This is a genomic window from Candidatus Cloacimonas sp. (assembly GCA_035403355.1).
In the GTDB taxonomy this organism is placed as follows: Bacteria; Cloacimonadota; Cloacimonadia; order Cloacimonadales; family Cloacimonadaceae; genus Cloacimonas.
Map to the genome: position 1 here is coordinate 5,284 of DAONFA010000005.1, position 57,671 is coordinate 62,954.

At 39.7% G+C, this 57,671-nt stretch carries 40 protein-coding genes, 2 tRNA genes and 1 other RNA gene; 19 read left to right on the plus strand and 24 right to left on the minus strand.

The window, feature by feature from the left end:
* Positions 1-260 precede the first annotated feature (260 nt).
* From PLE33_02580 to PLE33_02630, 11 genes are all read left to right on the plus strand, one after another.
* A complete protein-coding gene (locus tag PLE33_02580; GenBank protein ID HPS60132.1) occupies positions 261-1,007 on the plus strand; it encodes an NAD+ synthase in 747 nt (248 codons plus the stop codon).
* Entirely contained in the window at positions 1,008-2,183 is a 1,176-nt protein-coding gene (locus PLE33_02585; protein HPS60133.1) for a hypothetical protein, read from the plus strand.
* Positions 2,180-3,286: a bifunctional diaminohydroxyphosphoribosylaminopyrimidine deaminase/5-amino-6-(5-phosphoribosylamino)uracil reductase RibD gene (gene ribD / locus PLE33_02590; GenBank protein HPS60134.1), complete on the plus strand. Its 1,107-nt coding sequence runs from the start codon at positions 2,180-2,182 to the stop codon at positions 3,284-3,286. The genes PLE33_02585 and ribD overlap by 4 nt, the downstream gene beginning before the upstream one ends.
* Positions 3,287-3,355: 69 nt before the next feature.
* Positions 3,356-3,751 carry a cupin domain-containing protein gene (locus PLE33_02595; GenBank protein HPS60135.1) on the plus strand — a complete coding sequence of 132 codons (396 nt, stop codon included), beginning with the start codon at positions 3,356-3,358 and terminating at the stop codon, positions 3,749-3,751.
* A gap of 233 nt (positions 3,752-3,984) precedes the next feature.
* Entirely contained in the window at positions 3,985-4,164 is a 180-nt protein-coding gene (locus tag PLE33_02600; GenBank protein ID HPS60136.1) for a hypothetical protein, read from the plus strand.
* Between the two features lie 60 nt (positions 4,165-4,224).
* The gene (gene rsmA / locus PLE33_02605; protein ID HPS60137.1) at positions 4,225-5,007 is read left to right on the plus strand and encodes a 16S rRNA (adenine(1518)-N(6)/adenine(1519)-N(6))-dimethyltransferase RsmA; all 783 of its coding nucleotides are present in this window, start codon (positions 4,225-4,227) and stop codon (positions 5,005-5,007) included.
* On the plus strand, positions 4,985-6,826 hold the full coding sequence (locus PLE33_02610; protein HPS60138.1) for a hypothetical protein: 1,842 nt from the start codon (positions 4,985-4,987) through the stop codon (positions 6,824-6,826). The genes rsmA and PLE33_02610 overlap by 23 nt, the downstream gene beginning before the upstream one ends.
* 34 nt (positions 6,827-6,860) lie before the next feature.
* Positions 6,861-6,959, plus strand: an RNA gene (gene ffs, locus PLE33_02615) — signal recognition particle sRNA small type.
* A 99-nt stretch (positions 6,960-7,058) separates the two neighbouring features.
* The gene (locus PLE33_02620; GenBank protein HPS60139.1) at positions 7,059-9,938 is read left to right on the plus strand and encodes a M14 family zinc carboxypeptidase; all 2,880 of its coding nucleotides are present in this window, start codon (positions 7,059-7,061) and stop codon (positions 9,936-9,938) included.
* A gap of 11 nt (positions 9,939-9,949) precedes the next feature.
* The gene (locus tag PLE33_02625; protein ID HPS60140.1) at positions 9,950-10,441 is read left to right on the plus strand and encodes a DUF192 domain-containing protein; all 492 of its coding nucleotides are present in this window, start codon (positions 9,950-9,952) and stop codon (positions 10,439-10,441) included.
* The gene (locus tag PLE33_02630; GenBank protein HPS60141.1) at positions 10,423-11,316 is read left to right on the plus strand and encodes a divergent polysaccharide deacetylase family protein; all 894 of its coding nucleotides are present in this window, start codon (positions 10,423-10,425) and stop codon (positions 11,314-11,316) included. The genes PLE33_02625 and PLE33_02630 overlap by 19 nt, the downstream gene beginning before the upstream one ends.
* 332 nt (positions 11,317-11,648) lie before the next feature.
* Here PLE33_02630 and PLE33_02635 read toward each other — a convergent pair whose 3' ends face one another.
* From PLE33_02635 to PLE33_02680, 10 genes are all read right to left on the minus strand, one after another.
* Entirely contained in the window at positions 11,649-13,166 is a 1,518-nt protein-coding gene (locus PLE33_02635) for an Rne/Rng family ribonuclease (GenBank protein HPS60142.1), read from the minus strand.
* Between the two features lies 1 nt (position 13,167).
* Positions 13,168-14,886 carry a signal peptide peptidase SppA gene (sppA, locus tag PLE33_02640; protein HPS60143.1) on the minus strand — a complete coding sequence of 573 codons (1,719 nt, stop codon included), beginning with the start codon at positions 14,884-14,886 and terminating at the stop codon, positions 13,168-13,170.
* 222 nt (positions 14,887-15,108) lie between these two features.
* Positions 15,109-15,199: transfer RNA gene (locus PLE33_02645), tRNA-Ser, on the minus strand.
* A gap of 389 nt (positions 15,200-15,588) precedes the next feature.
* Positions 15,589-18,786 (minus strand): DEAD/DEAH box helicase, encoded by a 3,198-nt coding sequence (locus tag PLE33_02650; protein HPS60144.1) that lies wholly within the window; start codon positions 18,784-18,786, stop codon positions 15,589-15,591.
* Positions 18,787-18,986: 200 nt separating this feature from the next.
* Positions 18,987-19,062, minus strand: a tRNA-Ala gene (locus tag PLE33_02655).
* 199 nt (positions 19,063-19,261) lie between these two features.
* Positions 19,262-20,260, minus strand: coding sequence for a type I glyceraldehyde-3-phosphate dehydrogenase (gap, locus tag PLE33_02660; protein HPS60145.1), 999 nt, complete (start codon positions 20,258-20,260; stop codon positions 19,262-19,264).
* Positions 20,261-20,281: 21 nt separating this feature from the next.
* A complete protein-coding gene (locus PLE33_02665; protein ID HPS60146.1) occupies positions 20,282-20,824 on the minus strand; it encodes a BglII/BstYI family type II restriction endonuclease in 543 nt (180 codons plus the stop codon).
* Positions 20,821-21,753 carry a site-specific DNA-methyltransferase gene (locus PLE33_02670; GenBank protein HPS60147.1) on the minus strand — a complete coding sequence of 311 codons (933 nt, stop codon included), beginning with the start codon at positions 21,751-21,753 and terminating at the stop codon, positions 20,821-20,823. The genes PLE33_02665 and PLE33_02670 overlap by 4 nt, the downstream gene beginning before the upstream one ends.
* Positions 21,754-21,759: 6 nt before the next feature.
* The gene (locus tag PLE33_02675) at positions 21,760-22,734 is read right to left on the minus strand and encodes a class II fructose-bisphosphate aldolase (GenBank protein ID HPS60148.1); all 975 of its coding nucleotides are present in this window, start codon (positions 22,732-22,734) and stop codon (positions 21,760-21,762) included.
* A 471-nt stretch (positions 22,735-23,205) separates the two neighbouring features.
* A complete protein-coding gene (locus PLE33_02680) occupies positions 23,206-27,456 on the minus strand; it encodes a chitobiase/beta-hexosaminidase C-terminal domain-containing protein (GenBank protein ID HPS60149.1) in 4,251 nt (1,416 codons plus the stop codon).
* An 84-nt stretch (positions 27,457-27,540) separates the two neighbouring features.
* Here PLE33_02680 and PLE33_02685 point away from each other — a divergent pair, with 84 nt between their 5' ends.
* The 5 genes from PLE33_02685 (at position 27,541) to PLE33_02705 (ending at position 34,565) form a co-directional block, all read left to right on the plus strand.
* Positions 27,541-27,735 (plus strand): hypothetical protein, encoded by a 195-nt coding sequence (locus PLE33_02685; protein HPS60150.1) that lies wholly within the window; start codon positions 27,541-27,543, stop codon positions 27,733-27,735.
* Between the two features lie 176 nt (positions 27,736-27,911).
* Complete coding sequence (locus tag PLE33_02690; protein ID HPS60151.1) at positions 27,912-30,437, plus strand: glycogen/starch/alpha-glucan phosphorylase; 2,526 nt, start codon at positions 27,912-27,914, stop codon at positions 30,435-30,437.
* Positions 30,434-32,050 carry a lamin tail domain-containing protein gene (locus PLE33_02695; protein HPS60152.1) on the plus strand — a complete coding sequence of 539 codons (1,617 nt, stop codon included), beginning with the start codon at positions 30,434-30,436 and terminating at the stop codon, positions 32,048-32,050. Before PLE33_02690 ends, PLE33_02695 begins: the two co-directional genes overlap by 4 nt.
* Before the next feature lie 129 nt (positions 32,051-32,179).
* Positions 32,180-32,320: a hypothetical protein gene (locus PLE33_02700; protein HPS60153.1), complete on the plus strand. Its 141-nt coding sequence runs from the start codon at positions 32,180-32,182 to the stop codon at positions 32,318-32,320.
* Between the two features lie 277 nt (positions 32,321-32,597).
* Positions 32,598-34,565, plus strand: a complete 1,968-nt coding sequence (locus PLE33_02705; protein HPS60154.1) for a T9SS type A sorting domain-containing protein — start codon at positions 32,598-32,600, stop codon at positions 34,563-34,565.
* Between the two features lie 64 nt (positions 34,566-34,629).
* Here PLE33_02705 and PLE33_02710 read toward each other — a convergent pair whose 3' ends face one another.
* The 13 genes from PLE33_02710 to PLE33_02770 form a co-directional block, all read right to left on the minus strand.
* The gene (locus PLE33_02710) at positions 34,630-37,419 is read right to left on the minus strand and encodes a hypothetical protein (GenBank protein ID HPS60155.1); all 2,790 of its coding nucleotides are present in this window, start codon (positions 37,417-37,419) and stop codon (positions 34,630-34,632) included.
* A 105-nt stretch (positions 37,420-37,524) separates the two neighbouring features.
* Positions 37,525-38,127 (minus strand): hypothetical protein, encoded by a 603-nt coding sequence (locus PLE33_02715; GenBank protein ID HPS60156.1) that lies wholly within the window; start codon positions 38,125-38,127, stop codon positions 37,525-37,527.
* A gap of 16 nt (positions 38,128-38,143) precedes the next feature.
* Positions 38,144-39,325: a hypothetical protein gene (locus tag PLE33_02720; GenBank protein HPS60157.1), complete on the minus strand. Its 1,182-nt coding sequence runs from the start codon at positions 39,323-39,325 to the stop codon at positions 38,144-38,146.
* A gap of 17 nt (positions 39,326-39,342) precedes the next feature.
* A complete protein-coding gene (locus tag PLE33_02725; protein ID HPS60158.1) occupies positions 39,343-39,972 on the minus strand; it encodes a hypothetical protein in 630 nt (209 codons plus the stop codon).
* Positions 39,973-39,984: 12 nt separating this feature from the next.
* Complete coding sequence (locus PLE33_02730; GenBank protein ID HPS60159.1) at positions 39,985-42,897, minus strand: hypothetical protein; 2,913 nt, start codon at positions 42,895-42,897, stop codon at positions 39,985-39,987.
* A gap of 251 nt (positions 42,898-43,148) precedes the next feature.
* The gene (locus PLE33_02735) at positions 43,149-43,652 is read right to left on the minus strand and encodes a FumA C-terminus/TtdB family hydratase beta subunit (protein ID HPS60160.1); all 504 of its coding nucleotides are present in this window, start codon (positions 43,650-43,652) and stop codon (positions 43,149-43,151) included.
* Between the two features lie 3 nt (positions 43,653-43,655).
* Entirely contained in the window at positions 43,656-44,507 is an 852-nt protein-coding gene (locus tag PLE33_02740; protein ID HPS60161.1) for a fumarate hydratase, read from the minus strand.
* 3 nt (positions 44,508-44,510) lie between these two features.
* A complete protein-coding gene (locus tag PLE33_02745; protein HPS60162.1) occupies positions 44,511-45,389 on the minus strand; it encodes a DUF58 domain-containing protein in 879 nt (292 codons plus the stop codon).
* On the minus strand, positions 45,390-45,590 hold the full coding sequence (locus PLE33_02750) for a hypothetical protein (GenBank protein ID HPS60163.1): 201 nt from the start codon (positions 45,588-45,590) through the stop codon (positions 45,390-45,392).
* A 152-nt stretch (positions 45,591-45,742) separates the two neighbouring features.
* Positions 45,743-46,525 carry a lysophospholipid acyltransferase family protein gene (locus PLE33_02755; GenBank protein HPS60164.1) on the minus strand — a complete coding sequence of 261 codons (783 nt, stop codon included), beginning with the start codon at positions 46,523-46,525 and terminating at the stop codon, positions 45,743-45,745.
* A 529-nt stretch (positions 46,526-47,054) separates the two neighbouring features.
* Positions 47,055-49,787: a C25 family cysteine peptidase gene (locus PLE33_02760; protein ID HPS60165.1), complete on the minus strand. Its 2,733-nt coding sequence runs from the start codon at positions 49,785-49,787 to the stop codon at positions 47,055-47,057.
* Between the two features lie 14 nt (positions 49,788-49,801).
* Positions 49,802-50,593, minus strand: a complete 792-nt coding sequence (locus PLE33_02765; GenBank protein ID HPS60166.1) for an RNA methyltransferase — start codon at positions 50,591-50,593, stop codon at positions 49,802-49,804.
* 2 nt (positions 50,594-50,595) lie between these two features.
* Complete coding sequence (locus PLE33_02770; GenBank protein HPS60167.1) at positions 50,596-51,480, minus strand: DNA alkylation repair protein; 885 nt, start codon at positions 51,478-51,480, stop codon at positions 50,596-50,598.
* Between the two features lie 373 nt (positions 51,481-51,853).
* Between PLE33_02770 and argF the strand changes: the two genes are divergently transcribed.
* The 3 genes from argF (at position 51,854) to PLE33_02785 (ending at position 54,553) form a co-directional block, all read left to right on the plus strand.
* Entirely contained in the window at positions 51,854-52,852 is a 999-nt protein-coding gene (gene argF, locus PLE33_02775; GenBank protein HPS60168.1) for an ornithine carbamoyltransferase, read from the plus strand.
* A gap of 120 nt (positions 52,853-52,972) precedes the next feature.
* The gene (locus PLE33_02780; protein HPS60169.1) at positions 52,973-53,800 is read left to right on the plus strand and encodes a site-specific DNA-methyltransferase; all 828 of its coding nucleotides are present in this window, start codon (positions 52,973-52,975) and stop codon (positions 53,798-53,800) included.
* Positions 53,801-53,812: 12 nt separating this feature from the next.
* A complete protein-coding gene (locus tag PLE33_02785; protein ID HPS60170.1) occupies positions 53,813-54,553 on the plus strand; it encodes a PmeII family type II restriction endonuclease in 741 nt (246 codons plus the stop codon).
* Between the two features lie 22 nt (positions 54,554-54,575).
* Here the strand turns inward: PLE33_02785 and PLE33_02790 are convergent, their stop codons facing one another.
* Entirely contained in the window at positions 54,576-57,467 is a 2,892-nt protein-coding gene (locus PLE33_02790) for a M20/M25/M40 family metallo-hydrolase (protein HPS60171.1), read from the minus strand.
* Positions 57,468-57,671 lie beyond the last annotated feature (204 nt).

The following is a 57,671-nucleotide window of genomic DNA, read 5'->3' on the forward strand; positions in this document are numbered from 1 at the left end:
AAACCTACCTCCGGTTACTTTGAAGGCAGGTGAAAATTGTAAGTCAAAACCTACCTCCGGTTACTTTGAAGGCAGGTGAAAATTGTAAGTCAAAACCTACCCCCGGTTACCTTGAAGGCAGGCGAAAATTGTAAGTCAGAACCTCCCAACGGTTACTGTTTGCTGTTTGTAATACTCCTGTTCAGCAGAATTCGCTTGACGAAAAGAACCAAGTATTAGAGACGGATAATGTTTATAGTAAACGGAAGGAAGATTATGCTATGCTAAATATGCAACAGGAAAAAGAGAGAATAACCAATTTCATTCGGGATTATTGCCGAAAAAGCAAATTCGCAAACCTGGTGATTGGTCTTTCCGGAGGAGTAGATTCTGCTGTGGTTGCCACTTCAGCCGTTCAGGCAATTGGCAAAGAACATCTTTTTGCCTATTGTTTGCCCTATCGGGAAAGTAATCCTGATAGTTGGGCGGATGCTTCTCTGGTGGCAAAATACCTGGGCATTTCTATGCAGACCATATTGATAGACGATTTAACCGATAGTTATTTTGCAAAATATGCTTTAACTGCAACTCCTTTGCGCAAAGGAAATTGGATGGCACGCATCAGGATGAATATTCTTTATGACCAGGCAGCGGAAAAAAATGGCTTAGTAATCGGCACTGGTAATCGGAGTGAAATGTTAGTCGGCTATTTTACTCAGTTTGGCGATGCTGCCTGTGCTTTTGAGCCCATTGCCCATTTATATAAAACCGAGGTCTGGGAACTGGCGAAGGAATTGGGTCTTCCGGAAAAAGTGATTCAGAAAATCCCTACAGCTGATTTATGGTCAGGTCAAAGCGACGAATTGGAGATGGGAATCAGTTATCCCGTTTTAGACAGTGTGCTGCAATATTTAACGGAAGGCGAAAAAAAGCCGGAACTGCCGGAAGAAACAATCACCAAAGTGCGGAAAATGGTAGAAAATTCCAGTTTCAAACGCCAGTTGCCTCCTTTTTTAGAGAGGCGTTAAGTGCTGAAGATTTTTAAGAGTTCACGCTGCCAATCCTGTTATACCGAAAGGGCGTTGCGAATGTGTCCCCGGAAAAGAAAAAATATCTGCTGGCTTTGCTGTAATGAGACACGCAGCGATACACGCTGTCCGGAAACTTGTGCTTACGCTCCCCAAAAAGATGAGACAAACCCGTTTCCTGCATTTAAAGCCGATTCTCGTGCCGAAGCCGAAAATGCTATTAAACATCATATAGACCTTTGGATAGGTAAAGAAAATTCTTTCCTGCAAAATAAAACTCCCGAAAAAGCAGCTGGTGAAAATCCCCAGGAAATGCTTGCCTGGTTAAGTGGATTTCAATATCCGGTATATTTTCCAATGGATTATCTGCTGAATAAGTTAAATTTGCCTTTCACTCCTGCTGCCAAAAATGAGGATCCCGAGGACTATGCAGAAAAATGGATGACAGCCCTTATTCAGATGAAATGGAATGAATTACGCCAATTCACTGTCAATCAGAATCCGATGGAGGATTTGGCGGAAAGGTATATTGAGCTGCTTAAGGCAATTTCTCTTTTAAGTAAAATATCTACCTACAGTGTATTATACAGCGGACTGGGGGAAGATGGAATTACGGCTCTGGTTTTTGCGGAATTGAATCATAAACAGGATTGGACTTTGGTGCTGAGCAACACTAACGGTAACTGGAAAATCAGACAAAACATCGCCGGTAATCCTCAAGCGTATTTTAAACAAAATAAAATCTATACCGATATAGCTGAAGCCCTCGGCAAAGGGGATGACGCAAAAGTTTGGGATTTACTTTGCGCTGCTTTGAAAATTTATCCCGATAGTCCTGATCTTTATTATTACCGCGCTTTATACTGGCAAATGGTAAAACAAAGAGATAAAGCAGCGGTGGATTTCTTTAATGCTATAGCTTTAGATAATACTTGGAAGGAGCCCTACCTGCATTTAAGCGCTCACTATTTAGCGGAAGGAAATTATGAACAGGCAACACTCTGGCTGGAGGAATTGAATTTCCTGCACCCGGATGACCCTAATGTGCTGAATAACCTTGCCGCTGCCTATGCCGGAAGCGGAAAAACGGAACAGGCAAAAGCCCTCTGGCAGCAAATTGTGCAAAAATACCCAACTTTTGAAATAGCCCGCAAAAATCTGGAAAAACTGCAATGACTGAAGCCCGAATTAAACAATATATGGGGATGGCAATCCGAGCTGCAGAAAAAGCACGGGGGAAATGCTCTCCCAATCCTTTCGTGGGCTCAGTTATCGTGAAAAATGATACTGTGCTCAGCCAGGGCTGGACTTTGGAATATGGCAGTGACCATTCAGAAATTCAGGCACTTAAAAAAGCCGGGAAAAAAGCCCGAGGTGCAACCTTGTTTGTCACTTTGGAACCCTGCTCCCATTATGGAAAAACGCCACCCTGTGCCCAAGCCATCATTGAGGCAGGAATTAAAGAGGTCTTCATTGGAATTTCCGATCCCAATCCTTTGGTGAAAGGAAAAGGCATTCAAATGTTGCAAGAGGCAGGAATTGAAGTTCATTGCGGCTATCTGGAAGATGCAATCCGCACTCAACTGGAATATTACCTTTGTTATATGCAGAAAAACAGACCTTTCGTAACCTGGAAAACTGCCCTTACTCTGGATGGTAAATACGCCGCTGAAGATAATTCCTCACGCTGGATAACGGGAAATATTGCCCGCCAATTTGTCCATCGCTTGCGGAGTGAAAATGATGTGGTTTTAACCGGCATCAAAACTGTTCTAAGTGACAATTCATTGCTGAATGTGCGTTTACCGGGAAATCACAAACAACCCCTGCGCATAGTTTTAGACCCCTTGCTACAAATTCCCATGCAGTCAGAATTTGTAACTATCGCCTCATCCTTTCCCGCAATGATTATTACTTCCCCCGCAATGCTGAAAACCCGAAAAGCTGAGGAATTGCAACAAAAAGGGGTTAAAATAGAAACCCTGCAATGCCGGAACAACCATTTTAACTTACACGAGGTCTTGCAGTTATTATCTCAAATGAAATACTACAGTGTTCTGCTGGAAACGGGTAGCGGCATTGCCGAAGCATTTATCAGAGAAAAATTGGTGGATAAATTTATCTTTATCTACGGTGCCAAAATATTGGGTGGGACAAAAAGCCCTTTGCCAACTTTGGGTATTGAAAATATCAATCAAGCGATACCGATGGAAAAAATCAGCTGCCGTAAAATGGGACAGGACATTATGGTTACTGCCTATCCAGTATATTCAGCTTAAATATTTGGCTTTCTTGCCTATCGCTTTAGTTTATCTATTACAGAATAAAATCCTGATTAGGAGGAAACAATGAAAATTATCCATTACACCGAAGTGGAATTGGAACCCGTAACGGTAGAAGGTGCTGAAAAAGCACAAATCCGCTGGCTGATTGCCCAAGAAGACGGTGCTCCTACTTTTGCGATGCGAATGTTTGAAATTGAACCCGGGGGGCATACTCCCTACCATCAACATAATTGGGAACACGAGGTTTACTGCCTTTCCGGAAAAGGTGCTTTGGTTACGGAACGAGGAGAAATGGCTTTTGGTGCCGATGACGCTATTTTCGTGGATCCCAATCTGATACATACATTTAAAAATGTCGGAAATGAGACCCTGAAGTTTCTATGCCTGATACCGCATGAGAAACCGGTTATTAAAAAAGCGCTCAATCCTTTTGCCGATGAGGAAGCAAATAACTGCTAAGAAGATAGAAGGTTTGCCTCCCCAGCAACCGGTTCTTGCTTTTTTTGCTATGCGGAAAAGTTAGCGAAACAAAAATTAGCCGGTTTAATGGGTTCAATAAAATAACCCTCTTCAGGAAAAAAGAGTTGACTTTAAAGCTCTCTATCCGAAAATGGCTCAACACAATGCTTATTTAGGAACTTAATAAGCAAAAACCGTCCCTAAAATAAGGATTATATAGAAAGGAGATAACAATGGCGAAAAATACTCGCGGTAAAGGATTAAAAAACCTGCCCAATCACGGTAGAGGTGAATGCCCCGTCTGTCATAAAACAGGCATCAAACTGCTCTATGAAGTGAAGGTTGGCGAAAAAACCTATAAGGTTTGCAAAACCTGTAAAGATAAAGCTGCCGAGAAATTAAGCGCACAATAATTTGCAGGTGGCTTTCGTTCAGCTAATCATTATCCAAACGAAAGCATAATTTATTACAAGATGCAAGCCCTGAAAGCTCTGGGGCAGAATTTCCTGATTGATGAAACAATAGCTGCGGAAATAGTAGCTTTAGCCGAATTACAACCCTCGGATAAGGTTTGGGAAATAGGACCCGGAAAAGGTATTTTAACCACTGAAATTATTAAATACAATGTTCAGTTGCGGGCTTTTGAATTAGATAAACGCCTGCAAAAATACCTTACTCAGCGCTATGGCAATAAGGTCTTACTGGAATTTACCGATATTTTGAAAGCGGACTGGCTTTCGTATCTCCAAAAGGATGGAGGCACCTTAAAATTGATTGCTAATATCCCCTATCAGATAACCAGTCCGCTTTTATATCTGCTGGAGAAATACAGTTCTTCCTTTTCCCGCATCGTGATGATGGTGCAAAAAGAAGTAGCGGAACGGCTTAGCGCTAAGCCAGGCAGTAAAAATTATGCTCCTTTAACCATCCGTTTAGGTTTGGTTTATGATATTTTTAGTAAGCTGCAGGTTAGCAAAGACAAGTTTTATCCTGTGCCCAAAGTTAATTCTACGGTAATTTTAATGCTTCCGCGGGTAAATAAACCGGTTATTGGTAATCCCGAACTGTTTAATAAACTGCTGGAAACAGCTTTTGCCCATCGGAGAAAAACCCTGGCGAATAATCTGCTGCCTGTTTTGGGAGCGGAAAAAACAGCAAAATTGGCAGACCTTTCACAACTAAACTTCAAAAAACGAGGGGAAGAACTTGCAGAAGAGGATTTTATTCTGCTTAGTGATTGCTGGGCTGCTTTATAGTCCAATATTACGGGCTCAAAATAAGGGTCTGGATTGGACTGTTTATTCCAGTGAACAGGTTTTAAACATCCATAATGCCTTGCAATTTATGTATTCTCCTTCCTCCAGAACAAGATTTATCATCAACAGCATCAGCAATACGGAGAACCGGTTGAATTTCAATCAGGAAGCCAAGAATGCTGAATTGAATGTCGGTTTGGAACTGGCACACAGAAATTTCCTGCATACTTTCAGCTCCAATTATATAACCCTCTTTGATAACAGCGATCTTGAGCCCTCGGCTTATGTGAATAAAACTGCTGCTATAGGTTATCAGCTAACTTATTCCCCTTTGGATAGTTTGCAGATAGGTATTTTCAGCAAAGGCATTTTACGCAATGAGCAAGACCGCTATGTGAGTAACAACCTGCTTTCCAGTGATGGCTATTGGCTTGGCTCTAATGTTCATTATTCCGCTTTTTCACAAAATTCCGCTGGAGGAATAACTGCCAATGCAGAACGCAAGAAAATGAACTGGGAATCCTTTGACTATGCAAATTTGGGAGCAAATTACAACTTTTCCGGTAATTACTTAAACTGGAACTGCCTTGCCAACTATAATTACCATAATGAAGACATCTATGTTTTAACCTCTCCCGAACAAGATGCCACCCGCAGTAACTATCTGCACACTGATAATCAGCTCCGCCATAATATTTCCTTTTCTACAAACGCCCAGGTCTTTCCGAACGATTTTGTCCAGTTGGAATTCAGGGATGATTACAACCAACGGAAAACCAGCTACAGTAAAAATGAAATCCGCAATAATACAGACCACTATAATTTCGCTCAGCTTTCCCTGGACTGTCAAATTCTGCCTGGTATCCTGTGGCAGAATGATTTAGCCCATACTTATGCCATTAAGGATTATTACTATGATCTCAATACCAGGAATACGGAAAATAGACATCTCGGCAGTAGAATCAATTGGGAATATAGTGAAGGTGATTCTTTAATTGCTTCTTATGCTGTAGATTTACAGCTTATCAAATTTCCCGAAGACAATAATCAATGGGATAACGACCTCTTGTCTCATAATTTGCGTTTGGGCTGGAAACATTACTTGCACGAGAGAATAGTTTTGGGAAACTGGTTCGGCTATGGGTTCAGCAAAGATGTCTATCTGGATTCCCTGCTTTCAGCTAATAATAAAAGAATAAGCAGCTGGAATTTATCTCCCGAATGTAAAATCCTGATCGGTGACCGCCTGGCTTTTTTTCAGAACTATCAAATAAGAGCCGATTATAGCGATTACATTTATCAAACGGGTAAAAGTAACACCCTATATCGGCAATTGGGCTTTCAATATGATTTGGTGTTTGATACTTATCCTTTAATAGCTCGTTCTTTAGATACCCAATGGCTGAAACTGCCTTTTCGGAACAGTCCTGATAATGCCTTTATGCTTGATCTTGGTTTCGCTTACGAAGAAAATCAGTATGCTCAAGAAAAGCAGAACTTTTATGAATTACAAACCAAAAACAGACGCTGGACAGCTAATATTGATTTCCGCCACGATATTAGAACTTTTTATTGGTCTCTTGCTCCTAAATATTCCTGGGGAACCTGGCAGGAATTGAGAATTGACTTTATTTCCGCCTGCCTTTTTAATAACGATTCCCTGCTGGAATTTAAGCTTTCTCCTTTTATTGATGATTTTACGGAGATAGATTCTTTCACTTTTGCCAAATTCAACTCTCACAAATTCTGCAGCTTTCTTAAACAATGTTCTGAAGCGGCGGACTGGCGTTTATCCACCACTCTGAAATTGCGTTTTTGATTGACAGAATAAAGGAAATAAAATCGTTGAACTTTGCCAGGCACAATGCAATAACTGCAAGTGAACTATGTCAGATCAGGAATGAAGCAGCATTAAGCTTAAACAGTTATGTGACATTGTTTGCCTGGCTTTTCTTCTTAACTGATAAAAAATGGTATAAGATATGCTTATCAATTAGGAATGGATTTCCGCTGACGCAGAAAAAACAATAAGAACAACAAGGATTAAAATAATGAAACGCATCCTTTTTACTTTATGCCTGCTGACTATAGCTACAGCTGTTTTTGCTTATCCTTTACGCATTCAAAGCTGGAACATAGAAAAAGACCTTAAAAAGCTGAATGAACTAAAGGTCAGCATTGATTATGTAAACCTGCAAACAGGAATTATTCACATAGAAGTGCGTAACGATGAAGAAAGGGATAAAATACACAGCGTAGGGCTATTAACAGAGCTTTTGCCCAATACCGCGGAAGCATATTTTGCTTCTCTGGCTGAAGGGACTAAAGATGATAGAAGTTATTACACTTTAACTCAATACCAGAATTTTATGCAACTAACGGCAGCTCAATATCCCGATATCTGTCAACTGGTTCAATTTGGCACCAGTGTTCAAAACAGACCTTTATTAATGCTGAAAATAAGTGATAATGTAAATGTGGAAGAAAACGAGCCGGAGCTTAAATACCTCAGCAGTATCCATGGAGATGAAGTTGTCGGCTACGATATGCTTATCCGTTTAATTCAATTACTTACAACTCAGTATGGAATAGACCCGCGGATAACGAATCTTGTGGATAACACGGAAATTTGGATAAATCCGATGCTTAATCCGGATGGTTATACTGCAGGAGTTCGTTATAATGCCAATGGAATAGATTTGAACCGTAATTTTCCTATGCCTACAGGAAATCAACATCCCGATTCCGAACCCTGGGCTGTGGAAACAATTGCCGTTATGGATTTCAGTAATGCTCACGATTTTGATTTGGCTATTAACTTTCATGGCGGTTCGCTGGTGATAAACTATCCCTGGGATTACACTTATACCTTAGCCCCGGATAATGATTTGCTCATAGAAATGGCTTTAACCTATTCCCGGGAAAATTCTCCGCTGTTCAACAGCACAGAATTTCCGCAAGGAATTACTAATGGAGCTGCCTGGTATGTTATTACGGGCAGTATGCAGGACTGGAATTATTATTATACCGATTGTATTGAACTAACTGCCGAAATTGGCAATGATAAATGGCCTCCTGCTTCTAATTTGGATTCTTATTGGGCTGATAACGAAGAATCTATGTTAAAATATATTGAATTTGCCCAAAACGGAGTTAAAGGAATTGTTACCAACTCTTCTGGAACTCCCATTGCCGCTACAATTACTGTAGCAGGAAATTCCAAACTGGAACATACCGACCTGCCAGCAGGTGACTATCATCGTTTATTGCTTCCGGGAACTTATCAAATAACTGCTTCCGCTGATGGCTATATACCTCAAACAGTGAATATTACAGTTCCTCCAACCGGTTCCTATAGCCAAAACTTTACTTTACAATCAGCTCTGCTGACAACTTTTGAGGGACAGGTTCGCACTCCGGCAGGAAATGCATTATCTGGAGCAAGCGTAACTCTGAACAGCAATCCCCAAATTTCTGTTCAAACAGATGCGGAAGGATTATTTTCCTTAACTGTTTATGAAGGTGATTATCAAATTTGTATTGCTGCCTTGGATAATTCTACCGGCACTTATCCTGTCCAGATAAGGCATAATTGCCAACGCAATATCTTTACTATTCAGAATCCTCTCTTCCAGGATAATTTTGAAAACGGACTCGGAAACTGGACTGCTACAGGAACTTGGGGAATTGTAAGTTACGAGGGTTCCAATGTATTAACCGATTCTCCTTCCGGCAATTATGGCAATTCCCAAAATCGCAGTGTTACTATTAATACTCCGCTGTCTTTTGCCCAGGTAGTTAATCCCTTTTTATCTTTCAGGTGTAAATATGCGTTGGAGGAAAGCTATGATTTTGTGTATTTGGAGGCATCTGCTAATGGTAACACCTGGATTGCTTTAGATAGTTATACGGGAACTATAGGCAGTTGGACACCTAAAACTTACTCCCTTGCTGCCTATGCTGGAAATCAGTTATACCTGCGTTTCAGGATAAAGACCGATTATAGTCAAACCGCTGATGGTATCTATATTGACGATGTTAGGATAACCGGTATTAATAATAATATTCCTCTTTATGGAGATGTAACTTCCGACGGTATTATCAATTTGCAGGATATTGCCTTTATCAATGAGTATGCTATTGGTCTTGATCCTATTCCGGAAATTGATGTAAGACCATGGGAAGCATATCGGATTACTAATGCCGATGTAGATGGTAACGGCATAATTGATGCTTTTGACAGCTATCTGCTATGCAAATATATTTCCGTAGGGGATTATCTTCTACCAATTCAATCAGGAATTCCTGAAGAAGTTCCGGTTCCTGTTTTAACTGCCAGCTACAGTGATAACCTATACCTGAATTTCAGCAATATTGATGACTTGAAGTCCTTAACTGTTTCTGTAGCACCCAATTCTATCAATCAGGTTAATCATCAGGGAATTTACGCCAATCAGCCCTTTGTGCAGGCAATAAATAATGAGAACGGTTCTTACGGTTTTGCCGGATATAATATTGACCAGCAATCGCTGTCTATTACCCTGGCAGCTAACCCTGAGGATTTTACTCTCTATTATACGGTAAATGGAGTTCCGGGCACCCAATTTATCAGTATCAGTAATAGCATAAACGATCCGGATGCCCCTGAAACAGTAACTTCTCTTTTGCCCAATAGTCCCAATCCCTTCAATCCGGAAACAACCTTATATTTTACGCTGGCAAAAAATAACACTCCCGTCTCGCTCAATATTTATAATCTTAAGGGGCAGCTTGTGCGTCATCTGGTTTCAGGCGTTTTGGCTTCCGGAAAACACAGTTGCGTTTGGAACGGCTTAGATGATGCCGGTAAAGAAGTTAGCTCCGGAGTATATTTCTCTCGTTTATTTACTCCTGATAATCAACAAACCCGTAAAATGCTGCTTGCCAAATAAGAAAGCTATCAATGCTAAAGAAACATTTTCTCGTTTTAGGGCTTATTGGAATCTGTTTTTTGTTCAGCTGTAAAAAAACCGCTTCCCCAACTCCCGAGCCGGCACCCAAATATGAATTTCGGCAGGAGGGAACTTTGGATATAATTTCTCCTGAAGGTCTTAAAAAAGCTACTTTTGCTATAGAAATTGCCGAAAAGGAAGAAGAACTGATGCAGGGTTTAAAATATCGCGAAAAAATGGCTGATAATGAGGCAATGCTGTTTATTTTTGAATATCCGGATATCTATGATTTTTGGATGCAGGATACATATCTGCCTTTGGATATGCTGTTTATAGCTACCGATGGCACTATTAACGATATTTATGAAAATGCAGTTCCTTTTAGCGAAGAGAGAATTACACCTCGCAATCCCCATCAATATGTGCTGGAAGTTAATGCCGGAATAGTAAAGAAATCAGGTATCAAAACAGGAGATAAAATAGTATGGAAAAAACAGTCCTGAGCTTATTATTGCTGCTAAACCTGCTTCTCTGCGGCTGCGGTAAAAAAACTGAACCGGCAATTCCGGAAGCAAAAGTGGAACCCGAACAAATGGAAAAGACGGAAGAGAAAAAAGAAAGTAAAGCGATTTCCGCTCCGAATATGGCTGCTATTGAATCCTATCAATATACCTGGTCTGAAAATGATGTGATGCCTCCGATAGTAATTATCATTGATGATTTCGGCCAAAATGCAGGTCAACTGCTGGATGATTTTTCTGCCCTGCCGGCTAAAATCTCTTTTGCTATTTTACCGGATTTGCCTTACACGCAAACAGTTGCCCGCCTGGCTGAGAAAACACAGCACAATGTTTTAATTCATATTCCGATGCAGGCAATTGACCATAACGCCAATCCCGGCAAAAGATTTCTGAAAACGGGAATGGATAAATATGAAATCTCCAGTTTATTACAGGATTTTTACGCCCAAATTCCCAATGCCGTTGCCGCCAATAATCACATGGGCAGTGAGGTAACTTCCGATCTTCCTGCAATGAACATTGTATTGGAAGAATTGGATGAGCTGGGTTTGTATTTCCTGGATAGCGCTACTATCAATAAAAGTGCAGCTTTTACGGCAGCAAAGAACCTGGGGCTTAAAATAGCCAAAAGAGATATCTTTCTGGATGTCCCGGATAATAGCGATGCTACAATTATAAGCAAAATTGAAGGTTTAGCAAAATACAAAGGCAGAAAAGAGCCGGTGGTAATTATTACTCATTGCCATAATCGCGAGAAGCTGAATGCCTTGCAAAAATTCCTTACCCAGATTGATAATATGGGCATAGAACTGATGAGCGTTGAGGAACTTTTCCGCCAGCTTGGCAGCCCTGCCTGAAAAAGAAATTTAATTATAAAAAAAGCGGAGCTTCAGCGAGCTCCGGCTACAGGGTAGCTGGGCAGCCCTGCCTGAAAAAGAAATTTAATTATAAAAAAAGCGGAGCTTCAGCGAGCTCCGGCTACAGGGTAGCTGGGTAGCCCTGCCTGAAAAAGAAATTTGCTAACCCGAAGCAAGAAGATAAATTGCCCGCTGTTTAAGCAGATTTTTACATAATGTCTGCGTTATGTGCGTAATATTAGTTTCTTTTCTCGTTGTAAAAAATCCGCATAAAACCCTATCATCCGCTATTTCTATGTTGCCAATTTTGGGTCTTTTGCGTCCTGCTTACATTACGAAAACTTGGATGTTATATCTTCCATTCCGGGTAAAAGATATACCTTAAACTGGTCAATCCGGATAGCAGGATCGGAGGTAAATTCAATTTGATCTTTGTAGTTAGTAAAATCCTCGTTATGTTGATTGATATGATTTAATAACTCAGGACTAACAGCAATGCGCAAGGTCTTATCCTTAATAAAATAATCGCTGCGATTCAGCCACCTGTAAATACGCATAATAACCGTATCCTTGCTTAAAATGCGTCCGCTGCCGTTGCAGAAAGGGCAGGGATCGGAAAAATTGGAGATTAAAGTGTTCCGCATTCTTTTACGGGTAACTTCCACAAGCCCAAGCTCCGTAAACGAATAGACCTTATTTTTGGCACGGTCACGGCGCAATCCTTTTTTCAGCATTTCCAGCACTTCGGTTTTATGTTTTTCTTCCGTCATATCAATAAAATCAACTATAATTACCCCGGAAAGGTCACGCAGACGAATTTGACGAGCTATTTCTGCAGCCGCTTCCAGATTTGTTTTTCGCACTGTTTCATCGTAATTTGTTTTGCCGGTAAAACTTCCGGTATTCACATCTACGGCTACAAGAGCTTCTGTCTGTTCAATTCTGATATTACCTCCACTGGGAAGATAAATTCGGCTATGCAAGACAGTTTCAATTTTCTTTTCAATTCCCCAGGCATCAAAAATGGGGGAATCCTCGCGGTAAATTTCTATATTGCTAACCAGTTCGGGAGAACTATCAGCCAATTGGGAAATAATGCGTTTGGCAAAATTCTTGTCATCAATAACCAGGCGGTCAACATTCTCCCCAAACAGATCCCTAATCAGATAATTTTCCAGAGCGTTTTCTTCAAACACGCAAACCGGTGCTTTGGCATATTTAATTTGTTTATCTATCAACCGCCAGGTTTTCAACAGTGCCTTATATTCTGCCCGGAAATCTTCTTCTTCACAGCCCTCGGCTTCAGTTCTTACAATTAAACCGAATCCGGGATCTTTAATCCCGGAAAGAATATTGCGTATGCGATTGCGTTCTGCCTGAACATATATTTTGCGGGAAATGGCTATTTTATCCTTATTGGGAAAAAGCACAAGGAACTTTCCCGGAATGGAAATCTGACCAGTTAAGCGTGCACCCTTTGTTCCAATGGGTCCTTTATGAACTTGAACGATAATTTCCTGCCCTGGTTTTAAGAGTTTATCTATTTGTGAGGAGTCCTCAGGGTTAACTTTCGTGCGGGGTGAAGCATTTTCATAAATATCCAGGAAATCCATCACAATGTCACTGTAATGTAAAAAAGCGGTTCGCTCCAGTCCAATTTCAATAAAGGCAGCACCCATTCCGGGCAAAACATCCTTCACAATACCTTTATAGATATTGCCAACTATGTTTTGTTGCTCCCGGCGCTCCACAAAGAGTTCTACTAAGCGGTTATCTTCCAAAACTGCCACCCGCTTTTCCAGGGGGTGGACATTTACGATTATTTCTGTGTTAAAGGAATCCTTTTTCATTTTAGTCCAAAGTATAAGGCATTAAATACAGCAATTCACCCGTGGCTGGAATTTGCCTTAAATATTGTTCCAGACGGTCTGCAGGAGTGGCATCGTTTTGCCAATGTGTTTTCACATTCATCAGATCAGATTCCTTCAGGGTCTGCCAAAAACTTTCCTTAACCGGGAAATTGACGGCAGAATATTCAGTTGCCTTAGCCAAAGAAGCAGCTTTGGCAATTGCCTTATCCAAAGTTCCAATTTCATCTATCAGTTTATTGGCAAGAGCATCTTCAGCACTGAAAACGCGTCCTTCGGCAACTGCCTCAATATTTGCGGGGGCAATTTTTCGCGCCGTCATCACTCTCTGCTTAAATTCATTGTAGGTAGCTGTGGAATTGCGTTTCAGAGATTCTATAATAGCCGGATCGTAATGCTCCAAAGGGCTTAAGCCACCGGCAAATTTTCCATATTTTAAGGTCTGCGAGTGAATTCCAATTTTATTCCCCAATCCTGTCATTTCTGGAATTAGACCAATTACACCAATGGAGCCGGTTAAAGTTCCCGGGTCTGCAATCATATAGTCCCCGGCGCAGGAAATATAATAACCACCGGAAGCAGCTGTTCCTCCCATTGAAATCACCAAAGGATACTCCCTTTTCAGCTTAAGTAATTGCTGATAAATAAGCTCGGATTCCAAAGCGGAACCACCGGGACTATTTATTCTTAAGACCACTGCTTTAATATCTTTATGCCGGTGAATCTGCTTAATAATCTTCTTCACTTTTGCTTCGCTGATCACACTTTGATTGCTAAAATCATAACCCGAAACAGGAGTTATATTTCCATTCAAATAAACAACAGCTATTTTATCGCCTTTGTTCTTGCTGGCAGCAGGCAAATAATTAGCTATTTTTACTAATTTATCCTCTTCCAAGCCCAAACTGCTCAGCATTTCATCACGCCCCATAGCATAATCTATCAGCTGTAATTCCTTAGCTTTCTCAGCGCTGAGCATAAAGTCCTCCCGCATTTCAAAAATAGCTTTTACTTTTGCGGTTTCTAATTTTCGGTTTTGGGCAACAACTGCAAGCAATTGATTATAAATATCTTGTAAGGCAGCATCAATGTTTTCTCTGGTGCCTTTACTAAGTTCTGTTTGCGAATAGGGCTCTCCTGCTCCTTTATATGCCCCCGATTGTAAAATATGCATTTTAATGCCTAATTTATCCAGCATCTCTTTATAGAAAAGCATATTAGCAGATACACCCTGAAGCGCCAAACCTGCAGAAGCAGAGGGTTCCATATAAATTTTGGAAGCACTGGAGGCAAGTAAATAGTCCCCTTGCGTGAAGTTATCCCCGAAAGCAATCACGGGCTTGCCGCTTTTTTGGAAAGTTTTTATGGCTAAAGTCATTTCTGCCAGAGAAGGATAATTGGTCATCACCATTCGGGGCTCAATAAGCATCCCTTTTATCCGGTCATCTGTAGCGGCAGCTTTTATTTTATCACAAATTTCCTGAACACCGGGAGCTGAAACATTTACAAAGCGCAATTCCTCCATCTCGTTATAATCTGCCAGCGCAGCATTAGGATTTACATATAACCACGCATCGGATGGGATTTTGGCAACTTTGGTTCCATTCACCCCAAAAGTGACAATAAAACCAAGGATAAAAGTAGCGATGAAGGCAACTACAAAGATTAAACAGCCCCACAGAACGGTCTTGTTAGATTTCATAATAGCAAAACTCCTTTATTGGTTATCCGAATTGCGCTTCGGCAAACCATTGAACCTGCTTTCCAATTCTGCTTTGACAGATTTCAATGATAATATATATAAATATCCCTTCTTTGCCAAATCAAAATTCTGCAACTCAGATAAGAAAATTAAAAAATGAATGGCAGCATCTAACTTTCCTTTTGGCAAACACCTTTAGAAAAGCCACTAAAGTTCAAAAAATGGCGGAGATGTAGGGATTCGAACCCTAGAAACGCTCACACGTTTACACGATTTCCAATCGTGCTCCTTCAGCCAACTCGGACACATCTCCTTCCTAATTTTATGCAACTTTTTTTTCCTGCCTCTTTCTGTCAAATACAATTAGAAAATAGCAGATATCTATCGTTCCCAAAGAAATCCCGATATTTTTTCAATAACCCTCCAATATAACTCTCGTATCTTTCCCGTATCGCAATATGGGAATGATACAGGAATCTCATCAGCTGCATAGCACAAAAAAACAGGTTCTTGTTTGTTTTGACTTTAAACCGATTCTTTTTGTGGTTGCAACTATCTGCAGAAGCAACAGAAAATTTATCCTTTGTCCGATACTGACAAAGCTGAAGCTCGGTTTAGAGTTAAAACAAAAATTCTCTGCGAAGTTGCTATCTCGCTATTTTCCATCTCGCCATCTCGCTATCTCGCTTTAAAATTCTTTCTTCATTCTGAATAACTGAAAAGAGATTTTATATCTTCCCTGGTCATTGTTTTCAGCACATTTTGTCCACCTTCAATAACGGTTTCAAAAAGCTCTCGTTTATTTTGTTGCAGTTGCAGGATTTTCTCTTCTACAGTGCCTTTCGTAATGAGACGGAAAACTTGAACCTTATGTGTTTGCCCAATTCTGTGAGTTCTATCAATTGCCTGATTTTCCACCATTGGATTCCACCAGGGGTCATACAAAATAACAGTATCGGCAGCAGTTAAATTTAGTCCCGTTCCACCTGTTTTTAAAGAAATCAAAAAGAGTTTAATCTCGGGATTGGTTTCAAAGTTCTTTATAGGAGTAATTCTATCCTTGGTTTGACCATCCAGATAGCAATAGGGCATAGACCAGGCATCCAAAACTTTCCTAATAATAGACAGCATTTGAACAAACTGACTGAAAATCAAAACCTTATGTCCTGCATTAGTAGCTTCTGTAACCAGTTCCAAAAGTTGTTCCAGTTTGGAAGATGCCTCCGGTTCAGGTAAAATATCACCATTGGCAAGATGAGGGTGATTACAAACCTGCCTAAGTTTTGTAAGTGCTGCTAAAATATGAATGTAGTTTGGCATTTCCGGTCCCTCAGGCAACAGTTTTTTCTGCACCATATCCAAAATTTGCAGGTAAAGTTTTTCCTGCAGAGGATTAAGTTTGCACCAGGAAATTTGTTCTTGTTTATCCGGAAGTTCCAAAAGCACTTCTTTTTTAATTCTACGCAGCATGAAAGGGGCAACCATTCGGGATAAGGATAGTCGGGCAACCGTTTCCCCTTCGGCAGGTAAATAGTTCTGTTTAAATTTATTCAGAGTTCCCAAATAGCCGGGGTTCAGAAAATCCAGGATAGACCACAATTCGGTAAGATTATTTTCCACAGGTGTTCCTGTTAAAGCCAAACGGTGTTTGCTTTTCAGTTTTTTAATAGCGGAAGTGCGTTGAGCCGAAACATTTTTAATGTTTTGGGCTTCATCCAGAACAACCCATTCAAATTCCATATTTTTCAGAAAAGCAACATCTCCCAAAACCATAGAATAGCTCATAATAAAGAGCCGAACATTCGGATTGGAGAGAATTTCCATCCGGGTTGTCTTATTTCCATCCACAATGGCAAAAGGGATATTGGTGTGAAACTTGTCAATTTCAGCAGCCCAATTGTAAAGTAATGTTTTGGGGCAAATTACCAGTGAGACCTGTCCTGCTGCTGTAGATGTAATTGCAGAAAGCGCTTGAATGGTTTTTCCCAAACCCATTTCATCGGCAAGAATACCATTTAAGTGATAATGAGCCAACATCTTAATCCAGGCAACACCGGCTTTTTGATAACCCCTTAGAACGGTTTGCAAATACAAAGGCAAGGTTTCAGTGCCCTCCAAATGCCTTTTCAGTAATGCTTCATAAAGCCCTTCCAACCATTCATCTCCCTGCATTCTAAAGGCAGGATTGGCTTCCCGTAATTTAAGATAATAGGGCAGATTCATCATTCGTGAACGATAAATTTGATCAGTTTTGTGCTCGCTGCGGGAAAGAAGTTCTTCCACTTCATAAAAAACCTGCGGGTTGCTGATAAATACCAGGCGTCCATCCGCGGTCTGTAAAAATTCCTCTTTACTGCGGAAAAACCGTTTCAATTCTTCATGGGTGAAACTCAAATCCCGATAGTTGTAACGAACCTCATAAGTAAACCAGTCAATATCTTCTTCGTGACGAGCAATAAGTTCCACCTGTAAAGGAATTTTAGCTACAAAATAATTTCTCAGTTCCGGGTCAATTTGAATATCCCAATCCTGGTCACTAAGTTCAAAAATAGCAGTCCTCAATAGTTCAATTCTTTCTTCACCGCTAAAAACCAGTTCGGCATATTGTTCCAGACGGTTCATTTCCGGTTCAGGAAGTTTATTCAGCAGTTCCTGCATTTTGGCAAAAAGCTCCGGAGTTAGATGAAACCAGGCAGCACCTTCTTTAGAAGGAGAAGTGTATTGAGAAAAAACAAGGGGCTTACCAAAACGCAAAACGGAAAGAGGAATTTCCCTTTCCTGTGAAAAAACAAGGTAACCACCAATTAGTATTTTATCGCCCAATTTCTTGATATGCAAACGCTTAACAGGTGCTTCATCAATAATTTCCGGAAGCACAATGCTCTCCTCAAAATCAAGATAAATGCCTTGTTCATTCAGTTCACGATGCACCAGGCAACGATAATAAACTAAATCTCTGGCAGTTAAAACCTCTCCGCTGCTAAAAATATTATCTATCACTTCTTTACGGCAATGCAGGTTGATTTTATACACCTGATTCCGGAAAAATAACCAGGTAGGATTTCCCGCAAACCAAACGGAGAGTTCATCTATAATAACAGCCCGTAACGCATAATTCTTTGTTCCAGCTGGCTCAATTCTTAAGGAAAGAGGATAGGGCTGGGGCTGAAAAACAAGCTCTTCTCCCGTTTCTTTAATTACCAAACGGGTATGACAATTTTGCATAATTAAAAGGGCTTTGGCAAAATCACTTTTGTAAATTGACCAGAACTTGTTTTTGTGACTATAGGCACAGCGGTTTTGGTTTAGAAAGGAAAAAAGATGAAGGTCTGCATCACTAAAAGCACCCAAATTGGCAGTGTAATCTTCCAGCTGGCGTTGAGGAATATCGGTTATTTCTTCCCGGGAGTATAGTTTACCCATTAAAACCGGCTCAAGAGGAGCAAGGTCTTGATGATAAAAACGGATTTTATCACTTTCGGGGTTATAAATTCCCTCTATATAAAGAACTGCATTGCGGGCAATATTAAGCCATAATTCATTGCCACTTAGCGCATTCCCGTCACAGGTCTCAACTACCTCTTCCTCAAAAATGCGGGTGCTTAAATTAAGATAAGCATAACGCAAAATGGAAAGATAATGACGACAGGATTCATCCGTATGACACTGAGAACAGCTATGAGAAACAATCAGTTCGGTTTCCGGATTAAAAACAATATCTACATATTCGGCAAAATATTCCTGTTTGGAAGGAGCCGGAAAAAAGCGAAGTTGATAGTTGCCATCTTCATTACGGGTTTTCCAAAACCATAAATCATCTTTCTCCAGCACAATAACTGCCTGATTGAAATACCAGCTGGTAGATTTGTTATGATAGTCCTTAGCAAAAAGCCGTGCCATCAGTTTGAGTATCCTTTTATTTTTTAATCAGTTCCTATAGGGTAAAAAGGGAAAATCTGTCAATCTAAAAAAGGAGATGTTTTTCTGCAGAGAGCACTGTTTTGATTTTAGCAACGCGGATTTCAGGATGTAAGGAATGAGTGGATTTTGTAAACAAAGAGGTAAATTTGTTAACAGAGGGTAACTTTAAATATAAGTAATGGTGGAGCTAAGGGGATTCGAACCCCTGACCTAATGATTGCGAACCATTCGCTCTACCAACTGAGCTATAGCCCCAACGCATATCGGGAATAAATTTTAAAAGGAAGGGGTTTTGTCAAGTTCTATGTGCGGACGGAGAAGCCAGTGTAACCGGAGCTTGCCATCGCTTAACTTTTTATGCAGAGGAACGGCATCCTCCAGTTACACTAACTTTCTTTCGTTTATTTCTCTTTCTCTTGGTAAAAAATCGCAGAAATCCGCGCTAAAAACTCCTTTACAGCATCCGCATATATTCCAGCAAATCAACTACCCTGTTGGAATAGCCATATTCGTTATCATACCAGCTGAAGACCTTCACCATTTTACCTTTGGTATAAGTTATCAAAGCATCATAGATAGAGGAATAGCTATTTCCTACCACATCAATAGACACAATTGGCTCTTCCGTGTACATTAAATAACCCTTCAGGTAGGTTTCCGCTGCTTCTTTCATTGCCGCATTTACTTCTTCTTTAGTCACTTCCACTTCCAGGTTGACGCATAAATCAACTAAAGAACCATCCGGGGTAGGAACTCTAATTGCTACTCCATCCAGTTTGCCTTTCAGTTCAGGAATAACCAAACCGATAGCTTTGGCTGCTCCAGTGGAAGTTGGAATCATACTCATTGCGGCAGCCCTGGCTCTACGCAAATCACTGTGGGGCAGGTCTAAAATTCTCTGGTCGTTTGTATAGCTATGAATAGTAGTCATTAAGCCATTCAGGATGCCAAATTTATCCTGCAAAACTTTTGCTATCGGAGCCAGGCAGTTTGTAGTGCAGGAAGCATTGGAAACGATTGAATGTTCTGCCTTCAAAGTAGTATGATTTACTCCCATCACGATTGTAGCATCAATTTCATCTTTTGCCGGAGCCGTTAAAATAACCTTTTTAGCGCCTGCTTTTAAATGTTTGGAGGCCTTTTCTCGGGAAGTGAAGATACCGGTAGATTCAATTACAAATTCCACTCCCAAATCCTTCCAGGGAAGAACTTCAGGGTCTTTTTCTGCAAAAATCCTGAACTTCTTTCCATTCACCACCAAATAATTCTCTTCGCTGGAAACATTGCCGGGAAAAATCTTATGCACACTGTCATATTTAAATAGATGTGCCAGTGTTTTAGCATCCGTAAGATCGTTTATAGCAACAACATTCAGTTCGGGATGGCTATTTAAAATCACTCTTAAGACCAGACGCCCAATGCGTCCAAAACCGTTAATTGCTACATTTGTCATAATTTATCTCCTTATAAGTAGTTATATATCAATTAGATAGATTGCTACCGGAACTGCCGGAAAGTGCCTTTTTAACCTTTCAATATCGTTAATCAGTTGTTCTCCATAAGATACCCCTGTGGACATTGATTTATGCAATTGATAGCAGGGAACGATTTCTATTCCTACATCAGCTTTATTTTCGTTGTAGAAATATTGAAACTTGGCAAGGTCATAAAACATAAAAGGATACTTGCCAAACTGAACCTCAATAAGAACTTTTCCCAGACAGAAATCAATTTGCTTGTAAGAGCCGATTATTTTCGTTTTATAATTCGGTAATTCAATATTAAAAGTGTCTCTTAGTTCTTTAAACCCCAAATTCTCAAATTTTTCTTTGAATTGTATATTAAGGTCTTTAGGGGCGACAAGGGATTTACCTCTCATTGTTTTTTCTTTACTAATCTTAGTTTTATGTGGTGCGATGTCTTCAATCACTTTCTTTATCACTTTCAGGATTTCAGGATATTTCACTATCAATATTTCCACGCCACCAAGATGTGAGTATTCATAAATTATATTCATTTTTCATTACCCCAAACCAAATCAAGTTCCGATTGATTTTCTTTTATCTGGTTTAAATTTACCGCAACCGGTTTTATATCTTCAGGATGATCCGGATTAAAAATCGGTCTTTCCATAGGGCGTATTTTCAGGTCACCGGAAAAAGCCCTATTAATTCTTTGCAAAGTAATTTCATAATATTCATCCAGAATTTCTGCTCCACAGCTTTTTCGGTTATGCATAAGCGAAGCAATTTGAGTTGTTCCTGTTCCCATAAAAGGGTCTAAAGTCCAATCATTTTCATTAGTCATAGATAAAATCAGGCGTTCTACCAATTCTACAGGAAATTGAGCAGGGTGAATTGTCTTTTCTATATGATTTGCTTTAACATTGGGAATATCCCAAACATCGGAAGGGTTTTTACCTAAAGGATTGCAGGATAATTCACCTTTTTTATTTCCCTTAAAATAGCGTTTCTCAGGATACTTTTGCGGAATGCGCACAGGGTCTAAATTAAAAGTATATGCATCGCTTTTAGTGAACCAGAGAATTACCTCATAGCGTCCGGAAAACCTTTTGGAAGAATGCAAACCATGCCCGAAATGCCAGATTATTCTATTGCGCAGTTTTAAACCCAATTCCTCAAAAAAAGGATACAACACAATATCCAAAGGGACAATTTCTCCGTTATCTATATAATTTCCTACCTGCCAACAAATACTGCCGCTTGTTTTTAGCACTCTAAAGCATTCTGTAATAACTTTCTTTTGCCATTCAAGATACTGATTTAAAGGTTTACGCTTTTCATATTTCTTTCCAATGTTATAGGGTGGTGAAGTTACAACTAACTGAATAACTGAATCCGGTATAGAATCAAGCAATTCCAGGCAATCACCCTGAAACAAACAGAGAGTGGAATCAGAATTCCAATTATTGCTTATTTTGATCATAATCAGTTATAGCAAAATACTATTTTCTGCGCTACCGGACATTTTGCAGAAACCCATAATGGTCTTCTGCATTTTTTCTTCACCTTTACTTAGCCATTTACGGGGATCAAACTTGCTTTTATTAGGTATATAGTTAGCGGGGTCAACATCGGGAGGGCAGACAATGGCATATTTTTCTTTTTCCCAATATTCCTGAATAGCAGAAGCCATATCCATCTGGTAGTGAGTATCTTTATTGATTTTTACTACCCCGTTGGCAATAGCCGTTTGTTGTTGCCAGTCAGTTAAGCCGGAAGCGCCATGTAAAACCAATCCTCTTTCCACACCATTTTTTATCAGCAGGTTATCAATTTCCTTAATCAAATCCAAGTGCAGGACAACATTTTCACCTTTGGTAACGCCATGATTTGTGCCTACGGAAGCAGCAAAGAGGTCTACACCGGTCTTGATTACAAATTCCAGTGCTTCTTCGGGTTTAGTATAGAGTTCATCTTCCGAAACAATTTCATCTTCAGCACCCTTGATATGACCAATTTCACCTTCCACCAGAATATTATATTTATGCGCCAAATCCACAACCTCTTTAGTAATCCTGATATTATCTTCCAGTTTTTCTGCTGAAGCATCTACCATCACGGAAGAAACAAGGTCATTTTCAATACAGAACTTAATAAAATCAAAATAGTTAGGGGTGGCATGATCAATATGAAGCCCAATTCCACATTTGGGAAATTGCCCGGAAAAGGTCTTCACCATCGTGGAAATCATTTTGGCTCCAATTTGCAAATCCTGAGAAGTGCCTGCCGCATATTTACAGGCACCGGTACTCATTTGAATTAAGCCATCTGAATTGACAGCAGCATAGCCCTGAACAAGAGCTCTGATTTGAGTGTCAAAAACAACATTGGATGCAATAATACCAAAACGCTGTTTTTTGGCTTTGAGGAAAACCTCTTTCAGTTGTGCACCGGATAGAAACATTTTATACCTCCATACAGGTTTATTTCTTATAAGATAATCTATCTAAACAGGGATATAAAGTCAAGGGAAATCTGCAGAGAAGAATAGAAGCTAAAGGCAGCAACAAATAAAAACACTGCCGTTGGTAATACTTAACCCTAAAAATAAGCGTTTCTATTTCTGCTCTTCAGCGTAAATGTTTTTGCCGTTTGCGGTTAAAGAATCATAAATGCTTGTTGTCTGGTCATTTCTTTAACGGCTCTTTAACGATCCTTTAACAATGCCTTAACTTTGTTAAAGAGTCGTTAAAGAAACTCTAAAGAAACATAAAGGTTTCAACTTGGCAGGAAATAAGGCGCAGCTTTATATAAATTTACATACAAATATAGTTCAACTGGTCTTCAAACCTCAAACTTGTGAATTAAAATAGGAACAAAAAAGAAGGTGGAGAAAAAATCTCCACCTCCAATTATTTTTACGGATGCGCTATGTTTAGTTGATTGCTATCACCCGATAGAATTTTTTAGAAGCAGCTGCTCCACTATAGAATAGATTGGCAGTAGTTGTTACTGTAGTCCAGGTTCCATAAGGATCATCTGCGGATTCAATTCTATAGTTAGTTGCTCCATTAACTGCAATCCAGCTAAGGTTTATCGTTCCAGCCACTTGAGAAATATTAACAAGCGGTGCTTCCAAAATTCCTGCAGCGGGAGTTATATCTGCCAGAAAACGGGGACTAAATTGCATTGTATCATTATATTGTCCACCCAGACAGATAATATCCACAGGGTCTGTAGGAATAGTTGTTCCGGCATAATCGGCACCGGGGAAAGTTCTCATTATTAAAGTTCCGGAAGCATCCATGGCAGTAATATTTTCTGCTGTGGCAGCAAAAACACCTGTAATATTGGGTGTTAAGGTTACGCTATAAATCTTTAACAGCTTTGCTTGATCAGCAGAAGTGATGGTAGCCAGGGTTCTTGTTACTGGAACAATGGTATTGTTATGAGAAGTTGCGGCACCCGGATCAGCAAGGGGAACAAATTGCAAAAGACCTGAATACAAAGATAAAGTTCCTGCTATACCGGTAATGCCATCATAGAGATTATAGGTTGTGGTTATTATCCCGTTCGGGTCGTCAATAACAATAGCTGCGGTAGCATCCTGGATATATTTTTGATTACGATTTGCCTGCTGGAAAGTAAGAACTGCTTCTCCGGTAAGACGATAGGCACTACCTACAGTTCCGGCTCGGAGTTGAGCTATAGTGGCTACATTTTCCGAAAAATCATAAAAAGCAGTGGCAATTCCAGAAGGTGAAAAGCCGGTGGCATAACCCTTAGCTTTTATAGTTGTATCTGAACTGACGGGAATTGGATTGCTGTAAATATCAGAGGACTCTGTGGGTTCAGAACCATCTGTAGTATAGTGAATAACAGCTCCAGGAGTAGTTGTGCTGATCGTTACATTGATAGAACTGGCATAAGCACCGGCAGGAGGATTAAAAGTAGGTTTAACTACCACATTGCCAAAAGTATGCATTCCCAAATCAGCAATATAATCTATAGCATAAACAACCCACTGACTATCATCTGCATTAGTTCCAGCACTTGTTGCCCAATCCAAATTACCCTGAGTAACAGAAGGTTTACGAATTAAAGTATGTTCGGCAGTTGCAGAAGCTATTCCGGCAACAGGCCAATTGATAGTTCCAGGATCCGTTCCAATAGTGCCAATAACATCTATCAAGGTTTCTGTAGTTCCAAGTTTATATAGTCCCAGAGCGTCATTTCCATTGAAAAAAGTAACACTTGCAGTTGTATCTGATAGAGCAAGTATATCTGCATTGGCAGAAGCGTGGGCAATAACATAAACATCCGAATGATTAAGAGTTCCGGTTAAATTTAAAGTATTTGTTGGTGTTAAAGAACCGTTAGTAAAAAGGCAAACCTTGTAATTGCTTAAATCAATCGGTCCACCGGTTCCGTTGAAGATTTCAATTGCTTTATTATTACTGCTGCCTTCAATATATTCCGAGAAAAATAAGTCACTTGCCATTCCGGGTTGAGGTGTAGCGGTTCCACTAACAGACAGTTGATATTCATTAGCATAAGTAGTATTGTGGTTAATTAGCCCATTAAAAGTTCCTGCTCCCGATGCGTTCATTCGGACATAAACATTGCCAATATAGTTATAGCTTAAGGACAAAGAAGTTGTCCAGTCACTTGTGCCGTTTGAACTTAATTCAAAAGGATAAGTAGTAGTAATTTGGATAGGATCAACAGCACCGGGTGCACTTAGAGTATATGATTGAACTGCTGAAGGAGTTCCCGCTTGGGCACTAAAAGGAGTTAAATTGGCAGTAATGTTCCAGGTTACAGGTGTGGGAAGAGCTTCTCCCGTAACACGAACATTAACCGGTTCGGCACCGGCACTGGTATGAACAATATTGCCCTCATATTCACCAATGGCAGAAGCCAACATACGAACATAGATACTAGCATTGAAATCAGCCGGAACAGTAATACTGGAAGCCCATCCTTCTGTTTGCGAAGTAGAAACCTGAAAGCCGTTGGGTGCGGTAACAGTTATTCCACCTAAGATATTGGTTCCCCATAAAGTGTAGTCCCTAATTTCATCTGAAGGAAGATTCACAATGCTTTCCAAAGGATCAAGTTCGGTTGTGCTGGTATGAATAGCTGGCGTCTCCATTGGAGTTCCTTCCCAAAGTTTAGCCCAATCATTAGTTACTCTGATGCCATCAATTTTGGCTATAGGAGTGTTATTTGCCTGGCGGATAGCCACAGCTCCAATTCCTGCTATATCAGCTCCTGTTAAATCAGAAGCGGTAAGCTGAGGTGCGGGTTCAGTTTGTCCGATAACAGGATTAACCCACATATAGACCTCATCGTTAGTGGTTCCCGAAACAATAACATATTTCATTACAATCAGATAAGTAGTATTTAAGGCATAGTTGTAAGGAGTGGCGGCGGTTTCGGAAATACCATTCGCTTTTGAAATACCAAATCTTAAGTTATTGGAGGCATCTTTTTGGACAAAAACCCTACCTTTGAAATCAGTACTGATAGGGTTGGGCCCGAAGTGGAAGAAATAATCAGCTGATGTTTTAGCTTCCGAAGCATTGAACAGAAAGGAGACATAAAAAGTTCCCGAGGTCTGATTAGCAAAGGTTTTATGAACATCTTCCGCAGAACCGGAAAAAACCGTCTGTGCCGCTAAACCCTGATAAGCATAATAGCCAGGATAGACAAGTCCTTCATCAGCTACGATAATAGGATGGCTACCAGCTCCACTATGAGCAATCCAACCATTGGAAGTTAATGTTGTTCCCGCGGTATAATTAAATTCCTCAGCTAAATAAGTGTTATAAGCATTCGGGTCTGTTACTGTTCCGTTTACGGCTAAGTTTTGGGTCTCAGCTCCTGTGCTGGAATGGACTATGTTGCCGGAAAAAGTTCCTGCTGTAGCTCCGGTTAAACGCACATAAACAGTTCCGCTAAAAGAACTGGCTAAATTAAGGGTGTTAGAATAAGTAGTATTATCTGTAGAAAGTTCATAACCGGTAGGTGCAGTAACACTTATTCCTGCAGTTAGAAATAATCCGGTTACCGTATACTGTTGTTCTGGAGAAGGAGTTCCCAATAAAGTGCTGAAATCAGTTAAACTGGCAGTAATCTCTATCATCGGAGAAGGATTGGTAACAGTTCCTTCCACAGCTAAATTTACATTAGTTGCTCCCGAACTGGAATGGATTATATTACCGGAAAAAGTTCCTGCTGTGGCTCCTGTTAAACGCACATAAACAGTTCCGTTAAAAGTAGCCGGTAAAGACAAATTGCCGGTATAGGTAGTTCCATCAGTAGAAAGAGCAAAACCTGTGGGAGCGGTAACAGTGATATTTCCGGTTAAATTTTGCCCGCTCAAAGTGTAGGTTTGATGCGCTGAAGGAGTACCGGTATAAGTGGAAAAAGGAGTTAAAGTTCCATTTACTACAATGGTGGGTGAAGCTGTTCCTTCGGCAGTTATGCTTACATCATCAATACCTAGGCCTTGAGCGTTGGAAGTAGTTGAACCATTTGTTACAGAATAGTTCCAGGCAAGATACAAAGAGCTTCCTGCGGATAGAGAGTAAGATAAAGTGGCACTAACAGGAACTGTAGCTCCCGGGGCAGAAGCATAACCATTATTGGAAGCATCAGCCGGGAAAGAAGTTAAAAATGAACTTCCTGCACTTGTCCAGGTTGTTCCATCATTGGAATAATACATTTGGATGGAAAAACCGGCTGAATTAGTTCCCATCCTGTATTTTTCCACATTGTAGCTTATGGTAAAAGAATTGATGGCACTGCTGCCGTTATTGGTAAGCTGAACATAAACATTACCACTTTTTGTGGCAGAGCTGGAAGATATAAAACCAACTGCACGGTCTTCAGCAGTATCTGCTGGTCCTGCACCATAGTTATAGATTCCATTCCCAGCCGAAGAGCTCATATTATTACCGCCTGCTCTTTCAGTGGCAGTTACTGCTGCAGAATAAGCTCCAACCAAGCGGACTGAATTGTTCTTATCTGCTTTCCAACCTGCAGGTAAAGTTGCAGTAGCAGATGTTCCTAAACCATCAAGGTTTTGGGTAACATTTTGTCCTGCTTGAATGTTTACCTGAGCGAATAACCCTCCTATAAAAGAAAGGGTCAACATAACTATAAACAATGTCTTTCTCATATTTCCTCCCTGAGAAAACTTAGTTCCTAACTTATAATCAGATATATTAATTACTCGTACAGAATATAATATTTGAATAAGGGTATGGCGTCAAGTAAAATAATAGGTTCTTTTATTTTTGTGCAGATGATGGGGATAATTGTTACCACTGAAGACACTGAGGACACTGAAGACACTGAGGGCACTGAGAGCACTGAGGACACTGAGATTTCAGGGCAATGTTATAATACCTGCAAGGCATTTTCCGCTCTACAGCGTTTACTGTTTGCTTTTCACTGAGTTAGCTCTTTCGGCAAATCTCACCATCTAAAGTAAATTCACTTGTTTTCTTCATTTTTCCTTGCATTCATAGTGCTTTCCGTATTCCGGAAGTATCAGCCCTCACTTTTTACTTGACAGCAATTCCCCTTTCCTCATTTGGAAAAGTGTTCATTAGAACAAAGAAGGGACAATTAGTGAAAGAAGATTATATACAAAAGAATGACTATCACTCCATTTTCTTCACCGATAAGGCAGAAGAATGTGACAGTGAATTGAAGTCCCTGTTTCTGAATCATTTGGAATATTCTTTGATAAAGGATACGACCACTGTTAAGAAATGGGATATCTATTATGCCTTGGCTCTCAGTTTAAGAGACCTGCTAATAGAAAGATGGTTACGCACCCAATATGAATATCGCAAGCAGGATGTGAAAAAGGTCTATTATCTTTCTCTGGAATTTTTGCTTGGCAGAATGCTTACCAACAGCTTAATCAACCTGGATGTGTATAATGAAGTTTACGATATGCTGAAAGAGATGGGCATTTCCTTAGAGGATATTATTGAGCTGGAACCGGATATGGGTTTGGGGAATGGTGGTTTGGGTCGTTTAGCTGCCTGTTTTATGGATTCTTTAGCTACCCAGGCATATCCTGCTTACGGCTATGGCATCCGTTATGATTTCGGCATTTTTAAACAGCAGATTGTTCAGGGCTATCAAGTGGAGGAACCTGATAATTGGCGAAAAAATGGTTGTCCTTGGGAAATCAATCGACCGGAATTAACTTACCGGGTGCGTTTTAGGGGTAAAGTAATCAGTGAAACCCTTCCTGGTGGCGGAATTGAACACCATTGGATGGATACGGAAGATGTTATGGCTGTTGCCTGGGATATTCCTGTTCCTGGTTATCAAGTGGATAATGTGAATAATTTACGCTTGTGGCAAGCAACCAGTACTGATGAATTTGACCTGGAATATTTCAATAATGGCGATTATGTAAAGGCAGTGGAGAAGAAGACCATTTCTGAAAACATCAGCAAAGTTCTCTATCCGAATGATAATGTCCATTTGGGCAGGATGTTACGCTTACAGCAGGAATATTTCTTTGTTTCTGCTACTTTGCAGGATATTTTTGCCCATTGGAAAAGGTATCATAAAGGGTATCAGGATTTTCCTGCTAAAATAGCCATTCAATTGAATGATACTCATCCGGCTCTTGCCATTCCGGAAATGTTACGCATTTTGATTGATGAAGAACGAATGAGTTTTGAAAATGCCTGGAAAATTACCAGAAGCTGTTTTTCCTATACCAATCATACTATTTTGCCTGAAGCACTGGAGAAATGGGGTCTTTCGCTATTTGAAGAACTTCTGCCGCGTCACCTGATGCTTATTTATCAAATAAACAATGTTGTTATGGAAGAAGCGATGCGTCTGTATCCTGGCGATATAGCTAAAATGCGTAATCTTTCTATAATTGAAGAAACGAACGGCAAAGCAATCAGGATGGCTCAACTGGCAATTCATAGTTCGCATACCGTTAATGGCGTTGCCAAGTTACACACCAAAATCCTCCGGGAAAGGATTTTCCCCGATTTGGCAGAATTATATCCGGAAAAGTTTCAAAACAAGACCAATGGCATCACTCCCCGGCTTTGGTTGCATACTTGTAATCCGCAATTGGCAAGTTTAATTTCTGAATATATCGGCACCGGTTGGATCACGAATCTGGAAGAAATAAAGCAAATTGAGCAATATATATCCGACCCTGATTTTCGCACTTCTTTTGCCGAAATGAAAGACATAAATAAAAGCCATTTAAGCAGATATATCTATCGGGAAACGGGAATCCGCGTGCAGGTAAATTCTCTTTTTGATGCTCAAATAAAACGCCTGCATGAATATAAACGCCAATTATTGAATGTAATGGGCACAATTGCCCGTTATTTTCGGATTAAAGATAATCCGCAAGGTAATTTTGTTCCCCGAGCAGTTATTTTTGCCGGAAAAGCAGCTCCGGGCTATTTTTTAGCAAAGCGTTTAATTAAGCTAATCAATAACCTTGGTGAAGTGGTTAATAAAGACCCGGATATCAAAGACCGGCTGAAAGTGGTTTTTTTGCCTAATTATTGTGTTTCCTTAGCCGAAAGAATTATTCCCGCTACCGAGCTATCCATTCAAATTTCTACCGCGGGTTATGAAGCCAGCGGAACGGGAAATATGAAGTTTGCTTTAAATGGAGCTTTAACTTTGGGAACTTTGGATGGTGCCAATATTGAAATGGCAGAAGAAATCGGAGCCGAAAATATGTTCATTTTTGGCTTGGATGCAGAGCAGGTTAAAGAGCTTAACCAAAGCGGTTATAATCCTCGCAGTTTTTACGAAAGCGATCCCGAATTGAAAAGGGTTGTGGATTCTTTAATAGACGGCAGTTTTGATGACGGCGAAAAAGACCTCTTTTTACCCATCTGGAAAGCACTGATGGAAGATGGAGACATCTATTTGAATATGGCTGATTTCCGTGCCTTCACCGATGCTTCCAGTAAAGTGGATGAACTCTATTTGAACCGTGATGAATGGATTACCAAGGCAATTCTGAATGTAGCACGCATTGGCAAATTTTCCAGTGACAGAGCAATTAAGGAATATGCCAATGATATTTGGGGAATTCAACCTCTGCCTTTGGAATTGAGCAACGGGAATAACTCCCGAAATTTATGAACCGAATCAGGATATTTATCCTTTGTGCTTTCGGGGAACTGTTTTGTCTTGCTTTGAACGCAGCAATTGTTATTAACGAGGTCTGTTACGATCCTGTTGGCAGTGATGAGGGTTTTGAATGGATAGAACTTTATAATAACGGCAGCACAAGTATCCAGCTGGAAGGAGCTAAAATTCTTTCCGGGGGCAGTTCTTATACCGTTCAATATACCCTTCCCTTTTTTGAATTGCGCCCTCAACGCTATTTACTAATTGGAGGAGAATCAATAATTACTGCTCAGCTGTATTATAATTTCAGCTTTCAGAACGGGGGTAGCGAAACAGATGGCATTCAATATGTTAGTTCCGATGGAACTTATACCGATACTGTGCTTTATGATTCTCCTAACATTTATCAGCTATGGGATGACCACAATTGCCCCGGTTTAAATTTTGCGCTTGATGTTCCAGCTGGTTATTCTTTGGCAAGAATATATGACGGCTGTGATACGGATAATTGTGAAACGGATTTTATTGCGGAAGCAAAGCCAACTCCCGGATTGGCAAATCGTTTGCACTGTGATTATGCTTTGGGGATTTATGAAGTAGAGCGGGAAAATAACTATGCCCAACTTAACCTTTGGCTGAAAAACTTAAGCTCTTTCTCTCCTCTTTTAACTGCTGAACTTACAATTACTCAAAATAGCGAATTACTGGTTCAGCAAGCAATCGCTCCTCTTGCTGCTGCTGATTCTCTTTGTGTGAATCTGGCTTTTTACTGTAATCCTGAACCCTTCACAGTGAATTTATTTCTTTTAGACGACCCCGATTCCACAAATAATGTATTAACGATTCCCTATGACAATGCAACGCAAGCTTCCCTATATCTCAATGAGTTTCTGGCTTATCCGGAATCCGGCAATCAGGAATGGATTGAAATTTACAGTGAGCAAGGTGCACCCGGAACATATTATATTGCAGATAGTTCTGCTGCCAAAATCCGTTTTGTCCTTCCTGCAGTAAGTGGCTATTTTGTAATTTGCCAAAATCCTGATGCTTTACTTTTGCGTTATCCGGAATGTCCTGCAAGCTCTATAATTTTAGCCGAGAGTTGGACTTATTTAAACAATGACGGAGATTGCTTAGTTTTGAAAAATGAAACAGGAGCTTTGGATTCGTTAAATTATACCGGAGAGGAAATAATTAAGGGTGTTTCCAGAGAAAGGGTTTTAGTTGATTCTACCTCTATCTGGCAAAATTGCTATAGTGAAAAAGGGGGAACACCAGGATTTCCTAACAGCACCTTGCCACAAACGGAATTACCCGCACCGGGAAAAGTAACCCTGACCGGAAGCCCCTGTGATGCTAAAAAAGGCGAAAAAATATCTCTTACTTACAATTTTTCTGCACCTGAAAATAGAATAACCTGCAATGTTTATGATTTACGCGGCAGTAAGATTTGCAGTATTGCCGATTATGCCTTGGTAAATGCCTCCGGAATTCTTTACTGGAACGGCTGTAAACAGAATGGAACTTTCGCTCCCCGGGGGCTTTATATCATTTTATGGGAAGCCCAAAATGCCAGCGGAGGTAAAATAACCCGTCAGCAGCTCACAGCAGTGTTAAAAGGTTAATTTCTTTCCTTCCGTCCCTTTTTAGCATAAAAACAGGAAAATGATAACAACTATTGTAGCTTGCCATCAGCAAATTGCATAAATATCCTTGCCTAAGAGAACCCGTTATTTTCTCAATAAAACTCCGATATGACCCCCGTATCGTTCCCATATCGCGATACGGGAATGATACCGGAATCTCATCCGCAGCATATCCCCAAAAAGCAGGAACTGATAACAGGAATGTTAACCTCCAGTTCAATTACAATAATTGTTCTTTTGGGCTATTAAATATAGTGGGATAAAGAAATAGCTTGGTTGTAAAGAGAAAGACAAGATGTCGTTTTTCCGATTTGGGTAGTTGGAGCTCGCTGAGACAGCCCTTTTTTATTCCGGAGGAACGATGCCCTCGTCGCTCAATAGTAATCAGGCATTTTCATATCCCGGACTAAATTATTCGGGTTTATATTGAAGCTATCTTCCGTAACCCTGAATGCGGTTAATAAAAAGGTTTGTTTTTCAAACAAAGCAAGTTATAATTTTAATATATAGATAAACGAGGTGATAAATGAAAAAATCCGCTTTTCTTATCTTTATTGTGTTGCTTATTAACTGCTTAAACGCGCAATTCAGCAATTCCGCATCTTCCCCAACTCTTTTAGCTGGAGGGGCTGGTGAACAAGTTATCCCCAAAATAGCTATCGGGAGCGATGGAAATATGTATTTAGGGCGTTTTGACAGTGTAAACGGCAGTTATGATGTCTGGTTGCAATATCTGGATGCTTCGGGTAATCTTCTCTGGCAAAATCCCGAGGGAATTTTGATAAGTAACTTTCTGCAAATGACCTGGTTAACAGAATGGGATTTGGATATAGACCCTTCAGGAAATTGCTGGCTTACTTTTCAGGATATCCGCACATCCGGAGTGAATAATGTTATGCTTTATAAAGTGGATTCTGGAGGCAATATTTTGCTTTCCAACACTGGCATAGCTCTTTCTTACGATACCAGCACTGACTATATTAATATGAGCCCTGTTCTATTGTGTCATTCCAGTGGTGATGTTTATGTTGCCTGGCAAAGATCAGGTCAAACAACCGAAATCCACCTCCAAAAAATATCCCCTACCGGAGAGCTTTTATGGGGAACAAATGGCATCACTTTTGCCGGAGATGCTGTTAGTTTTACCTGGCCCCAATTACTGGACGCAGGAGATGGCAATTTGTTGCTGAAATACTATTTAGACAGCGGACCTTTTTGGGCTCCCAACCGTCAGGTTTTCGTTACAAAACTTTCCCCGGAAGGAACTGCTATATGGAATAACCCTGTAAATTCTGCCGCGGGTTTACCTGCCTGGGAACAGAATATTCCTTTTATTTCTGATGGCAGCGGTGGAGCTGTTCTTGCCTGGTATGATGATCGCTATAATGATATGATTAACGAGGTCTATATGGCAAGGGTAAATTCCAACGGCTTAGCTACCACCCCTGAAAACGGAACTCTTATTTCCACAGATACTTTCAATCAGCAATATTATCCAAAACTGGCTGTGGATACAGAAAATAATAATGTTTTTGCCTGGTTTCGGACTACCGATCCGGACCAGAATAATGTTGGACTTGCCAGACAACTTATGGATTTTTCCGGAAACCGACTTTGGGGAGATACAGGAGTGCAAATAATTGCTCAGGGAAATACTTATCCCGATCCTGTAGCTGCCTATTTTTATCAAGATACTGCTTATTGTATTTATTCTGCAGCTGCCAGCCCTGGAGACAGCAACAATGAAATCTTGAAAGTTAATGCCATAAAAAGCGATCAAAGCAGTCCCTGGCTGGTTGATGTGTATCTGGATTCAGTTGCCAATCCTAAATTGCATTATGATTCAGCTGTTTCTCATCAGGGTTGGAGCGTGCTTGCTTATGAACAGGGTAATGATTATGACCTTTATGCTATGCGTTTAAATCCTGATGGAACTTTGGGAGGGGCATATTATCCTGCTCCTCAATCCTTGGAAGGATATGTGGATGATCAAGGAACCGTTCATTTAAGTTGGCAGGAACCACCCTTTACGCCAAATCAATATTTAGTTTATGTGAATGAAGAACTCTATATTACTTTACCGGCAGAAACCCTTGTTTGCACTATTCCTGATTTTGTAGCAGGAACTTATAATTTTTATGTGTGTGCACTTTATTCTCCGGATCAGCTATCGCTTCCTTCCAATATCGTTACATTAACTATTCTGCCTGTTGCTATAGAAGAAGGTAATTACATTCCTGTTGTTACCTATCTGGAAGTGAAACCCAATCCCATTCGCAATAGCTTTACTATCAGTTATTTTCAGGATAAATCTCCTGCCAAACTTGCTATCTATAACATCCGGGGACAAAAGGTTTATGAACAAACTTTTAGCGGTGGTGAACACGAAGTTATTTCCAGGAACTTAAACCTGAATTTACCCAGTGGTGTTTACCTGTTAAAACTGAATTCGCTGAGGCAAAACTACCGGCAAAAAATAACCGTGATCAAGTAACCAGGAGCGAAGAGCTTAAGTTAAAAGACACCAGGAGGTTGACCTTTGCGTCAACCTCTTTTTTTTATTCAATCGGAAAGGCGTTAATAAAACCTGTAAAATTCAAGGTTGCCAGCAAAGTGCCGATTAACAGAACAATTATTGCCACTGCCTTAAAATAATCCGATGCCTTCAGCATACTGACCAAGTCAGGATTGCGTGAAATATAGGCAGAAGCAGCATAAAATTCTTCTCCAATTAAAGTGTAGGAACAGGTTGTGATAAAAAACGGCACCTGAGTAATAGCATCGGTTCCGGCAATTTGAAAAGCACCGGTTTGGTTTCCTGTTTCCGTTAAAAGCAATGCTTCTGCATTAAAATATCCCATATAGAAAATAGTGGCAACTCTTTCGCGAACGGTTATGCCATTAATACCTGCGCAATAAGGAAACTGGTCATAGGATATAAAGAAAATATCATTAGGATTATAAGCATCCGGGCGTCCAACTTCATTATACGCATTATGAATAATTTCCTGGGCTAAAGGTAAAACCATATAATCACAATGAGGAGAAATTAAGCGGATATCAAATTCGGCAGCTTTTTTGGCTACCTGTCCTAAAATTAACATTGAAGCAACAGTATCAGGGTCTCCTAAAGTTCCCCAACCGGGAACAAACATAATAGGACGCCCCATTTCTGTAGCTCTGCCAACTGCTTCTTCAATTGATTCCAAACCGGCAATGGGTCTGATATAAGCTGTCCCTTTCCTACTTTGAATGATGGCAACAATAAGGAATAAACACAATAAAATTGAAGCAGCGAGAGTTATATATTTGGTAGTATCAAACCAATCACTCTTAGGGTAAAATTTTGTATTCCCTTTGGGGTCAATATAGGTTGCAGTAGTAACAAAATTGGCTTTACCATCTGTTTTAATAACCCGGTAAGAATAACTGCGCATATTTTTATTATGCGTGGCTATTAAGGTTTTCAGCCATTCCTTATTGGACTGCATCTTTTGTGCCTGCAGATAGGAAGGATGTTTGGTGATAAAATTATAGGTTCCTTCCGCCTCTTGAATTGCTGCCAGTAAAGTATCGGGAATAGCGTTGCCGAGATATTTATTCTTTTCCAAAAGCAGCGCATCCAGTTCTTTCTTTTGCTGTTGCAGGTTTTTAGTAAACTTATCTTTAAACAGCGGAACCGCGAAAGCATAGCCGTTCAGCGAATCTATAGCTACAGTCAGTTGCGGGTCTAATAGCAAATGTTTACTCTTGGCATCATAACCCAAAACCTTTTCGTAAAGGGTGCTTTCGTAAGGAATGGAATGATCAAACGCACGGGTTAAGCCATTGATATGATTGCCAAATAAGAAATCAGGGTCAAAACCGTTGCGGGTAAGGACTTCATAATAAATTTTATTCACCGGCTCATTCTCGTAATAGATATTCTCACCCTTGAAAATCTTATTACTCTTATCATAAACAATATGCTGTTCCGTATAATCCTCAAAGTTGACCATTCTGTTAGTGTGAACGGCAATGCGGATTTTCATATTTGTAATGGCTTTATACTGCTGCGGCAGTTTGAAGTGGACTGTTTTATCCAGGTAATGTTCCGAGACCTTGCCAATTTCGTTATTTAAGGAATCAAGAATAGTAAACCTCAATTCCTTGATTTTGTAATGTTCGTTATTAGAGACCTCATAGTTGATCCGTAAAGCCGTTTTGTCGTTATTCAAATACAGCGCCTGGCTGACAAAAACCAGAGGTTTTCCCAGGGAAACTGTTAAATTATCACCCTTGTCATTGATTTTGTCTTTTACTTCAATTTGCGGCATTTTAAGCTGCTGAGAAGAATTTAACAGGCGGAAATTTTTGGCAGTTACGGCTGCACTTTGACCTGCATAATCACTGTAAGAAAGCACAGGATAATAATCTGCAATATTTTCGGGAAGTTTAATCCCTTCTTTTCGGGTATCTACACTGTGGCAAGTATTTACAGAACCCGAATAATTTGGAATCTGAAATAGAGAAATAGCGCTATTTTGCCAATTATCAACAAGGGTTTCGCCATTTACAGGTTTCAGGGCTGAAGGAATCAGCCAGCCCTCCCAAAGATATATATCAGTGGAAGAAGATGGAGGTAACCATTCAAAATTGAACACTCCTGTATCTTGAATGTAAGTGCTGGATAAAATTGCAGCCGGTTCCGGAGGATTATCTTCAGGGATAACTTTTTTAATATCTGCGTAAGGTAAGTATTTCCCTCTTTCGTTCACCGCCAGAACGGTGTAGTAATATTCCTGCCCGGCTTTGGGAAGACCTAAAATGGACTCAAACCGGTTTAATTTCAAGCCCGCCATAATATCCTCACCTTTGGAAACAGGTTTGGAACTATGATATAGCTTGGAATTGTTTATTGCTCCAATTACATTATATCTATTTAAAACAGAAGCAAGAAGTTCTGGTCTTTGCGGGAACTTTTTGTATAAAGGACTTTTATCATCCTGCTGCTTTTCTTTCTTCAATTTTAAGGGAGCTGTTTCAAATTCAATTAAGGGTTGCTCACCCCTGTCGTAGTAATACAAATTTTGAGCCAAAACGCCCAGCTTGGGATCAACTTCCATACTGCTAAGAAAAAACAGCGAGTCCGGACTAACTCCTCTATAAATATTATAATTGATTATGCGATACGATTTATCCAGAGGTTTCCATTTAAGAACAACTCCCGAGCCATCATCAAAAGGTAAATCCTCAGCTGTCAGTTCTGTAATTTTACCTTTCACCGAGGCAGGTTTTGCTTCATCCGTTGAAAGCAGGGAAATGCCCATTAACAATATGATACCGATTATAAGCAAATATTTTTTCATCTCTTCATCCCTTACCCAAAGTTCCCTGTTGCTTTAGCCAGCTAAACGAATTACTAATAGTTGCACTTTCCAGGCAACCAGAGAACTTACAGGTTTCTTATCCCGCTATTTCATCAAACCCAAAACATCTATCACCAGGAATTGGATTCTTCCAATCAGCAAGGAAATACGAGCCATAACTGTTAAACCAAAAGAAGCACCGAACCCAATCATCATATACCATTTTCCCAGCCCGACAAATTTGCCGTAAGCCCCGGTATGTGCTTTGGAGAAAAAGAAATATAGCAGAACAGCAATTGTGCCGATCAAAATAAGTATGAGATTGATGTTTTCCAGAGGAACCATCGCTTGTCTCATCTGAACTAATATTCCGGCATGAATTCCCATAGGAACACCAAAACCGATCATCATCATAGAAAAAGCAATAGGATAACGGGAAAGCCAACCCAGTTTGCGGGAAAAACGGAACAGATAAAGAATACCTAAAATAGAAGGCAGAATAAGCACCAAATTATGCTTTAACATAATCGGCTGCCAAACATACGGAATAAATATTCGCTCATAAGTAAAAACTAAAGCATAACCCAGGGATATTCCTACCAGCAGTTGTTCCGCCATTCTATAAAAGGGATTTTCCTTATAAAGGAAGGAAAAAATACACAGGGTGAAAAATGCCGCTACCAGATTACTAAATAATTCAAAACTCATTGTTATCCTCCCTTTCTTACTTTTCAACCGCTTTGGCTTTCTGAATGAAATAACCGATATTACCCAAAATGATAAAGACAATAATCATAATATGGGCAACTGATTGCGCATTCATTCCAATTCTGGCTACTTTGAATTTATAATTGATATTGTGCGTTAACCGATTGATTTCCCTGTAAGCAGTTTCTCCCATCTGATTTCTCAGTTCCGGAGTTATCTTGGTTACATCTATAATAATTGTCCCGTTTTGTTCTTCTTGCAATTGCTCAAAGATTGCTTTCTGGTTCGGATATTTAGCTATAAATGCAGCATATTCAGCAGGAGTAAATTCCGCCCTGGTTTGAGTTGTAATATTGATTAATTTCTTTGTGCTTTCATCATTTAAAACTTCTTTACCAAAGGGACGACCGGGAAGAATTTTGTTTCCTTCCGCATCGGTTTTCACGCTATAGTCAATTGTCGGGTCTCTGTAAGCAGCAAAAACATCTACCAGTTTTTCATATTCCGCAGCGCCTTTTAGTCCTGTAAGCATACCAATCAATTGCCCTGATTGTAAATAGGGATATTCATCAGCAGCCATAACTGCAGTAACCCCTAAGGCAACATTAACTCCAAATTTGGGTCGGGCATAATATATCCAGTAAGTTCCTGGGGTGCTTCCGGAAAATTCTATTGCCAGGTTCATTTCGTTGTAGTTAGTAATCCCTTTCATAATCGGCAAGCTTGCAATTTTACGCCCTTCAGCATCTGTAGTTACGGTATTAGCAATATTATCTCCCATACCCAAGACAACAGCCATTGCCTGAGGTTGGTAGCCAAAATTGCAATAATCAACTCCGCTTTTGATATCCGGATATTCTTCTTTTACCGAATTGAAAGCATAGTCAATAATAGGAGCTCCCGAGGTAAGAAAAGTGAGAGCGAAGACCTTGATATTGCGTTCAAAACAATGTCTGATTATAGCTATTTCCATCGGGTAAAGTTCAGGCATCGTAGAAGCATCGTGCATAAAACTTAATAAGACAGCTCTATCTTCTCTTCCGGCATAGGAATCAAGCATCTGATACAAATTCTCTGTAGGAGCGGATGTTACATTATCCGAATTATAGGGTATCATTAGAGGGATGATAATTGCCAGCGCAACTACAATATAGATCCAACGCCGATCTAAACTTTGCATTCTTTCAAAAAAGTTCATTCTTCATCTCTCCTTGTTTAATCTGTTCCACCCAAATAGGAACGCTCAATACCCAAAAGGATTTTCAGGGAAGTGGCTACACCCCCAAGACCAACGCCAATGGCAATTCCCCTCTTGGAAGCAAGATTAGGAACATCTAATATCCATTGCGAAATAACCGGTAGATTTTTATATATCTTAACCCCTAAAGGCACTTGCGCCAACATTACTATAATTGCAGCAATAAGTAAAACTGTGGCTTCTCCCGATCTGGCTCTAAATGCTTTATAGGCAGCTGAAGCCATATAAAATGCCAAAAGGGAAAACATCGTGGAATTCATCGGCATTTGCATATTCTCAAATATCCACATCAACATACTACCTTTCTGGGTTCCGCCAATAAAACCGGCTAAAGATGTAATGATAAACCCGGCAAAAAAGAAATAACTGTATTGCCATTTGGGAGCTTTTCTTTTGATCTTACTGCTATGCATCATACACAAACTAATAACTCCCAAAAGAGCAGCCCAAGGTGCTGATGCATAAGCCCAGGGAATGTAAAATTTGTTGTAGAAATCATCCTGGATAAGCTTATGCGGACTTAACGCATAGAGCACAAAGATGATGCCACCGACAATTACGATGATTAAAGGTATTGTCTTTTTCATATACTACCTCATTTATTTAAGGGGAAATAATTCGCTAAGACCGGTTAACTGAAAACTGGAAAGAATCGCTCCAGCTATTACAAAGGCAAAAATCAGGAATTTGTAATAGTCCTGCGCTTTCAAAGTTCCCAGCTGCATTGGTTCACGGTTTAAATAAGAAGAAGCAGCATAAAGCTCTTCTCCAATTAAAGTATAATCACAAGTTGTAATAAAGAAAGGAATCTGGGTTATAGCATCTGTTCCGGCAATTTGATAAGCTCCAATTGAACTTCCTGTTTCGGTCATCAATAATGCTTCTGCTGCAAAATATCCCATATAAAAGTTCGTGGCTACCCGTTCCCTAATCATAATTCCATTTACCCCTGCTACATAAGCAAACTGGGTATTCGTTAAGAAAAATATGTTGTTTTTATCGTAGCTATCCGGACGCCCTACAGAATAATGTGCATCTCGCACAATTTCCTGCGCTATAGGCAAAACAATATAATCATAGACAGGTATAATCAACTTTATATCATATTCTGCTGTCTTTTTGGCAACCAAACTTAGGATTCCCATTGAAGCAATTGTAGAGACATCACTCACCCCTAAATTTCCCATCATATACATAATAGGTCTGCCCATTTCCGTAGCTCTGCCTACTGCAGTATCAATTTCTTCCAAACCGGCTATTGGACGAATATACAAATCCTTTCCGCGTTTGGCTAAATTGATAAAAACTATCACAAATATGCAGAAAACAAGCATTGCCACGAGAGTAGTATATTTATTAGTATCAAAAATATTGGAAATCGGTTTCATATACAGAATATCATCGCCGTCTTTTAACAAGTCACTTTCTGTAAACAGCCCTCTGCCATTTGTGCGGACAACCTGATAAGTGCTGTAACGGGAATAATCCTCTCGGGTTTTAGCAATGAAACGCATCCTGCTTTTCCGGTTTGTAATTGTATTGGCTTTAAGCAGTTGTTCGTTCTTGCTGTAGGCATTCAGCTGTTTTTGTATCTGGTCAATATGCTGTTTTATTTGTTCCGTTTTAGCAGGATCAGTTATTGTATCTTTACTGGTTTTAAGTTCTAAAAGCTTTTTATTTAGCTCTTCAACCTTCTCCTGTGCTTCTTTTTTGCCTAAATCAGGAAAAATATTGGTCTCAATGCGGATTTCATTATTTTTATCATACACCAAATCTATATTCGGAGAAACCAGAGCCAGAGGAGTTTTAATATCATTATTTCTTAACTTGCGGGCTTTCCGCTCTCCATTTATATAAGTTATAAACGAATCACCCTGAGCAAAACTAAAACCATAAACCTGCTTTGTGATCATAGTAACATAAGGAATAGTTACTTCCAGCGAATTATCGTAAGATGTATTTCGTTTAACCATACTTAACTGCGGCGAAGCCACATTTTTGCGATAAACAACATTGCTGATTTTGGAAACATCTATGCCGTTACGGTATAGTGCCTTAGTAGGTAAAATAGCTAACATATTGGGGTCATATTCCAAATTTTGTTCCAGGCAATAATCCTGAGGTATTTCCGGCTTACCCCGCATCGTAATTTTTACCCGAAATCCCTTTTTGTAATCATAATGATCAGGCACTTTTAAGATAATGCTGTTATCCTGATAAAATTCATTAATTTGGGCAAAGGGCTTTGTTTCACCCTTCTTATAGAACTCAAAATAGATATTATCCACTTTCTGAGTATCGGTTTGATTCAGCTGATAATTTACCCTGAATTTATTGAATTTATCATTTAAAGCAGTGGTTTTAACAACAAAGCATATTGGATGATCCCAAAGAACAGTTAGTCGGTCACCTTTGTCATTAGGTTTATCTTCCATTTTTAAAACCGGTTTTGCAGGTAAATCATAACTGCTTTTCACCTTCGGTTTGCTTAAAGCGGAAAAACTGCTGAAACCATCCGTATCCATCAATTCCAAAGCATAGTTAGAATTAATATAGGTAGAAAGGGAATCACCCGCAGGAATAGAAACCTGACAATAGTTTTTTCCGTAACCGTAACCTGCCGAACCTTCATGAAGAACTACTGTTTTTGCTTGAAAAAGTTCAGGATGTAAGCGAAGCGAATCCCACTCCGTAGATGATAAAAGAGGTGTTTGGTAAATACAATATTGATATATATCTGAATTATAAAGAGGCAGTTCCCATTCAAACCGTAACTCTCTTAGATCTTGCAAAACAACACTGTGAAAAGCTGTTGCCGGTTCAGGAGCATTGGGTTTCGGACTGCCTGCTATAATTTTTGCGGGCTTTTGAAACTGTCTTCTTTCATTCACCGCTACAATAGTATAAAAGTATTTCTCCCCGGGATTTAAGGAACAATATACCGTCTGTTGATTATCTTTTAGCCCCGCGTAGGTCTCGTCTTCTTCTTTCCTTTGCTTATCGGAATTAGACAAAGTAACCTTTTTGCTGCTGTAATAGTATTTGTTCTTTTCAATAAATGAAGTCAGGGTATATTTATCCGCCATCTTAGCTAAAAAAGGAATATCCCGAGGCATCTTTTGATAGAGGGGACTATTTGCACTTTGCTGCTTTTCCTTTTTTAAGTGCCGAGGCGAAGAAATATCAAAAAATTCCGTGCCGGAATTATCGTAATAGAACATTCTCTCAGAAGCAACACCTGTTTTTACATTAACCGGAATGGCATCTATAAAGAAAAGGGTATCAGGACTTACTCCCCTGTAAATACGGTATTCAATAATTCTTTTGTTCCGTTCCAGGGGCTTCCACGATAGCATTAATCCCGTTCCGTCATCAGCAGGAATATCTTCAATTTTGAAATCTTCTACTACATAGCTATCGGCATCTGTTCTTTTCTGAGCAATTGTTGCTGTGCCAACAATAATGAACAGAAACAGCAATAGAATGATTATGCGGTTTCTATATAACCTCATACGCTCTGTCTCCTATTGGTCAATCTAAACAGTTTATTCAAGCTTCCGTTCCACGCACAAAAAATCCCCTTTTATGTCAATCACTTTTTTTCAAACCTGATTTTTGTCCTCACTTCCTCGCAAGAACCAATGTCTATAAAATTAGCCGATTTTCGCCTTTTGGACATTTCGCCATCTCGCTATTTCGCCATCTCACCATCTCGCCATCTCGCCATCTCGCTATTTCGCTATCTCGCCATCTCGCCATCTCACTATTTTATGCCCACAAATACCGGAATTTCTTTCACCCGAAGCTTATAAATTGCCTCAGGACCCAATTCCTGCCACAGGAATGTTTCATAAGAAACGATATACTGAGAAAGATAGGCAGAAATGCCTCCCGGCATAAGGAAATAGACCGCTCCAAAATCCATAATCGTTTTTTGCACTTCCAGCGAGCGTTCACCTTTGCCAATCATAACTCGTAAGCCGTTTTGAATTAATAGAGGCGTGTAAATATCCATTCGGGAACTGGTTGTGGGTCCTATAGCGCCACATCTATTTCCTGGTTTCAACGGGCTTGGTCCACAATAAAAAAGTGCCGTTTTCGCTAAGTCCAAAGGTAATCTTTCCCCTTTTTGCAATATCTCAGCCATTTTTTTATGAGCTGCATCTCTGGCTGTATAAAGAAATCCGGTTAAGAGCACTTTATCGTATTGCTGCAAGGGAGCTATGTCTGCAGGACAAATAGGCAATGTATATCTATATGTTATCATAAGTTAGATTATTATTTCTATATGCCGGTGGGAATGGCACTGTAAATTAACTGCTACAGGTAACGAAGCAATATGACAGGGAGCCGTTAAAATATGCACAGCGAGGGCGGTTGTTTTTCCACCCATACCTTGAACTCCAATTCCTGTTTCATTCACTCTGTTTAGTATATCCTTTTCCAAAAGAGCATATTCTTCTATGGGATTATTATTATTCAAGGGCTGCAAGATTGCTTTCTTGGCTAAAAGGGCACAGGTCTCAAAATTGCCACCGATGCCGATTCCTATTATCACAGGCGGACAGGCATTACCTTTAGCCAGAACAACCGTCTCTACAGCGAAGTTCATTATTTCAGCCGCGTTAGCAGAAGGAGTGAACATTTTTAGGCGGCTCATATTTTCTGCTCCACCTCCTTTTTGAGCTATCTGTAATTTTATCTTATCTCCTTCTACCAAAGAGAGATGAACAATGGCGGGAGCATTATTTCCGGTATTTTCTCTTCTAAAAAGAGGGTCTTGCAAAATAGAGGGACGCAAATATAATTCCGCAGAGACCTTTTTCAGCGTCTCATTGATAATTTCTGGTAAGGGCAGCCCTTCTATAATACATTGATTACCTATTTCAGCAAAAACAACAAGTGTTCCCGTATCTTGACAAAGGGGTATTTCTCTGGCAGGTGCCAGTTCAATGTTTTGAAGCATACAATTAAGGATTTCCCGGCTGAGCGGATTGCTTTCGTTATTTAGGGCTAATTTCAATTTTGCAGGTAAATCGGGATCGGGGTTAAAAGTGATGTTTTTTATTGCTGTAGCGAGCTTGGAGGCAATTGTTTCATGTGAAACATAGCGGTAAGGCATTGTTCAACCCTTCTGTCTTTTAATCAGATACTTCAGCAGCAGGTCTTCTATCGGAGTAAAGGTATCTACAGGGTTATATTCAATACGGTTTTTATAGCATTCATTCTTCATATAGGTTACAAATTTATTGTAATTTTCCCGGTATTCCTTGCGAATTTGCCAAGGTGAAACCGTTATTTTTTCGCCGGTTTCGCTATCTATGAACTGAGCTTCTCTTTTATAATCAAACTTTTCTTCTTTGGGGTCAACAATATGAAAAACAAGCACTTCATGATTGCGGGTACGGAAATGCTTTAGTGCTGCCATAATTTTTTCCGGCTCATCTAAAAGGTCACTGATAATGATTATTAAAGAGCGTTTCTTTACCAGTTCGGCAATTTGATGCAGGGGAGTTAAGAATTCAGTAGTATCTTCCGCCTTTAAATTAATTAGGGCTGCAAAAAGTTGAGAAGTGTAATTTCTTATTGCCTTGGGGGGAAAGGCAGAAGTGATTTTATTGTTAAATGTATAAAGACCGGCAGCATCTTTTTGAGAAATCATCAGCCACGCCAGGGCACCTGCAAGTTGAGTTGCATATTCAATTTTACTGTTTTTACCGGAACTGAAAAACATTGACTTGCTGTGGTCAACAAGAATGTAGCTGCGCAGATTGGTTTCTTCTTCATAGCGCTTGATATAATAGCGTTCCGTTTTTGCCAAAATTTTCCAGTCCAGGTCTCTTAACGGTTCCCCGGGATTATATTGTCGGTGATCGGAAAATTCAGCGCTGAAGCCATGGTAGGGAGATTTATGCAAGCCCACTAAAAAGCCCTCAACTATGCTTTTAGCAGTAAGCTGAAATTTATTTAACCGAACCAGCGTTTCTTCTGATAAAAAAGGCATTTATTTCTTTTTGGGTTGATACAATAAGGCAAAAGGTATTATTACGGCATAAGCGAGAGCCAATAGTATCGGCGAAACAGATATCTCGTTTAAGGACATAATTAAGTAGCCGATAACTAATACTATCGCGGCAATCAGCAATAAGATATAGTTGATTTTACCCAGGTGCAATTTGTTTTTTGCGTCATCTTTATTATTCATCTCTGCTCCTTTTTGCAGAATACTTTTCCTTCTGTTTCTGTTTAATTATTATGCCTGCGCAAGCAGGAATTACAAAATAATCAGCCCTATCCAGCATAAAATTCATCCCGGTTCCTAAAAACCATAGTTACAAAGCTGCTCAATTTGTCAACTTAACTTTCGTTTTTTTCATAGCAAGAAAGGATTTGCTGATATATTTCCGCCGAAAGTTCCTGCCTGGTTTTGCCATCTTTATAGGGAACGGCTTCTAAAACTTCAATTTCTGCTTCAAGGGTATGTCCGATAAGTTTCCAGTAATGAGAGAAAAAGGGCATATCGCCATACCAGTATATCAGATCGCGATTTTCTTTATCTATCCTTCTTCCGTCTATTGTTTTATATTTAATACAGAGCGGAAGAACAGCACATTGGGCTGAAATTGCCACCTGGAAGAGGGATTTTCGGAAGGGTTGAATCGTTAATCCGTTCGTGCTGGTGGCTTCAGGAAACAGAAGAACTTTAAAGCCATCCCGAATAGCGGAAGCGAAGTATTCAATTTCCCGGGGTAAAGATGCGAACTTTTTTCGGTTAGTATAAAGGCATCCCCCATCGCGGGTTATTTTGCCTAAAAAGGGATTATGTTTCATTTCTACGGAAGTGATGAATACCATATTCTCCAATGCAGCAAGTAATATTATATCTATGTAGGTAGTATGATTGGAAACCGCCAGGTATGCTTTATTATGCCATTTCTGCAGTTCTTGGGGATTTTTGATGCTTAGCTTAATCTTAAAAGTGCGTAAAAAGTGTTTGCCAAAGCGGCTATTGTTTTTAACTAATCTCTTTCTCCGCAGGTTTTTATTCCTGGTTGTTAATCTTATTATTGCAGATAGCAGGAAATATTCGCCAATTAAGAAGCAGTGCCGAAGGATACAGTGTAATTTGCGTAATACCATTTTTTATAAACGGGTTATACTATGTTTATGTCTTTACCGGCAAAACAATTGTTAAGGTGCCTTTGGCTATTTGCCAAGCAATTAGCTGGTTCTGTTTTTAGTCGCATAATTAGTTTCAAACCTTTTTTCATCTCTGCATTGTTTTTCCTTTATTGATGCTTTAAAGATTCTTTAACGATTCCTTAACGGAACTAAGGAATTGTTAAAGCATTGTTAAAGGGTCGTTATATATTCTACTATGAGACAGGTGATAACTTATTCGGAAGTAATAGTTTCAGGTATCTTCGCCATCCTGCAAAGTTCCAAATAGGACTATCCCCTTTGCTTGTAACTGTTAATTAAACTTTATAGTTCCTCTTTCCTTCCTGCAAACGCAGGATATAATACCTGCTAAACAATCTCTTAAACTATCTTTTTCATTGGGTTTATAACCCTTCGTAAATAACTGCTGTTCTAAAAGCATTCATTATAGGAATTATGTATGGGGTTAGTTATATTTCTCATTTGCCAACTTAACATCTTTCCTGCGTTACTTTAAGAGCAGCATTTTCCTGGTAATATTCTTTTCCGGGGTAACAATTTTATAGTAGTAAACTCCGCTGGCGCAAGACCTGCCGTTTTTATCTCTTCCATCCCAGGTAAATTGATAATCACCGCTTTTAAGTTCAGATTGAACAATGGTTTTCACTTTTTGACCTTTCCCGTTGTAGATTGCAAGAGATATTGGTGAACCCTTGGAAAGATTAAAGCTGATAGAGGATAGTTGTGAGGTGGGATTGGGAAACACACTAAGAGATTGAATTACAGAAGGTATAACCGGATCGTCATTGCCCTCAGGATTATAATCCATCACTTCCAGTTCCGAAAGAATTATCCCTATCAGATTTCTCAGGGTATAGTCCCCTGATTCTATTTGTGCGGTTCTAAAAGTGGAAGTAAGCACAGAGTAATTATCAGTAGCATTTAAAACGCCTATAATAGGATTATCGGTATTGCCGGTGGAGGAGAAAAATATTCCTTCCGCCGATATTTGATTAGGAATGAGAGCATAGACAACGGATGAATCAGACGGGACATAATTCCAGGTTATATTATTAGCAGGATAAAGGATAGAGGTAACACTAAGAGGAATATTATCTGCCATCTGAACACCCATTTTGGTATATAACTGTCCGTAACTATCATCAAAATAATTCTCGCAATAGAGTTTACCTCCCGCTTCCAAATAGCTATTTAAGTAACTGTATTCATAAGCAGTTGGCAGCAGTTCTGTTTCGGAAAGTGAATTTCCAGCCAGGTAAAATACTGCCTCAAAGTTATTCAAATAAGCATAGTCCGGAATTAGTTTATCGGAATAAATCACATTGAAATCGCTTATCTGCCTTAGGGCATTAACAACTGCAAGTCCTTCATTTCCTGTGGGTTCCCAAACCAAAATTTCTCCCGTGGGGTTAATTTGATTAGGAATCCAACCCAGCATCGGATCTCCAAAAAGCATATAAGTGTAAACATTTTGTAATTCAGGGTAGATTATGCCTCCGGTATCAACAGGATCACCAAAAAGGTAAAATTGGGTATGCAAAAGATTTGCCCAGGAATGTGCAGAACCTAAATCCAGTTTTGCCTGACGGAAGTTTTCCACAAAATGATAGTCATAACTGGCAAGTCCGCCCCAACCAGGATTTTGCCATCCGATTTTATACCAGCCGGTTCTGGTAGCTGCAATAACTCCTACTGCTTTTTTAATTAAGGCATATTCTGCCAGGCAGGCATTACTGTAATCCAGATATCCGTTATAGCACGATGCAGCATAAATAACCGTTCCACTTGTATTTTCCAAATTATCAAAACTTTGACAATCAACTAAACTCTTCCAGTCCATTTCACTGTCTTCAGGTAGGTTATTTTGATTATAATCATTTTCCCAAACTCTCCGGGAAGAGTGTCCATAACTGCCATGTGCATCCCAATTGATAAAACCCCAGCTTTCAGAATTAAGCTTGTTTCTTAAATTGTTATAATTTAAAGGCAGGTCTCCGGGAAAAGAAGGAACAACGCCTTCCTGTTCATACATAGAAAAGTTTTCCTGTTCTGCTAAACAGGTATTCCGCATAAATTCCATAAAAAGGGCTCCATCTGTTTGTAAATATGGAGGTTCCGGTTCTCCCTGATAATTCAAAAAAGCTGCCGGTAACAAGTTTTTATCTTTCCAGGGCTCAGTTGTTTGTTCGTAAGCAACTATCCGATTGGCAATGGCGGAGACCTCAGTAGCATTATTGGTAGAAATGCGTCCTGCAAAGACCTCCGGGGTAAAATCAATGCCATAATCCTCATTCATATAACCGGTGGAATATTCACCTCGCCTGCCATCATTATCGGTATCCCAATTACTGCTTAAATCGGAATAAAAGAAATCTGTAGCAACTGTATCCAGCCCATTGGGTTCAGGAATTACATAGGCAACGGGAACAAGATCATAATCACCAACTAAAAGCAGGTAGGAAAAGGGAATCTGAACATAAGTATTCTGCAGAAAGTTACGCAACTTTTCGGCATTATCGGTTCCCGTTCCGGAAGCTAAAGCTATTGCTATATCACAAAAAGAAACTTCTACACCTTGAGCTTCACGATAGAGAACAAGAGTATTCAAAGCTGCATACAAATTCGGGGTAGTAATAACCAAAAGACGATTATTGCGTTCTTTGGAGGTATTATACCATTGGGAAAGATATTGCGGATTAGCAAAAAAATCAGCTTTGTTGAAAACAGGCGGAATAACGCCTTTGGCTTTGGGTGTTGCTGTATAGTTCATAGTTATGTTGCACGAAGAATTCCACTGCCAGTTAGCGCCTTCATAAACTGCTGGCAAAATATTGAAACAGGCATAATTCAGCTCTCCCCATTTGCGTAAACCTGAATAGCTGTAACGCGAAGGAGTGTTTCTATTAACAGGAGAGGTTAATATTTCCTCTCCGTTGGTAAAGGCGGAATTTATTGCCGGCGGTTCTCCGGCAAGGGTCTTGGCGGAATCAAATTTCACTTGCCAGTTATCAATAACGGCATCTTTAGGTAGAAGAATATTTACTTGCTTAACAGGCAGCTGCAATGTTCCGGGAGCGCCGTAACAACCATAACCCTCTTTACTTAATGCCTGAAGGGAAAGCCCCTCGGCAGGAACAGGAAATTGAATTGTAGTGCTAAGTGTAGTTGCCAATATCAGCAACGGCAAACATAGTAAGATAAGACAAAGTGATTTTTTCATTATTCTTCCTTATGTCAGGTTTTTCTTTGGTCCGGTTCTTCCCCATCGGAATGTGGCTGTTCATTAATAATATAACCCAAACCCTTACCTGTTACCAATACATTAAAACGGTTAAACATCTGTTTTAAACGGTATAACATATTTTTATCGGGATTTAGCTCTGCCAGCATCTTAGCCAGAAATGCCTCCCAGTTAACCGTTTCCTTTTTTTGGAAAAAGCCCGTGGAATGCATCACTGCCAAAATGTATTTCCCTAAATCATTTATTTCTTTGCCACTGGCGGCATTATAGTGTTTGTTTATGCTTTGCTCCTCTTCCAAAGGGAAAGAATATATTTCCCAAAGAGCTAAAGCAACTGCCTGAGCCAGATTCAAAGAAGGAAAAGCCGGATTTGCCAAAAAATGACATCGCAAAGGACAAAGCTCTGCTTCCAAATCCGTTAAACCGTAGGTCTCTCTGCCGAAAACTAATCCTATCTTTGCTTTAGGTAAACTCTGCACATATTTTGCCATCTGCCTGGGAGTAAAATCTACGGGTTTATTTTTCCCCACCCTTCGGGAAAAGGCAATAATTCTATCCAGACCCTGTATTGCTTCTGCCAAAGAGGTATAAGTAACTGCATTTTCCAATATTTGCTCACTGTGCATAGCCAGGTAAAAATCGTTCTTTTCCGGTGCTTTGCCTACAATGCGTAAATCGGAAAAACAGAAATTATGCATTATTCTGGCTACGGCACCTACATTTCCCCCATAGATTGGCTCTACCAAAATTACTGCCACGCGTGAGTAATCCCGCTTATAGTTCATATTTATTTGTAATAGTAATTGTTTTCGGAATTGGCTGCTTTTTGGTTTTGATTCTCTCTCTTCTTTTTCTTGGCTATTATACCTGAAAGCTTAGCTCCCATTGTAGCTACTTTGGGATTATCATCATTGCGCCAATCAGTAATCGTCTTTTGAGTAACATTCATAAATTCGTTGGTTTTATCTCTCCTACTGCGTTGCGCATAAATATTAGCCAGTTTTTTCATTGTTTGCCAAAGAATGCGAATCCTGTTTTCATCCCCTTCAATTAACCAGCGACGAATGCTGTTGTAACATTGCACGGGTCTTTGTCTTCCTACCTGAGTAAGAATATGGCAAACCTTTTTTTGCACTTCCTCACTTTCATCATCCAACAGATTGGACACAAAGGAAAGAACATATTGCGGATAACGGGAAGCGATATTTTCCATTCCATGCATACTGATAGCCCGCTTTTTCTCGTTCTCTGAGGACGCCCAAAGAGGCATATATTCCTGCATCACTTCCGGTGCCTTTTTCCAGAGCTCAAAACAGATGGTCTCAGATTCCCAGGGAACACTTTCAAAGGTCTTTTCCAGCGTCTTAATTACAATTTCAGGATTATCCTGATGCTTGTAATAAAAATAGAATAGTGCTGTAGCCCGAACCCCATAAATGAAATGCTCTATAAGCCGTCCACATATAGCATCCATCTCTCCGTTACAGGAATATTGCGCTAAGCGTTTACCCAATTCTTCTCTAACAAAATAGTTTGCCGTATTGCCAAGGTCTATAATTTGTTTTTCTGCCAGTGTGTCTTTTCCTTTTTCTACATTGCGGAAAATTTTCTCCACTTCTGTATCAAGGATTTTATAGTCGTCCAGATTTAGACGCCCAACTTCTTTTATCATACATCCTGCTTTTAGACAGGTTTTTTGCCCTGTCTGTTTAATTTGCTATGTTGTCATACTTGTTATAATTTACTTGGTATTAGCTATTTGATACCCTTCCCTTTTTAATCCCTTCTGCAAGGGCTTGGGGAGAATAGGAAATGTTGTATGTCCATCTAAAAAACCTATCTTGCGGTTACGAGCTTTCTGTCAAGAAAAAAGACAATTGGCAACAACAAGAGAAACTTGTTGACAGTTAGGTTGCCGTTTTAAAAAAGGATTGTAACCTGAATTTACTTATTATTCGTTTTTTCAGGGTTTGGGATTTACCTGAAACAAGGTAAACCCGGTAAAACAAAATAAAATTCAAAAAAATAACCAAAAGGAGACCGAAATGTCTTTTAACCTTAAGAACCGTAACTTTCTTACCCTGATGGATTTTACTCCAAAGGAAATTCAATATCTGCTTGATCTATCCCTGGAGCTGAAAAAAGCCAAATATGCCGGCACGGAACAGCAGAAACTAAAAGGGAAAAATATCGCCCTAATCTTTGAAAAAGATAGCACTCGCACCCGTTGTGCTTTTGAAGTTGCAGCTTTAGACCAAGGTGCTCATACAACTTATTTAGGACCAACCGGTTCCCAACTGGGCAAAAAAGAATCCGTTGCCGATACAGCAAGGGTTTTAGGCAGAATGTATGATGGCATTGAATACCGGGGTTATGGACAGGAAATTGTGGAAGAACTGGCAAAATATGCCGGTGTACCGGTTTGGAACGGTTTAACGACTGAGGATCATCCCACGCAAGTTCTGGCTGATTTTTTAACTGCTCTGGAATATATAAACAAACCCTTGAACAAAATGGTATTTGTTTATTGTGGAGATGGACGCAATAATATGGCAAATGCTTTACTTATCGGTGCTTGCAAAACCGGAATGGATTTTCGGATTGTAGCTCCTAAAACCCTGTTTCCCGAGGAAACTTTAATTAATAAATGCCGGGAAATTGCTCAAGAAACAGGTGCTAAAATCACCCTAACAGACAATATTGATGAAGGAGTGAAGAATGCCGATGTCCTTTATACCGATGTTTGGGTCTCTATGGGTGAGCCGGATAGCGTTTGGGAACAAAGAATTAAACTGCTAAAGCCCTATCAAGTAAACGAAGCAATGCTGCAGAAAACAGGAAAAAGCACTACTATCTTTATGCACTGCCTGCCTTCCTTTCACGATTTGAAAACCAAAATCGGCAAAGAAATTTATGAAAAATTCGGTTTAACGAGTATGGAAGTTTCCGATGAGGTCTTTGAAGGAACCCATTCCGTTGTTTTTGATGAAGCCGAAAATAGAATGCATACCATTAAAGCCGTGATGGTTGCTACTTTAGGATAAATCTGAAGTTAAAACTAAAGTAAACTGGGAGTTCTTCCCTACTGGACTTTTTCTTCTTGACCTGTTTTGGGAAAATATGTAAAAGGGATTATATTATAAGTGAGGAGGTGAAGTTACTTTATGAGCAATAATGACTATGAATTATACCTTGGTGATGCTCTGGAAATTCTGCAAAAGCTTGAAAAAGAGTCCATTGATTTAGTAGTAACATCACCTCCTTACGCAGACAGCAGGACTAATACCTACGGGGGCATAAAACCTGATGAATATAATGAATGGTTTCTACCCGTAACCCAGGAACTACTAAGAATTCTAAAACCCACGGGAACATTCATCCTGAATATCAAAGAAAAAGTAGTTAACGGAGAAAGGCATACCTATGTTATAGAATTGATTTTGAATATGAGAAAACAGGGCTGGCTATGGACAGAAGAATTTATCTGGCATAAAAAGAATTGCTACCCGGGAAAATGGCCTAACAGATTTCGGGATGCATGGGAAAGATTGTTGCAATTCAATAAAAACAAATTTTTTAAGATGTATCAGGAAGAAGTAATGATCCCTATAGGTGACTGGGCAGAAAAACGACTTTCCAACTTAAGTGATACCGATAAAATTAGAGACACTTCCAAAGTAGGTAGTGGATTTGGTAAAAATGTATCTAACTGGGTGGGCAAAGATAAGGTCTATCCTACAAATGTGTTACACTTAGCTACTGAATGTGGTAATAAAAATCATAGTGCAACCTTTCCTTATGCTTTACCCGAATGGTTTATAAAGCTGTTTACCAGACCGGGTGATGTAGTTTTAGACCCTTTTATGGGTTCAGGAACTGCTATTTTTGCTGCTTTGAATATGGGGAGAAAAGCAATTGGAATAGATATAAATCCTGAATATTATAACTTAGTTTTGGGGAAAATTCAAAATCAGCAACAAGTTTTGTTATAAACGAGGTTATTAGTGATTGATGAAAATGACTTGAATGAATATGTGGAAAAGCATATTGAAATATTTCATAACAACAGGATTATGAATATCAGCAATTTGAAGCTGACAAATATCTTAAAACATAAAAATCCGTATCTGTTTAGAGCCAAGAATATGCTTAATGCCGGAGAATTAATAAAGTCCATTCTGGATGCTCACTTATCTTCTGCTGAAGAAACGATGTTTGGTGAATTTTTGGAAGCGTTAGCTATCTATATTTGTGGAATGATTTATGGGGGAGTGAAATCATCTTCTTCGGGTATAGATTTGGAGTTTAATAAGGAAAACAAACGGTATATTGTCTCCATAAAATCAGGTCCTAATTGGGGTAATAGTCGTCAAACGGCAAAAATGATAGATGATTTTAACCGAGCTGCCAGAATTATTCGTTCCAATAATAAAGAAGCAACAGTGATTGCCATAAACGGTTGCTGTTACGGAAAAGATGATAAACCGGATAAGGGTTCTTACTATAAACTCTGTGGACAGCGTTTTTGGGAGTTTATTTCCGGTGATGAAGAGATGTTTACAAAAATTATTGTTCCTCTAAGCTACAAAGCTAAAGAGAAAAATGATAATTTCTATGCAGCATACACTAAACTAATCAATAGCTTCACTGCAGAGTTTATTCAGGACTTTTGCGATAAGGGTATAATAAACTGGAATAAATTATTGAAGTTTAATTCAGGTAAAGCAGCCAGTAATAAGTTCTAACTACTATTAGCTGTTATGCACACTATTTCAGCAGCAGTATTTTCCGGGTTTGAATGTTTTTACCTTGTTGTGCCTGAATAAAGTAGATACCTGAGCTTACTTTTTTACCAGCGTTATCATTACCTTCCCAAGAAAGATTATTTTTCCCCTTCGGAATTCCCTGGAAAAGGGTTTTAATTAACTGTCCTTTAAGGTTATACACCTGAACATTCAAAGGAGCGTAACTATTTTTGCAGAGGATATTGATTTGGGTAGAAGCAGAAAAAGGATTCGGTTGATTTGGCAAAAGGGTAATTTCCGGAACGGGATTATTTACCTCATCTGCTACTGCAACAGGTAAGCCAAAATAGTTCTCTATAATGTAATGCACAACTTGACGGCTTTGGTTAAAATCCATATAGTAAAGAGGAAAGCTGAAGGTTACCGTTTTACCTGAAAAATAAGTGTTTTGAATTCCAACTGTTCCACCGTTCAGAATTCCCTGAGGCACATTATTCTCATAAGCAGAGGCATATTGATAAACAGGAATGGCTTGAGCATTCGCAGTTAGCGCTTCTATCTGATAAAGGTGTCCATTAAGAGAAACGGGAACTTTATCGGGGTCAACCTGAATATCCAGATAGCCGGGGGACACACTTTCTGCCCTATTGAAACGGGCTTGGGTAGCGTAATTAGTTCCGCTGATACCTAAAACTTCATTGATAAATGTATCTTCAGCAAAAACAGCAGGATAATCTGCATTCAGTTCAAAAGTAAGCCCCGGATGAAAAACACTGAATAGAATTTTACCTCCATAATAGATATAGTTCCTTAAAGTATCCTTAATTTGATTGAGATAAGTCATATCCGAATAATCGTTACCATGCCAGATTATAACTGAATAGATGCCAATATCACACAGGCGTAAGTCCTCAGTTAAATCAGCCAAATCAAAATGAGCAGGATTCCACAGACCTTCTACCAATTGGTCATAATAGTAATCTACTACTTCATCAGTTGGCTGAAAAGGACCCATTCCGTTTAAATCTACCGTTTCATCAATAATAAGCAATCCGCAGTTCATACTTAAAGGTCGGGTTTTGAGAACCGGGGTAAAAGAACTGCTGTTATTATCATTGTCAAAAGCGCAAAGACGATAGTAATAATAAAATTCCCCGCCCTGAACATTAGTATCCTCATAACTGCAAGCAGTTTCAGACAAAGTAGCAATAAGAGTTCCCGTTTCGGAACTATTCAAAGAACGGTATAGTTTATAGCCGGCTAAATCAAGCTCGCTATTTGGATGCCAGGAAAGTTGAATCCCTGAAGGCAATGCTTGGTCTGTAAAATTGACAGGTGGTTGGGGTATTGACCGGGGAACACATTGAGCCGTATTAGAATAGCTTTCAATACCGGAAAAAGCTACAGAAGAGATAGCAAAGAAATATTGCTGTCCCGAATTTAATCCTGTGATGCTAATTTCGTTGGCAGTTGTAATTTGAGTATTATTAAGGTTATTTTGAGACAAACCCCAGGAAAGATGATAATGAGAAAAATCCGGATCGGGAACAGAACTCCAGGAAAGATGGACACTATATCCCGTGCCTTCATCTAAAGCAGTGAAATTTGAAGGAGGCGACGGCATTTCAGCAAAACTTGCAGTTACTGCCGTGGAAGCTTTTATTACCTTACTACAATAAACAGGATCAAGATTAGCAACGGTATCATCATTACTATGATAGACAGCAGAAAAGTTATACTCAAAGAAATAAATAGCCGGAAAACCGTGTTGCCAGAAAGAATGACTATCACTGCCGGCAGAATTAAGATAACCATAAACAGGTTGCAAACTGGTATATTGAGAAGTTATCAATGCTGCATAATCCGTCTGTGCTATGAAACCATCGTAGGGCATTAATAAAACCCTCAGATCAGAGGGATTGGGACTTGTATTAGCTATCATATCGTGATTTATCATTATGCGGATATCCATATCTGTCTGATCAGCCAAAGTGGCATAATACTTTGAACCCCAAAGCCCGAATTCTTCAGCGGCAAAGGTAACAAAACGAATGGAACATTTGGGTTGATAGTTATTTGCCATCATCACTCTTGCCATTTCTATTGCGGCAACTGTGCCACTGGCATTATCATCTGCACCGGGAGCAAAAACAAGAGGATTATCATAAGTTATGGAATCGTAATGACCACCAACGATAATATAGGTATCGGGATAAACGGTTCCCGGAATTGTAGCTACAACATCATATTGAGTAGTTCCATTCCATTGAAAACTACTCAGTTCAGCATTACTAATGCCAAAACGCAGAAATTGGGATTTCATCCAATTTGCCACTATGTATCTATTATCTGCCAAAGCATAACGGGTAGAGAAATTTTGCAGTGACTGCAGGAAAGATAAAATACTATCAGCAGAAACCGAATTAACCAAATTGACAATATCTGTGCGTTCCGCTTGAAGGGTCTTTTCCAAAGTAGAAGTATCGGGAAAACGCATTGGCTCCCAAAGCAAAGGGACAAAAGGATTGCTGATTTGTTGCCGAAGCCGAAGTTCATCCAATTTGGTCTCCAACAACACTACCGAACCCATTTCCAGCAAAACTTTTCCGGCTTTTGCCAAATCCACCTGCGGATATCTGTCACCTATCGTTATCAGATAGAACTTTCCACTTCTGGAAGTTCCTAATTGCAAAGCACCAGGATATTCGTAACTGGTTCCGGCGATAATATATAATTCATTGTAATAGTATATCTCCAAGCCACTTTGGGAAAGGGCTTGAACTGCATTATACAATGATTTACTTTCCCCTGAAAGAGAAAGCCCGGAAACCGGTAAACCGATAATGTAATTCGGAATTGCCGATAACATTCCAATAGTAATCAAGATAAATATGAGAAGCAGATATTTTTTCATTATTGTCTCCTTTTTGAATATTAGTTTTAAGCAAATTATATTCCCGAACTCTGCTTTTGTGTAGCCGGAGGATGCTATGCCTCCGCTTTTTTTTAGCCACCGAGAACACCGAAGTCACCGAAAAATACTTGTAACGGCTATGTATTGATAATTATGGTGTAGCCGGAGGATGCTATGCCTCCGCCTTTTTTAGCCACCGAAAAC

Excerpts from the sequence above, each read along its gene's own strand:
- PLE33_02580 (HPS60132.1), top strand. The coding sequence starts at position 261 with ATGCTAAATATGCAACAGGAAAAAGAGAGAATAACCAATTTCATTCGG.
- ribD (HPS60134.1), top strand. The coding sequence starts at position 2,180 with ATGACTGAAGCCCGAATTAAACAATATATGGGGATGGCAATCCGAGCT.
- PLE33_02595 (HPS60135.1), top strand. The coding sequence starts at position 3,356 with ATGAAAATTATCCATTACACCGAAGTGGAATTGGAACCCGTAACGGTA.
- PLE33_02600 (HPS60136.1), top strand. The coding sequence starts at position 3,985 with ATGGCGAAAAATACTCGCGGTAAAGGATTAAAAAACCTGCCCAATCAC.
- rsmA (HPS60137.1), top strand. The coding sequence starts at position 4,225 with ATGCAAGCCCTGAAAGCTCTGGGGCAGAATTTCCTGATTGATGAAACA.
- PLE33_02620 (HPS60139.1), top strand. The coding sequence starts at position 7,059 with ATGAAACGCATCCTTTTTACTTTATGCCTGCTGACTATAGCTACAGCT.
- PLE33_02625 (HPS60140.1), top strand. The coding sequence starts at position 9,950 with ATGCTAAAGAAACATTTTCTCGTTTTAGGGCTTATTGGAATCTGTTTT.
- PLE33_02630 (HPS60141.1), top strand. The coding sequence starts at position 10,423 with ATGGAAAAAACAGTCCTGAGCTTATTATTGCTGCTAAACCTGCTTCTC.
- PLE33_02635 (HPS60142.1), bottom strand. The coding sequence starts at position 13,166 with ATGAAAAAGGATTCCTTTAACACAGAAATAATCGTAAATGTCCACCCC.
- sppA (HPS60143.1), bottom strand. The coding sequence starts at position 14,886 with ATGAAATCTAACAAGACCGTTCTGTGGGGCTGTTTAATCTTTGTAGTT.
- PLE33_02650 (HPS60144.1), bottom strand. The coding sequence starts at position 18,786 with ATGGCACGGCTTTTTGCTAAGGACTATCATAACAAATCTACCAGCTGG.
- gap (HPS60145.1), bottom strand. The coding sequence starts at position 20,260 with ATGACAAATGTAGCAATTAACGGTTTTGGACGCATTGGGCGTCTGGTC.
- PLE33_02665 (HPS60146.1), bottom strand. The coding sequence starts at position 20,824 with ATGAATATAATTTATGAATACTCACATCTTGGTGGCGTGGAAATATTG.
- PLE33_02670 (HPS60147.1), bottom strand. The coding sequence starts at position 21,753 with ATGATCAAAATAAGCAATAATTGGAATTCTGATTCCACTCTCTGTTTG.
- PLE33_02675 (HPS60148.1), bottom strand. The coding sequence starts at position 22,734 with ATGTTTCTATCCGGTGCACAACTGAAAGAGGTTTTCCTCAAAGCCAAA.
- PLE33_02680 (HPS60149.1), bottom strand. The coding sequence starts at position 27,456 with ATGAGAAAGACATTGTTTATAGTTATGTTGACCCTTTCTTTTATAGGA.
- PLE33_02685 (HPS60150.1), top strand. The coding sequence starts at position 27,541 with ATGGCGTCAAGTAAAATAATAGGTTCTTTTATTTTTGTGCAGATGATG.
- PLE33_02695 (HPS60152.1), top strand. The coding sequence starts at position 30,434 with ATGAACCGAATCAGGATATTTATCCTTTGTGCTTTCGGGGAACTGTTT.
- PLE33_02700 (HPS60153.1), top strand. The coding sequence starts at position 32,180 with ATGACCCCCGTATCGTTCCCATATCGCGATACGGGAATGATACCGGAA.
- PLE33_02705 (HPS60154.1), top strand. The coding sequence starts at position 32,598 with ATGAAAAAATCCGCTTTTCTTATCTTTATTGTGTTGCTTATTAACTGC.
- PLE33_02710 (HPS60155.1), bottom strand. The coding sequence starts at position 37,419 with ATGAAAAAATATTTGCTTATAATCGGTATCATATTGTTAATGGGCATT.
- PLE33_02715 (HPS60156.1), bottom strand. The coding sequence starts at position 38,127 with ATGAGTTTTGAATTATTTAGTAATCTGGTAGCGGCATTTTTCACCCTG.
- PLE33_02720 (HPS60157.1), bottom strand. The coding sequence starts at position 39,325 with ATGAACTTTTTTGAAAGAATGCAAAGTTTAGATCGGCGTTGGATCTAT.
- PLE33_02725 (HPS60158.1), bottom strand. The coding sequence starts at position 39,972 with ATGAAAAAGACAATACCTTTAATCATCGTAATTGTCGGTGGCATCATC.
- PLE33_02730 (HPS60159.1), bottom strand. The coding sequence starts at position 42,897 with ATGAGGTTATATAGAAACCGCATAATCATTCTATTGCTGTTTCTGTTC.
- PLE33_02735 (HPS60160.1), bottom strand. The coding sequence starts at position 43,652 with ATGATAACATATAGATATACATTGCCTATTTGTCCTGCAGACATAGCT.
- PLE33_02740 (HPS60161.1), bottom strand. The coding sequence starts at position 44,507 with ATGCCTTACCGCTATGTTTCACATGAAACAATTGCCTCCAAGCTCGCT.
- PLE33_02745 (HPS60162.1), bottom strand. The coding sequence starts at position 45,389 with ATGCCTTTTTTATCAGAAGAAACGCTGGTTCGGTTAAATAAATTTCAG.
- PLE33_02750 (HPS60163.1), bottom strand. The coding sequence starts at position 45,590 with ATGAATAATAAAGATGACGCAAAAAACAAATTGCACCTGGGTAAAATC.
- PLE33_02755 (HPS60164.1), bottom strand. The coding sequence starts at position 46,525 with ATGGTATTACGCAAATTACACTGTATCCTTCGGCACTGCTTCTTAATT.
- PLE33_02760 (HPS60165.1), bottom strand. The coding sequence starts at position 49,787 with ATGAAAAAATCACTTTGTCTTATCTTACTATGTTTGCCGTTGCTGATA.
- PLE33_02765 (HPS60166.1), bottom strand. The coding sequence starts at position 50,593 with ATGAACTATAAGCGGGATTACTCACGCGTGGCAGTAATTTTGGTAGAG.
- PLE33_02770 (HPS60167.1), bottom strand. The coding sequence starts at position 51,480 with ATGATAAAAGAAGTTGGGCGTCTAAATCTGGACGACTATAAAATCCTT.
- argF (HPS60168.1), top strand. The coding sequence starts at position 51,854 with ATGTCTTTTAACCTTAAGAACCGTAACTTTCTTACCCTGATGGATTTT.
- PLE33_02780 (HPS60169.1), top strand. The coding sequence starts at position 52,973 with ATGAGCAATAATGACTATGAATTATACCTTGGTGATGCTCTGGAAATT.
- PLE33_02790 (HPS60171.1), bottom strand. The coding sequence starts at position 57,467 with ATGAAAAAATATCTGCTTCTCATATTTATCTTGATTACTATTGGAATG.